The following is a 54,416-nucleotide window of genomic DNA, read 5'->3' as shown; positions in this document are numbered from 1 at the left end:
TCATGCTGGTCAACGTGGCGTACTGGATGCGCCCCGGGCGGGCGAGCCGCAACCTGCGCGGGACGGCGCGGGTGGCCGACAACCTGTACGGGGCCGGGGTGCGGCTGCTGGCGCTGACCCTGACCGTGCTCATCACGGTGGCGGCGGCCGGGATCGGGGTGGACCTGCTCGGGTGGCAGTGCGCCGCCGGGCTGGGCGAGGAGTGCGCGCGGGCCCGGCCGTGGCTGGAGTTCTGGGCCTCCCCGGACTCGGTGCTGTCCGCGCCGGGCCCGGCCCTGGCGGTGGGGGCGCTGGTGCCGCTGGCGGTGGTGGCGGTGCTGGAGCGGCTGTCGCGGCGCACCGCCGCCGACTACGAGGTGGTCTCCTCCCCCGTGCCGCCGGTGTACGACCCCGGGGCCCCGCTGAGCCACCCCGACCTGTGGCGCAACAGCGAGATCATGGCGCGGCTGCGGTCGGCGCACCTGGCGGTGTCGCTGGGGGTGCTGTCCCTGCTGGTGGCGGTCCCGGCACTGCTGTACGACCTGGGGAACGGCCCGGCGCTGCCGTGGGGCGCGGTGCTGGTCGGGGCGCTGGGCGCGGTGTCCCTGGCGGGCACGGCCAGCGTGCTCGTGCCCGGGGTGGACCCGCGGTGGAACGTGCGGGCCGACCGCCTGTGCCGCCTGCTGCGCAACGCGGCCCTGGCCCTGGTCGCCGCGACCGCGGTGTACGTGCTGTGGCCGCGGCCGGGATGGACGGCCCAGGGGAGGCTGCCCGGGCACGCGTCGGTCCTCAACGCCCTGTTCACCGTCCAGGTGGCGCTGGTGCTGCTGACGCTGGCGGCCGCGGTGGTGCTGTACGTCTCCGCCCGGGCGCACCGCGGAGCGGCGATGCGCGGGATGGCGGGTCCCGCCACGGCGGCGCTGGGCGCGCTGACCGGCGGGGCGTTCTCGGCGGCGGCGGTGTACCAGGGAGCGCTGTGGCTGAGCGGCTGCCGGGCCCTGTCCGCCCCCGGGGCGGACTGCCTGCCGCTGGAGACCCCCACCGTCTACTCCTGGCTCCAGCTGGCGATCGCCCTGGAGGCGGTGCTGGCGCTGGCCGTGGCGGCTGTGCTCGCCGTGCGGCTGCGGCGGGACACCCGCGGGCACGTGGCGGCGGTGACCGAGGACTACGAGCGCAGCGTGCGCGACCGGCGCACCTGGGACATCGCGCGGGCGAGGGCCCTGGGCCGGATGACCGAGGTGCTCCCGGGGGTGCTGGCGGCGCTGCTGGTCCCGGCGGTGGCACTGGGCGCCCTGGTCCTGTACTCGGTCCTGTCGGGGCATCTGACCCCCGGCGGGCCCGAGCCCGCGGCGGCGGCCGTGGCCGGACGGGTGCGGGTGGTCGCCCACGGGGCGGTGTCGGTGCTCATCGGCGCCGGGTCGCTGCTGGGCGGGGCGGCGCTCGTGGCCCTGGTGTGGATCGGCCGCAGCGCCTACCGGGACCGGCCGACCCGGCAGGCGGTGGGCGCCGTGTGGGACGTGGGCACGTTCTGGCCGCGGGTGGCGCACCCGCTCGCCCCGCCGTCCTACGCCGAACGCGCGGTGCCGCAGCTGGTGGCGCGGGTGGCGCGGATGACCCGCGAGGGCTCCGCGGTGGTGCTGTCGGGGCACTCGCAGGGATCGGTGCTGGCGGCGGCGACGGTGTGGCAGCTACCGGACGACTGCCTGGGCCGGGTCGCGCTGATCACCCACGGGTCGCCGCTGGACAGGCTGTACGCGCGCTACTTCCCCGCCTTCTTCGGACCGGAGCCGTTCGCGGACCTGCGCGGCCGGGTCGCGGGGTGGCAGAACCTGTGGCGGACCACCGACGCCATCGCCGGGCCGGTGCGGATGCGCTCGGGGGCGGTGGGCGGGGCGGAGACGGCCGTGGTGGAGCCGGCGGACCCGCTGCCCGACCCCCGCTCCTATGACGCGCTGCCAGGCGAGGCGCGGCGCCCGGAGATCCTGGGGCACTCGTACTACACGGACGACCCGGCCTACTCACAGGCGCTGCGCCTGATGCTCACGGAACTGGAGAAGGTCTACCAGGGGCCGTAGGGGCCCTCGTTGCGGCCGCCGCCGACGCCCTTGACGGCCGGGCGCACGTCGAGCAGGAAGATGAGGGTGGCGACCAGGCACAGCAGGATGAAGATGGCCACGTTGAAGAACACCGCGAGCGCGGAGAGACCGGTGGCGACACCGGTGAGGGTGACCCAGAGCTTCTTGGTCTGCTTGTCCATGATCGCGAAGGCCTCGGCCGGGGTCCGGATCGCCTCGATCAGGGCGTACAGGCTGGCCACGAAGGTGACCAGGTAGATGACGTACCAGATCATTCCGATCACAACACACTCCCGACGATGTTCATGGGGACGGGGGTCCGCCCGTCCACCACGGTAAACGGATCGGCGGTGCGGATCGTGCCCGGGAACGTGTCACACGGGTGAGGGGGCCGGCTCACCCGTCGGCGGCGGGGCGCCCGGAGGCGTCGCCGGGGCTGCGAGCGCGGGTACCACCGCGGGTCCGCCGTCGGCGGGGTCGTCAGGGTGTCCGGGGGGCGTCCCGGCTGCGGAGCGCGGGCCGTCGGCGCGGGCCCGCCAGCGGTCGGGTGGTGGGCCGTCCGGGGCTCGTCGCGGGCGCGGGCCCGCCATCGCGGGGGTGACAGGGAGTCCAGGGGACGCCGTCGCGGGCGCGGGCCCGCCGGCGGGCGGTCGGCGGTGCGGAGCGCACCCGGGACCCTCGCGGGTCAGGCGGGACGGCCGGGCGGTCGACCGGAGGGCCACCGGCCGGGCCGCGGGGTCAGATGGTGATGTGCCACAGGCAGGTGACCGAGGCCAGCAGGAAGGCCGAGGCCCCCATGATGACGGCACCGGCGTGGTACGGCAGCTCGTCGTCGGGCCGCAGCAGGCGGTTGACCCGGCGCATCACCCCGGGCTCGGCCTCGACGGCGGCCATCGCCCCGGCGGGCACCGGGGCGGGCCCGGCGGCACCGAACCGCAGCAGCGCCATGGCCAGCTCGCGGGAGGAGCTGGTGCGGCGGGCCTGGTCGTCGGCGCACATCTCGATGAGCAGCGCGACGGTCTCGTAGTAGGCGCGGACCAGCCGCACCCGGGGGAAGGCCCGCTTGAGGGAGGAGAACGGCAGCAGCACCAGGTCGTGGCGTTCGCGCAGATGGGCGTGCTCGTGGGCCAGGACGGCCGCCAGCTCGCGGTTGTCGAGGACGGCGAGGGCGCCCTCGCTGATCACCACCTGGGAGCGCAGCACGCCCGGAAGGCAGTACGCGGCGGCCGCCGGGTGCTCGATGACCCGCGCGCCGGGGACGTCGGGGTGGTCGTGTGCCACGAGTTCGAGCAGGTCGTGGTGGCGTCGGCGGACCCGCACCACCTGCACGAAGGAGGAGACCAGGCCGTAGAAGAGCACCAGCGTGAGCACCACGGCGAGCACCACGGCCACGAGGTGTGCCACGCCCTCGGCGCCCTGGGCGAGCTCGGTGAGCACGAGGCGGCCGCTGAAGACGTCGGCGGCCAGGGCGAGCAGGCCGCCCGCGGCGCCCTGCTGGTAGGAGGAGAGTCCGAAGGCCAGGAGCGCCCCGATGGTGGACACGCCCCAGGCGAGGCCGAGTGCCTGCCAGGTGATCACGGCCGTGTAGGGCCCGCGCGAGGGCCACTTCGCCCGGTGCAGGAGCCCCATGGCGATGAGGCAGCCGACCGCGACGAGTGTGAGGAGGGCGGCACTGACCATACGGACTAGTTCCTTGGCTGCTCGATTTCAGCGAGTGCGCGCCGGAGCGCCTCCGCCTCCTTGCCGTCCATCGACTGGACGAAGGCGGCCAGGGCCGCGTCACGATCACCGGTCTGCCCGAGAGCGTCGAACATCAGCTCGGACACGTAGGACTCCCGACTGGCTGCCGGACGGTACCGCCACGCACGGCCTTCGCGTGCCCGGGTGACGACCTTCTTCTTGGCCAGCCGGTCGAGCACGGTCATGACGGTCGTGTGCGCGAGATCCCGCTCGGCGAGCTCTCGACCGACCTCACGAACCGTCATTGGTTCATCTCGCGTCCACAGTACATCCATCACTGCGCGTTCAAGTTCGCCGAGCCGATTCATGCCCTCGAGTCTACTTGCGGTCGTACTACAGCCTGTCGTACCCCCACGTTAAATCGTGGTGTCCCGCGGTACAAGGGTTTTCCCCGCCCGATGTGGAGCGGTCGGGTCCCGAGCCGGGCCCGCCGGGCCGGTGCGACCTGAGAGAGCCGTGCCGAGGTTCGCGTATCCACCCTTCCCAACCCCCCTCCGGGTGCGATAATTCCGCCCCACGGCAGAGGGGGGACGGGCCATGGACACCTCGCGGCACAGCCGGATCGGCGTGGTCAGGGGCGACATCACCGAGCAGCGGGTGGACGCCGTCGTCAACGCCGCCAACAGCTCCCTGCTGGGCGGCGGCGGGGTGGACGGCGCCATCCACCGCAGGGGCGGCAGGGCGATCCTGGAGGAGTGCCGGGCGCTGCGCGCCTCCCGGTACGGCGGGGGCCTCCCCGCCGGGCGGGCCGTGGCGACCACCGCCGGGCTGCTGCCCGCCCGCTGGGTGATCCACACCGTCGGCCCGGTGTACAGCGCCGCCGAGGACCGCTCCGCCGTGCTGGCCTCCTGCTACACCGAGTCGCTGCGGGTGGCCGCCGATCTGGGCGCGGAGTCGGTGGCCTTCCCGGCGATCTCCACCGGCGTGTACCGGTGGCCGGTGGCGGACGCCGCCCGGATCACCGCCGAGGCGCTGCGCACCGCGCCGGTCCGGGTTCCGCTGATCCGGGTCGTGCTGTTCGACGACACCGCGTTCGCGGCCTTCCGGCAGGCCTTCGACCCCTCCTGAACGCGCCTCACGCGCCTCACGCGCCTCGCCCCGATCGTCGCACCCGCGCGGTAGGAAGGAACGCGACGACTCCGCAGCGAAGGGGACCGACCGTGGCACTCGACTGGCAGCTCACCGTGGACTGCGCAGAACCGCACCGGATGGCCGCGTTCTGGGGGGCGGCCCTGGGCTACGAGGTGGAGGACCACCAGGACCTCATCGAGCGCCTGGCCGCCGAGGGGGTCATCGACCCGGAGGAGCACACCACCCTGGTGAACGGGCGGCGCGCGTGGATCACCGCGGCCGCCGTGCGCGACCGGGCCAGTGGCCGCCGCCTGCTGTTCCAGCGGGTCCCCGAGCCCAAGACCGTGAAGAACCGCTGGCACCTCGACCTCAACGCGGGGCCCGAGCGCCGCGACGCCGAGGTCGAGCGGCTGGTGGGCCTGGGTGCGACGGCGGTGCGCACGGTCCGGGAGCCGGGGACGCACCACGTGGTCATGCTGGACGTCGAGGGCAACGAGTTCTGCGTCCAGTAGCCGGGCCCGCCCCGGCCGGGGACCGGGCGGTTCAGGAGCCGGGCGGGGCGATGGGCGGCGGGTAGTCGCCGTCGGAGGGCGGCGAGTCCCAGGGCGTGTGCGCCGACCGGCCGGGCAGCCCTGCGAGCTCGGGGACGTACCTGCGCACGTACACCCCCTCGGGGTCGAACCGGCGCGCCTGCCGCAGCGGGTTGAACGCCCGACCGGGGCGGGTGTCGTTGCCGGTCCCGGCGACCCACTGCCAGTTGCCGTGGTTGTTCGCGACGTCGCCGTCGAGCAGGTGGTCGGCGAAGTGCTCCGCCCCCGCCCGCCAGTGGATTCCCAGGGTGCGGGTGAGGAACGCGGCGGTGATCATGCGGGTCCGGTTGTGCATGAACCCCTCACAGAGCAGCTGCCGCATGCCCGCGTCCACGATGGGCACCCCGGTGCGGCCCTCCTTCCACGCCTTCAGCGCCGCGGGGTCGTCGCGCCACCGGGTGCCGCGGGGCCGGTAGTCGCGTACGGCGATGTCGGGGAAGGCCGCGGTGACCTGGTGGTGGAAGTCCCGCCAGGCGAGCTGGCGGACGAACGCGGCCCCACCGGGCTCGTCCCGGGCGAGCGACGCAGCCTCCAACGGGGACAGGCAGCCGAAGCGCAGGTCGGCGGACAGGTGCGAGGTCGCCCCGGCGGGCAGGTCGTCGTGCCGCTCCTCGTACCGGGCCAGACCGCTGTCGAGCCAGGCGTGCAGCCGGTGGCGGGCGGCCTGCTCGCCCAGGAGGAGAGGCCGTCCGGCGGGTTCGCCGCGCCCGCCGTCCAGGTCGGCGGGGATCTCCCCGGGGTCCACACCGCCGGGCGGCGCCACGTGCTCGGGAGCGGGGAGGACGGAGCGCCAGGGGTGCGCCTCCCAGGCGCGGAGGTAGGGCGTGAACACCTTGTAGTGGTCGCCCCCGGTCGGAGTGACGTCGCCGGGCGGCACCACGGTGAGACCCGGGTGGGAGACCACGCGCAGCCCGGCGTCGCGCAGCCGCCGCTCCCGCCGGGCGGCGGCGCGGGTGACCCCCTCGGTGAGGTGGACGGTGTCGGCCCCCACCCGCCGGGCCAGCGCCGCGACCTCCGCGGCCGTGTCGCCGTACCGCACGACCAGGTCGCCGCCCCGGGCGCGCAGGCCGTCGCGCAGTTCACCGAGGATGCCCGGCAGGGCGCGGACCCGGTTGCGGGCGGAGCGGCGCAGCAGGGCGGGGTCCAGCACGAAAACCGGGAGGACGGCCCCGCCACCGCGGAGCGCGGCCGTCAGGGCGGGGTGGTCGTGCAGACGCAGGTCCTGGGTGAACAGGACGACGGTGTGGGCCATGACACCCCATCCTCTCACTCTCCGTGAACGAATGACACAGTGAATGGAACATGCGCCCGCCGACTGCGGCCGGGGCGCGGGAACGGGTAGGGAAAACACATGGACACTCTCACTCCCGCAACAGGGGAACCCGAGGTCAGGCCGCGGCTGGGGGCCTCCAGCTGCCTGCTGGGTGTACCCGTCCGCTACAACGGCGGACACTCGCGGTACCGCTTCCTCACCGACGAGCTCGACCGGTACGTGGAGTGGACCGAGGTGTGCCCCGAGGCCGAGATCGGTCTGGGCACCCCGCGTCCCACGCTGCACCTGCAGCGCAGGGGCGAGGAGAACCGGGTGATCTCCAGCGGGGACGGCTCGGACCGCACCGACGAGCTGGCCGGCATCGCCGACGCCCGGCTGGAGGAGCTGCGGGGCCTGGACGGGTACGTCCTCAAGAACAAGTCGCCCAGCTGCGGACTGCTGGCCCTGCCGGTGTTCGACGAGGACAGGCAGCGGGTGGACGGCAGGGGGCGGGGGGCGTTCGCCGCGCGGCTCACCGAGCTGCTGCCCGACCTGCCGGTGGAGGAGCAGGGGCGGCTGTCGGACGCGGCACTGCGCGAGGCGTTCGTGGAGAGGGTCTTCGCCCGCGCACGGCTCCGCGCGCTGTGGGAGCCCGGGTGGCGGCCCCGCGACCTGGTCGACTTCCAGACCCGGCACAAGCTCCAGCTGATGGCGCACTCCCCCGAGGGGTACCGGGAGACGGGGCGGATCGCGGCCGGGGCCGGAGCGAACGACCCGGAGGAGACGCGGCGGGAGTACACGAGGGCGTTCACCACGGCGATGGCGGTGCGGACGAGCCGGGGCAGGCACGCCAACGCGCTCCAGCACGCCTTCGGGATGATCAGCGACGGCCTGGACGACGCGCGCCGGCACGACCTGCTCGCCGCGATCGAGGACTACCGCGAGGAGCGGGCCCCGCTCAGCCTCCCCATGGCGCTGCTGCGCCACCACGGGGAGGCGGACGGGCCGGAGTGGCTGCGGTGCCAGACCTATCTGCGCCCCTACCCGGAGGATCTGAGGCTGCGGCACGCGCTGACGGTGTGACGGCCTTGTCGGGGGTTCGGGAATCCGCATTTCCCACACGGACCAGACATGGATGATTACCATGAGTGACATCCCTGGTTCTTCAGCAGGATGCCCCTGACCCCCGACACCTCCCGAGGCCACCGGTGTTCTCCACGTTCTCCCAGCGCGCCTTCGTGCTCGTCTCCTCCGGCCTGGTGGCCGTGGCCGCCGCCGCGCTCGCCGCCCTGCCGCCGGAGGGACTCGTGGAACGGGTCGGCGCCCACCTGGGCCCCGACCCGGCCCTGGCCGGCAGCGCGCTGGTGCCGCCCCGGGCCGGGGGACCGCCCGCGCCGCCGCCCCGGCCCGGCCAGGTCTCCGCCTGCGTCCAGGCCGCCCCGGCGTCGGTCTCCGTGATCCCCGACGAGACCGTGCCCGGCGGCGGGAGGGAGCTGTGGGTGCGCAGGCCGGTGGGGCCCGACAGCGCCGACCTGCCCGTGCTGTACCTGCTGCACGGAGCGGACACCGACCACCGCGGCGCCGTGGACGCCGACGCCCGCGCCGCGCTGGACCGGGAGATGTGCCGCACCGGCGTGGAGTTCGTGGTCGCGGTGCCCGAACGCGCCGACGGGGCGCCCGCGGTCCTCAGCCGCGCCGTGGTGCGGGCGGTCGAGGGCGCGCACGCCCGCCCGCGCGCCCTGCGCGCCGTCGGGGGCGCCGACGACGCGGCGGCCGCCGCGGCCGCCTCCCCCGAGGTCTCCCAGGCGGTGCTCTGGGACCCGGCCGCCGACGAGGTCGCCGAACCCGAGGCCGCCCGGTTCCTGCTGGTCGGCGAGGACACCGGACCCCTCGCCGCCGTCCTCACCGGGCACGGTATGACGGTCGCCACCCGCTCTCCGGGCGCGGATCACACCGGGGGCGCCGCGGCCGCGCCCTGGGGGGCCGCACTGCCCGCCACCGTCGACTTCCTCGTCTCGGGCTGGACCGCTACACCCTAGGAGGGAGGCCGTCAACACCCGCCCCCTCGGACCGTCCGCTCAGGAACACTGTGTACCTTCGTCGCTGTTGATGACAAAGGTGTGAACACGAGCGGAGAGGACCGGCGGTGTCTGGAATCGTTCCCGAGGGAGGATCTGAGGCACTTCCGTCCCGGGTGGCGACGGTCAGCCTGCACACCTCGCCGCTGGACCAGCCGGGCACCGGCGACGCGGGCGGCCTCAACGTCTACGTGGTCGAGGTGGCCAGGCGGATGGCCGAGCGCGGGGTCGCCGTCGACGTCTTCACCCGGGCGACCTCCCCCGACCTGCCGCCGGTCGTCGAGCTGGCCCCGGGGGTGTCCGTGCGCCACCTGGCCGCCGGACCCTACGGCCACCTCGACAAGAACGCCCTCGCCGAGTACCTGTGCCCGTTCATCTTCGGGATGCTGCGCACCGAGGCCCGCGACGAGCCCGGCCGCTACGGCCTCGTGCACGGCCACTACTGGCTCTCCGGCAAGGCCGGGGTGGCGGCCGCCCGCCGCTGGAACGTGCCGATGGTGCAGACGATGCACACCATGGCGCGGGTCAAGAACGCCGCCCTGGCCGAGGGCGACCTGCCCGAGCCGGAGGCGCGGGTGCGCGGTGAGGACCAGCTCGTCCACCAGGCCGACCGGCTCATCGCCAACACCGACGACGAGGCCCGCCAGCTCAAGGAGCACTACGGAGCCCGCGACCACCAGATCAGTGTGATCCCCCCCGGGGTCGACCTGGACGTGTTCACGCCGGGGCCGCGGCGCGCCGCCCTGGAGCGGATCGGGCTGGCCCCCGACACCGAGCTGCTGCTGTTCGTGGGCCGGGTCCAGCGCCTCAAGGCCCCGGACGTGCTCGTGCGCGCCGCCGCCCACCTGCTCGAACGCGACCCGTCGCTGCGCTCGCGCCTGGTGGTGGGCGTGGTCGGCGGACTGTCCGGCGGCGGGATGGGCGGACCCCGGATGCTGGCCGACCTGGCGCGCTCCCTGGGGATCGCGGACGTGATCCGGATGGAGCCGCCGCAGTCGCGCGAGCGCCTGGCCGACTACTACCGGGCGGCCACCGCGACCGTCGTGCCCTCCCACTCGGAGTCGTTCGGGCTGGTCGCGGTGGAATCGCAGGCCTGCGGCACCCCGGTGGTCGCCGCCCGGGTCGGCGGGCTGGCCACGGCCGTCGGCGAGCGCTCGGGGGTCCTGGTGGACGGGCACGACCCGGCCGACTACGCGACGGTCCTGCACCGGTTGATCGCCGAGCCCGCCCGGCGTGACAGGCTGGCGGAGGCGGCCCCGGCGCACGCCGCCACCCTGGGCTGGGACCGGACGGTGGACGACCTGCTCGACGTGTACCGCGCGAGCATCACCCCGTACACGGCGCCCGTGGGGCTGCCGCTGGCCGCCGCGCGCTGACGCGCGGCTCGGGAACGGGAGGAACGGGACGACGTGGGAGAACGAACGGCGCGCACGGCCGCGATCGAGGCGATCGCCCTCGCGGTGGCGGAGTCCGGACTGGAGTCGGAGCGGCCCCGGGAGGGGGCGTTCCTGGTGACCCTGCCGGGCAAGGCCAGGCTCAAGACCCTGGTGTGGCTGGAGGTGGGACCGCACAGCCTGACCCTCACCTCGTTCTTCTGCCGCCGGCCGGACGAGAACCACGCGGAGTTCTACCTGTGGCTGATGCGCAAGAACTCCGACATGTACGGGATGGCGTTCGCCGCCGACGAGGTCGGCGACGTGTACCTCCGGGGGCGGCTGCCGCTGGAGGGGGTCACCCCCGACGAGGTGGACCGCCTGCTGGGCTGCGTGCTCACCTACGCCGACGAGAACTTCAACGGCGCGCTGGAGCGCGGGTTCGCCTCGGCGATCCGCAAGGAGTGGCGCTGGCGGGCCGAACGCGGCCACGACATGCGCAACCTGCGCGCGTTCGCGCACCTGGCCCCCGAGGACCACGCGGGCTGACCCCGGCCGGGCGCGCCGGTGCAGCGCCGGCCGGGTCCCGGGGGTCGGGGCCCGCCCGGGAGAGGCGGTGGCCGCAGGCCGTCCGCCGGCGGTGGCGCGTCGACGCGGGTGCCGGAGGCCGGCGGGCGGGAGCGGCCGACGGACCGGGGGCGCGGGGGATACCGCCTCCCCCTGGCCGGTGTCCGTTCACCGCCAGGCACTAGGCTTTGCCCCATGGGAACTCTGGTACTGCTCCGACACGGTGAGAGTGTCTGGAACGCGAAGGGCCTGTTCACCGGATGGGTGGACGTGGACCTGTCGGCCGCCGGCGAAGCCGAGGCGCGCCGCGGCGGCGAGCTGCTCAAGGAGGCCGGCCTCACGCCGGACGTCCTGCACACCTCGCTGCTCAAGCGGGCGATCCGCACCGCGAACCTCGCGCTGGAGACCGCCGACCTGCACTGGCTTCCGGTCCGGCGCAGCTGGCGGCTGAACGAGCGCCACTACGGCGCCCTCCAGGGCAAGGACAAGGCGCAGACGCGCGAGGAGTACGGCGACGAGCAGTTCATGATCTGGCGCCGCTCCTACGACACCCCGCCGCCGCCGATCGCCGACGACGACCCGTACTCGCAGGCCGGGGACGCCCGCTACGCGGACCTGCCGCCGGAGCTGCTGCCGCGCACCGAGTGCCTCAAGGACGTGCTCGACCGGGCTCTGCCGTACTGGTACGACGAGATCGTCCCGGACCTGGCCGCCGGGAGGACCGTGCTGGTGACGGCGCACGGCAACTCCCTGCGCGCGCTGGTCAAGCACCTGGACGGGATCGACGACGCCACGATCGCCGGGCTGAACATCCCGACGGGCATCCCGCTGGTGTACGACCTGGACGGCGAGTTCAGGCCGAAGGTCCCCGGCGGCACCTACCTCGACCCGGAGGCCGCCAAGGCCGCCATCGAGGCGGTCGCCAACCAGGGCAAGAAGTAGCCCCCGCCGGCCCCCGTGCCCGCGTCCCTCTCCGGGACGCGGGCACCGTCGTGTCCGGGCTCCGGGCGGCGGGGCCTCAGTAGACCAGGGGCCTGGCCCCCTCCGCGGTGATCTCCTCGACGAAGGTGGCGGCCCCGGCGATACGGACCCCGTCGAGGAGGCCGTCCTCCGTGAGGCCGCGCCGGGCCGCGCACTGGGTGCAGACGGTGACGCTCCCGGCCGCCAGGACGGCGGCCAGCAGGTCGGCCGCCGGGGCGGCGTGCGGCAGGGAGAACTCCTCGGCGCGGCCGGGAACGGCGAACCAGGAGGCCTCGCCGGTCAGCCACAGGGAGACCGGCACCCCGGAGGCCGCGGCGGTGGCGGCGACGGTGAAGCCCTGGTTGCAGCGTTCGGGGTCGTCGGCACCGGCCGTGACCTTGATCACAAGGGAAGGGGGCATGCCGGCCAGCCTATCGGGCGCTCACAGCCCCAGCAGGACCAGGAGGATCCCGGCCAGGGCCGTCACCGCGAAGGCGACCGTGACCAGCAGAGCCTCGCGGCGGCGGGGGGAGGTGTGCAGGGTCCGCTCGGCCACGCCGTGCTCGACGGTGAGGGCGCCGTCGCGCGGGGCGGCCACGACGATGCGGCCGTCGCGGACGTGCAGCTCACCGGTGACACGCAGCCGGGCACCGGGCCGGATGACCCATTCGCGGTACTCGAACTCGATGGTCTCGCCGCGGAACACCCCGGAGATGCGCCCGCGCACGCGGGGCAGCAGGTCGTCGGCGGGCGAGGCGACCCCGGGCTGGGGCCGGGCCACGACGCGCTGGAGGCACAGTTCGGCGTCACGCGGGCGGGGGGCGTCGCGGGGGTCGACGAAGATCCGCTCGCCGTCCAGCGGACGGCCGTCGGCGACCAGGCCGAACAGCTCCTCGGAGCCGTAGTCGGCGATGGAGTCGCAGGTGCGCTCCTGCACCGCTCCCTCCTGCTGGAGGGGGAGGTAGTGGCGCAGCACCTCGTGGCCGTGCCAGACGCACTCCACACCGGCCAGCCCGGAGGAGGAGGCCGTCCCGGCGGGGCCGGGCGCGGCGATCCCGGTGAGCGTGACGCGCTGCCCGCCCCGTGCCGCCAGGGCCGACGGCTCGAGCCGGGCCAGTCCCAGCTGGCGCCGCCAGCGGCGCAGGGCCAGGGCCGCGAGCGGGAGGAGGACCAGCGCGGCCACGAGCAGCACAGAACCGATCACCAGTAACACAGGCCGCCCCTTTGACGCGCTTCGGAGGTAGGGACGCAGGCGGGTCGGACACTCCCCGTGGACACGCCGCGTCGTCCATCATCTTTACCAGTTCTCCGCGAAAGCGGGGCCAATTGGGCATGTCCAGTCGGCCACCCCGGAATGGCGGTGGCCGAGCCGCCTCCGCGGAGCGCTACGCTCTGGTGTCATGCACGCTGATGTACACGCCGATCTGGCGAAACTGTCCTTCCTGCTCGGCCGCTGGGAGGGTGTCGGCGTCGCCGGCTACGCCGACGAGGAGGAGTTCCAGTTCGGCCAGGAGATCGTCTTCGAGCACCGGCCGGACCTGCCCTACCTGCACTACCGCAGCTCGGCCTGGCGGATGAACCCGGACGGGACCCTGGGCGACCTGGTCACCGAGGAGTCGGGTTACTGGCGGGCGCTGTCGGAGGAGGACACGGCCGACCGTGAGGAGGGCGTCCCGGTGATCCACCTGGAGGTGCTCATCACGCACAACGAGGGCTTCATCGAGTCGTACGCGGGCAACGTGTTCGCGAACCGGGTCGAGATGGCCACCGACGCGGTCCTGCACACCTCCACCGGCCTGGACGTGACGGCCTCGCACCGGCTCTACGGCCTGTTCGGCGACAACCGGGAGACCCTGGGCTACGCCTGGGACCTGGCTGCGCGCGGCCACTCGCTGCGCTCGTACATGTCGGCCCAGCTCAAGCAGGTCGGCAAGGGCGCGGAGACCCGGTAGGCGCGAGGCCCGGGAGAGGACGCGGCGACGCGGGGCCGACGGGGCGCGGGCCCGGGTCGGCCGCCCGGCCGCGGAGTCCGGGGGAAGGACGGATCCCGGGCCACTTCCCGCCGCTGTGGGCGGGGCCGGTCGGACTACTTCCGGCGGCCCGGGATCCGGGTGTCCGTTGGGATTCGCTGCGAACGAACGTCGCGCGAACGCGAGCTCGTCCTAGCGGACGGCCACCTCGCCAGTCCTAAAAGACTTCATCTTCTGGACCACCTCCTTTCCTGCGTGACACCGAAGGTACGTCCTCCGGGACACTCGGGGCAAATGTTTTTTTCGTGAGCGAAACCGCAGGTGGGACAGGGGTTTCCGCTTCCCCTCCCCGGGTGGATACCCTCGGGGTATGACTTCGCCGCTGCTGAGCACACCGGGCGCCGTGGGCGCCGACTCCCCCGACTCCGGGGTCGCCGCGCACTACGGGGACCCGGCCCACGAGGGCCGCGCCGCGGAGCGGTCCAGCGCGTGGGTGGACCGGAGCAACCGGGACGTGGTGACGGTGACCGGGCCGGACCGCCTCACCTGGCTGAACGACCTCACCAGCCAGCTCGTCAGGGAGCTCTCCCCCGGCATCGGCACCCAGGCCCTGATCATGGACACCCAGGGGCACCTGCGCCACCACCTGTCCCTGCTGGACGACGGCACCACGACGTGGATCCACACCGAGCCCGGTGAGGGCGCAGCCCTGGCGAAGTTCCTGGACTCGATGCGGTTCATGCTGCGGGTCGAGGTGGCGGACGTGAGCGCCGAGCGCGCCGTCCTGACCGTGGTGGGCCCCGAAATGCTCCAGGTGCTAGGGGGCGTCGCCTCCACGGAGACTCCGATGCGGCTCGTCGAGGAGGGGATCGACTTCTTCCTCCCCTCCGAGGACCTGGTGTCCGTCGCCGAGACGCTGACGGCCAACGGGGCCAGGCCTGCCGGGATGTGGGCCTTCGAGGCGAAGCGGATCTCCGAGCACCGGGTGCGCCCGTGGCTGGACACCGACGACCGCACCATCCCGCACGAGGTCGACTGGGTGGGCACCGGGCGGCCGGTGGCCCTGGACAAGGGCTGCTACCCCGGCCAGGAGACCGTGGCCCGGGTGCACAACCTGGGGCGCCCGCCGCGGCGGCTGGTCATGCTGCACCTGGACGGCACCGCCGAGCGGCTGCCCTCGGTGGGCTCCCCCATCGAGCTGGACGGCCGCACCGTCGGAAGGGTGGGCACCTCGGCCCGCCACCACGAGCTGGGCCCGATCGCCCTGGGCCTGGTCAAGCGGTCCGCGCCGACCGACGCCGACCTGCTGGTGGAGGGGATCGCCGCGGGCCAGGAGGTCGTGGTGGACCCGGACACCGGGGCCAACGCCAAGATCGACCTGCGCCGCCGCCCCCGCTAGTCCCGGTCCTGTCGGCCCGGCCCCGCCGTCTCCGTTCCCTTCCCCCCGAGAGGACGCGCGGTGTCCCTGAGACCGTGGATGCTGGTGGTACGGCTGCTGCTGGAGCTGACCGCCCTGGTGGCCCTGGGATGCGCCGTGTGGCTGCTGCTGCCGGGACTGCGCTGGTCCGCCCCCTTCGCGCTGCCGCTGCTGGCGGCGACGGCGTGGGGGGTCCTCGCTGTCCCCGGCGACCCGTCCCGGTCGGGTGGCGCCCCGGTGCCGGTGCCCCGGCCGGTGCGGCTGCTGGTGGAGTGGGCGGTCCTGTTCGGCTCCGCGGCCGCGCTGGCCGCCGCCGGGGAGGTCCCGGCGGCACTGGCGTTCACCGGGGTGCTGGTGGTCTACCACCTGTGCGCCTACGACCGGGTGCTGTGGCTGCTGGGCCTACGGGAGTCGGCCGGGCGGAGCGGGCTCAGTTCGGAGTGATCGGGGCGGTCCCGCCGAGCATCACCTCGGCGAACTCCGTGCCGACCGGTGCCTCGAAGATGATGTAGGTGGTGACGGTGGCCCCCGGATCGATGTCGTCCCACAGGTAGTCCCAGGCCACCGCGAACTCCGCCTCGTCGTCGTTGACGAACTGCTCGCCCCCGGTGGTGAGGGCGGTGGTGCCCGCGGTCTCGAAGACCGCCGGGGCGTTCCCCTCGTTCGTGACGTGGAGCCGGTAGATGTGGTACTCCATCCCGGGCGGCGCGGTGGCGTGGGTGCCCATGCCGTCGGTGACGCCGGTGTCCGTGTAGCAGGTGGCCACCAGGACGTGGAACGGGCCGAAGGCCGTGGTGGCCCCGGTGTACGACTCCGGCGGGACGCTCTGGGTGTGCGACCCGGCGCTGTCCTGACCGCTCCCGGACTCCTCCGACGGACCCCGCCCGGGCCCCCCTGGCTCCTCGGACCCCTCCGCCCCGGCGGTGGGCGGGTCCGGTTCCGGTTCCCGGGGGGCCTGCTCCTCTCCCACGGTCACCTGTACGGCCGGGAGCGGAACGGCGGTGAGGGCGGCCACGGACGCGATGCACCCGGTACCGGCGATGAACACCGCCACGGGGATCGCGACGGCGCGGAGCACGCCGTTCGCCCCCCGTCGACGACCGTTGGCATCCATATGGGTGTGACACAGAACACGCTTTTTTCATTCCGTCCGCTTTCGGACAGAAGCACATCAAACGGTCAGAACGATCTTTCCGCGGGTCCGCCCCTCCTTGCTCAGCCGCCACGCCCGGGCGGCCTCGGCGAGCGGCAGCTCGTGCTCGACGTGCACGGTCAGCACCCCGGCGTCGGCCATCCCGCCCAGTTCGAGCAGGTCCTCGGAGGAGGGCCGCACCCACACGTAGTGGCCGCCGAAGCGCTCCACCTCCGCGTCGGCGACGGAGGCCACCCGCTCCGCGACGCCCGTCAGGGGCAGGCTCTGCTCGGCGGCGCCCCCGCCGACGAAGTCCACCACCGCGTCCACACCGGCCGGGGCCAGCGCGCGCACCCGCCGCACCAGGCCCTCGCCGTAGGCCACCGGCTCGGCCCCCAGCGAGCTCAGGAAGTCGTGGTTGCGCTCGCTCGCGGTGCCGATGACACGGGCGCCCAGCGTCCGGGCGATCTGCACGGCGAAGGACCCCACCCCGCCCGCCGCCGCGTGGACCAGCACCGTGTCGCCCTCGCGGACCCCCACCCGGCGCAGCGCCTGGAGGGCGGTCAACCCCGCCAGCGGGGTCCCGGCGGCCTGCGTCCAGTCCATCGACGCGGGCTTGGGCGCCAGCAGGCGCACGCTCGCCGACACCCGCTCGGCGTAGGCGCCGTTCTGAGCCCAGTCCTTGCGGATGTATCCGTAGACCTCGTCGCCCACCCGGTACTCGGGGACGTCGAACCCGACCGCCTCGACCACCCCGGCCACGTCCCACCCGGGGACCATGGGGAACCCGGCCTCCATGACCGGGTCGAGCCCGCCCGCGGCGAGCTTCCAGTCGACGGGGTTGACCCCCGCCGCCCGCACACCGATCAGGACCTCTCCCGGGGCCACCTTGGGCTCGGGCAGCTCCACCTCCCGCAGGGAGTCCTCCGTGCCGTACCGCTGCAACGCCATCGCCTTCATGGGGGCGACCCTAACCGGCGGTGCCCTCCGCACCGGTCCGGGCACGCCGTGGCCCTCCGGGTGTGCCCGGCCGCACACCGCGTCCGCGGCCGGGGCCCGTGCGGGCCCGGGGAACGGCGGCGGCCCGACGGGGTCACCCGCCGGGCCGCCGGAGCCGTGGAGGCGCCCGTCAGGACAGCGCCGCGGCCAGGCGCTCCTCGTGCAGGCGCTCGCCCCAGGCCGGGGGCAGCGGCGCCAGCTGCCCCACGCGCCAGCGCAGCAGCAGGTCGGCCAGCTGCGGGTTGCGCGGCAGCGCCGGACCGTGCAGGTAGGTGCCCAGCACCTGCCCCTGGTAGGCGCCCTCGGTGCGGTCGTCGTTGCCGATACCGCGCACCGTGGTGGACAGCGGGCGGGCCGACGGGCCGATCTCGGTGCGGCCCTGGTGGTTCTCGAAGCCGGTGATGCGGCCCACCCCCAGGGACGGGTCCACGTCCGCGACGATCTCGCCGACGGCGCGGGTCCGGCCGCGGCCGCTGCGGATGTCCAGGATGCCGATGCCGGGCAGCGGGTTGGCCTCGTCGTCGCCGTAGCTCTCGCCGATGATCTGGTACCCGGCGCACACAGCGAAGACGCAGGCGCCGCGGGCGGCGGCGCGGGCCAGGCCGCCGTCGGCGCGCAGGCGCTCGGCCGCCAGGATCTGCGGCCGGTCCTCGCCGCCGCCGAGCAGGTAGATGTCGCCCTGCTCGGGCACCGGGTCGCTGGAGTGGACGTGCAGGATCTCGGTGGGGATGCCGCGGAGCTCGGCCCGGCGCTGGAGGATGAGGACGTTGCCGCGGTCGCCGTAGGTGCTCAGCAGGTCGGGGTAGATCCACACGATCCGCAGGGCGCTGGTGTTCGTCATGGGAGTCTCCTACTGGACGCGGCCGTAGGCCGTGCGGATCTGCTGGAAGGCCGTGTAGTTGGCGATGAGGTCGACCTTGGTCAGGCCGGGCTGCTCGGCCTTCAGCCTGCCCAGCACCTCGTCCACCCGGTCTGCGGTCTCGAACCGCACCCCGTCGGTCTCCAGGCGCAGGGCCAGGTCGGTGCGGCGCTCGCCCATGACGAAGACGCGGCGGTCGCGCAGGACCCGGTAGTCGACGTCCCACAGCCAGGAGGTGTCCTTGCCGTCGGGGATCTGCGCGTTGACGGACAGGATCACCGGGGTGGCGGGCGGGTCCAGGACGGCGAAGGACTCCAGCCAGCCCGCCGGGTTCTTGGCCAGCAGCAGGCGGACCTCCACGCCCATGGTGACGACGGAGGTGTAGCGGCCCGCGACCGAGGTGATCTCGCGCAGGCGCTCCACGGTGCGCTCGGGGTGCAGGCCGTACCCGGCCGCGGTGGCGGCGGCGATCGCGGCGTTGGAGCGGTTGGCGTCGCCGGGCAGGTTGAGGCGGAGCTTGATGCGCTGCCCCTCGGGGGTGACGAGGACGTCGGAGTCGTTGTCCACCCCCCAGGTGGTCTGCGGGCGGGCGAGTCCGCACTCGGGGCAGGCCCAGTACGGGTCCTGCTCGCGCCGCAGGTGGCCGCCGCACTCGGGGCAGCACCAGGAGTCCTCCTTCCAGCGCTGCCCGGCGGAGACCCACGTGGCGTTGGGAGCGCCCATGCCGGCCCAGGCGACGAGCGGGTCGTCGGCGTTGGCGATGACGTGGGTGTTGCTCTTGCCCAGGGCGGTGCGCCAGCGCTTGGCGAGGAGGTTGATCTCCGAGGCGCGGTCCATCTGGTCGCGGCTGAGGTTCATGAGGACCACGAACGCGGGCTGGGTGGCGACCAGGACCTGCGGCAGGTACTTCTCGTCCACCTCCAGGACGCCGTTGACGGCGGACCGGTTGTTGGACAGCGCGGTGATGTGCCCGGTCGGCATGTTGGCGCCGTGCTCGTTGGTGGCGACGTCGCCGAACTCGCGCAGCGCCTGGGAGATGAGCCGGGTGGTGGTGGTCTTGCCGTTCGTGGCGCTGACGAGGGCGAGCCTGCGGCCCCTGGCGAGCTTGGCGAGCAGGTCGGGTTCGACCTTGAGCGCGATTTTGCCGCCGATCACGGAGCCGTCGCCGCGCCCCGTGGCACGGGACAGGCCGGCGGCACTCCTCCCCAGTACCGATGCCAGTTGGGCGCGCAAGGGAAGCTCGCTCATGTACTCTCCACGATCGCTTGATCACCTGCGCCGATGCGTTGCGGCGGCGGGCGATGTGTCGGGCCAAGCCTATTGTCCACCGGCTATCGGACCCGCCAGTCCAGCCGCTCCGGCGGTGGTCCCAGGTTGGGCGGCACACGGCCCGGAGCGCCCTCGGTCCCCGTGGACACCGGGGCGGTCGCGTCGGGCGTGTCGGTGGTGGCGGCGGCCGGGACGACGCGGGGCCGGACCGCCTCCGGTCGGACCTCTTCCCCCGCGCTTCGTTCGGGTGCGCCGTCGCTTTCGTCACCACTGGTCCGGGAGTCGTCCACTGTGGCCAGTGTTGCCGTGGACAGGGTGAGAATACCCGGATTGGTGTCGGCCAGGACAGGCCCGCCGGGGCCCAGGATCAGGGCCGCGGTGGCGGGGAGGGCCAGCAGCGCCCCGGCTTCGGGGGCGAGCGTGCGGGTGTGGCGGAAGGGGTCGCCCTCCGCGTCCGGCGGGGCGGCGGACCGTTCCCGGGAGTAGGTCGCCTCTCCCCACACCGTGGCCGATCTCACATGGCGGACCAGGTCGAGCGGGGCGACGGCGGCGGCCGCGCTGCGGATGACCGCCCCCGACTCGGTGTGCGGGGAGGCGAAGTACCGGTCGTCGGAGACCACCTCGGCGTCGGGGTCCTCCTCCGGGGTGATGGCGGTCTCCCCCACCTCCGCGGCGACCTCCTCGGTGAGCCGGTGCAGGACAGGGGCGCGGCCCCCGGCTGCGGCGACCGCGGTGGCCGCGGCGGCGGCCGCGCCCGGATCCCCCTGGCGCATCACCACGGGCAGGCGGCCGGGGGCGCCGAACCTCTCCAGGACGGCGGGCACGGCGTCGCGGAACATCAGGACGACCTCCACCCCGCCCGCCCCGGCCGCGGACAGCACCTGGTCGATCTCGCCCTCCGGCAGGGTCTCCGCCCCGCACACCACCACGGTGCGGCCGCGCGGCCCCCGCGTCCGCCGGGAGGCCCCCGCGGGCGCCTCCAGCAGCTCGCTGAGCGCCGCCACCGCGTAGGTGCCGTACACCCGGGCGGCGACCCCGCCCGAGGCCCGGTCCGTGGAGATGATCTTGACCTGGGCGTACCCGCCCTCCTCGGCGCGGGTGCCGACCGCCTCGAACGGGGAGAGGCGGCGCTCCAGCTCCCAGGCCCGCTCCCAGGGGCCGCCCGCGCACCGCTCGCGGACCCGGGCGCGCTGGTCGGGGGTGAGCAGGGCGAGCGCGGCGTCGTCCTCGGCGGCGTCGCCCTCGGGGGTGATGAGGGCGCGCAGCCCGCCGATCAGCTCGGCGATGCCGGCGCGGGGGCCCAGCACCTCCATCAGCCGCAGCAGCAGGGTCTCGTCGGCGTCGGGGTCGTCGGCGCCCCCGGAGGCGGCGGCGACCGCGGAGAGGATCCGGGCCCGCTGGCCGGCGTCCAGGTCGGTGCCCAGGGTCATGCCGGGCAGGTCGGCGGGGAGCACCCAGCGGCGCGGGGCCACCGCGCAGCGCCGGGCCAGCCGGACCAGGTCGCGGGTGACGGAGCGGCCGGTGAGGTCGACGACGGTGAGGTCACCGCCCTCGCGCAGCCGGGACACCCCGAGGGTGGTGAGCAGCGCCGACCACCCGGCGTCGGCGCCGCCCGCGACGAGGATCGCGTCCGTGTCGGGCGGGGCGGTGACGGCGTGCCAGAGCGGCTGGGCCTCGAAGGCGCGGCAGGCCGCCTGCCAGGCGGTGTGCGCGCGGGCGTGCTCCTCCAGGCGGTCGTGGAGCTCGCGTTCGCGGGCCTCGCGCTCGGCGGCCAGCCGCTCCCGGAGCACCTCCCGCCGCCGGGCGGCGACCCGGCGGCCCTGGACCAGGGCGATGACGAGCGGGGCGGCGATGGCGGCGCAGGCCAGCACCCCGCCCATGGCCAGGGTGGCGGGCAGCACCCGCAGCGGCCACAGCACCAGGCACAGCAGGGCGAAGGCGCCGAGCCCGGCCAGGGCGATGTGGAGGGGGCGGTCGGTGCGGTCCTCGGCCGCCTGCCGCGTCTCCTCCGACCGCTGCGCTGGGTCCCGTGCCCCGTCCGGCACGGGACGGCGCGGCGGCGGCCCGGGCGGGGGCAGGAGCACCGCGTACCGCCAGCCGATATAGGTGCGCGCGGCCGCGCCTTCCGGGCGCGGGGTGGGGGGCACCGTCCGAACACCTCCTGGGCGGCCGTCCGCGGGGCGGCCGGGTCGGGATCCACTCGGGAATCGCGCGTGGCCTGGGCCTTGCGCTTTGTGGACGATGGTGTCACCGCCGGGCCGCCTTGTCACCGCCCGTCGGCCGCCTGTGGACGACCTCCCGGACCGGGGGGCGCTCCGGGCCGTGCGCCGGGAACGCGGCGGCCGGGCGGCGTGCCGGGCGGGACGGCACCCGGGGAGGCGCCGCGCCCGCCCCGCCGCGGGGCGGCGGGACGGGCGCGGCGGGCGTCCGGGGCCTGTTCTCCGGATGTCGGTCGGCTCCGCAGGGGGTCGGCGGGGCGCCGGCGGGGTTCCGAAGGCCCGGAGGAGGCCTCCGGGGAACGGGGGCCTCTCCGCGGGACCGGAGGCTCCCGCCCCCTGAGGGCGCCGGACACGGACCGAAGCGGAGCGGGGGTCCGAAGAACGCAGCCTAGAACGCGGGGCAGCTGAGGCCGGCCCCGGGGACCTCGCCGGTCAGCAGGTAGGCGTCGATCGGGTCGTCCACGCAGGGCAGGCCGTAGCCGTACACCGTGTGCCCGGACCCCTCGTAGGTGACCAGGGTCGCGGTCGCCAGCTGTCCGGCCAGCTCCTCGGCCCAGCCGTAGGGGGTGGCCGGGTCGCCGACGGTGCCCACCACCACGAGCGGCGGCGCGTCGGCCGCGTCGAACCCGGTCGGCGCGGTCTCGGTGTCGGTCCAGTAGGCGCAGGGCAGCTGGCCCCACACCAGGTCGGGACCGAAGAACGGCGTCTCGGCGGCGATCGCCTCGGCCGCCTCCCGGTACACCTCGGGGTCGGTCGGGTCCACCCGGTCGGCGCAGTTGATCACGGTGAGAGCCGCCTCGGCGTCCGCGAACGCGCCGCCCTCCGGCTCCTCCCCGGCCGCCTCCGCCTCCCCGGTGTCCTCCTCTTCCTCGCCGACCCCGTAGGTGGTGTCGTAGAGCGCCTCCAGCAGCCCGCCCGACTCGTCGGAGTCCTCGGCCACCGCGGCCAGGGTGCGGGCCAGCTCGGACCAGGAGGTCTCGTCGTACAGCGCCAGCCCCACCATCCCCAGCAGCGCTGCGCCGTCCACGGGCATGCCGCGGACGGTGGGCGGGTCGGCGTCGAGCCGGTCCAGGATCCGCGTCATCTCGGCGTCGGCCGCCTCCGGCCCGCTGAACGGGCAGGTCCCGGCACCGGAGCAGTCGGCGACGAACAGCTCCCAGGTCTCCTGGAACGCCGCCGCCTGGTCCCGGGCGACCTCCACGTTGGGCCGCTCGGTCTCGACGGCGCCGTCCAGGACCAGGGCTCGGGTGCTCCCGGGGAACATCTCCGCGTACAGGGCCCCGATGTAGGTGCCGTAGGAGTAGCCGACGTAGGTCAGCGCGTCGTCGCCCAGGGCCGCGCGGACCATGTCGAGGTCGCGGACCACGTTGACGGTGCCGATCTCGGCGAGGAACTCGGCGCCGACGGTCTCGGTGCAGGCCTCCGCGTAGGACCGGGCGGCCTTCTCCAGGCGCTCGAGCTCGGTGTCCGTGACGGCCGAGGGGTCCTGCACCCGCAGCTGGGCGGCGGCGAACCGGTCCCAGTTCCCGCAGGCGAAGCCGCCGCTGTCGCCGACCCCGCGGGGGTCGAAGGCCACCAGGTCGAAGGCCTCCCGGATCCCGTCGGAGAACTGGGGGTAGGCCAGCATCTCCACCCCGGACTCGCCGGGGCCGCCCGGGTTGAGGACCAGGGAGCCGATCCGCTCGCCGGGGTCGCCGGAGGCGGGCACCCGGGCCAGCGCGATGTCGATGGCCTCCCCGTCGGGGTCGTCGTGGTCGAGCGGCACCGCCAGGGTCCCGCACTCCAGGGCCGCGGTCCACTCGGGGTCGCCGTCCTCGGGGAGCGCGCCCTCCCCGTCCTCGCCGTGGCAGGGCTCCCACTCGATCGCGGCCGCGCCCGCGGAGCCCGGCGGCGCCTGCGCCGGGAAGAACGCCGTACATCCCGTGACCAGCAGGACCATCGCTCCTGCGAGCCCCGACACCCCCGTGTACCGCACCTGTCGGCTCCCCTTTCCGCGCGGCACCGTCGCCGCGTCCCCTGTTCTGCTACAGGGGTTGGGACGAATCGCCCACAGATGCGGTTTCAAGGTCGTGCGCCGACGGAACGTGCCGTATGCCACAAGGAGAACACGGCGGGGCGCCGGGAGGGAGCGGATCGCTCCCTTCCGGCGCCCCGTGTCGCCTCAGGCCTGGACCTGGATGTCCATGACCTTCCCGACCTCGGCCGTCACCGGGTACTCGCCGGTGAAGCCCCGGGAGGCCAGGACCCGCACCTTCCACTCGCCGTCGGCGGCGAAGAACCGGAAGGTCCCCTCGTCGCCGGTCGCGACCTCGCCGACGAAGTCGTCGGAGGAGTTGAGCAGGCGCGCGTACGCCCCGCGCAGCGGCTGTCCGTCCCGGGTCACGGTGCCCTGGATGACCGCCTGGTCACCTGCATCGACGTCGGCGAGGGCGACCCCGCCGACCGGTGCTCCGCAGCTCTCGCTCACTTGGCCTCGGCCTCCCCCAGCTCGATCGGCACGCCCACCAGGGAGCCGTACTCGGTCCACGAGCCGTCGTAGTTCTTGACGTTCTCCAGGCCCACGATCTCGTGCAGGGCGAACCACGTGTGCGAGGAGCGCTCGCCGATACGGCAGTAGGCGATGATGTCCTTCTCCAGGTCGACACCGGCCTCCGTGTAGAGCTCGCGGAGCTCCTCGGCGGTCTTGAAGGTGCCGTCCTCGTTGGCCGTCTTGGCCCACGGGATGTTGCGCGCGGTCGGGATGTGCCCCGGGCGCTGCGACGTCTCCTGCGGCAGGTGCGCCGGGGCGAGCAGCTTGCCGACGAACTCGTCGGGCGAGCGCACGTCCACCAGGTCCTTGGTGCCGATGGCCTCGACGACCTCGTCGCGGAACGCGCGGATGGCGAGGTTCTGCTCCTTGGCCTCGTACCGGGTGGCGGCCCGCTGGGGGACCTCCTCGACGAGCTCGCGGGAGTCCAGCTCCCACTTCTTGCGGCCGCCGTCGAGCAGGCGGACGTTCTCGTGGCCGTAGAGCTTGAAGTACCAGTACGCGTAGGCCGCGAACCAGTTGTTGTTGCCGCCGTAGAGGACGACCAGGTCGTCGTTGCCGATGCCCTTGGCGGACAGCAGCTTCTCGAAACCGGTCTTGTCCACGAAGTCGCGGCGGACCGGGTCCTGGAGCTCGGTCCTCCAGTCGATCTTGACGGCGCCGGGGATGTGCCCCTTGTCGTAGGCGGACGTGTCCTCGTCGACCTCCACGAGAACGACATTCTCGTCGTCCAGGTGAGCCTCCACCCAGTCGGCGTCCACAAGGACGTCGGAGCGGCTCATGGGGAACCTCCTGATTGTTTCTGCTGCGTGCGGTGTCGCGTGTGCTGGGCTGTGCCCGGCGGATGCGGGGTCCGGCGGGCGGGGGGTCAGGCCGTCTTCCCCGCCGCCGCGAGCCGGCGGCCGAGGAGGTACGCCTCGCATCCGGCGCAGAAGCCGAAGGCGGCGTTGAGGAAGGCGGCGGTGAGGGCGAGGGCGGTCGCGGCCGCGCCGAGCCAGTCGGGGCCCACCAGGTATCCGATGAGTCCGACGGCGGCGAAGGCGAGTCCCACACCTTGCGCGAACCTGGGCGGCCGGGCGTCCTCCGTTTCGGAGGGCGGCCCGATCCGGGGCCGTACGACGGCGGAGAACAACAGGGCGTAGGGCGAGTTGCGCACACCCGCCAGGACTCCGATCGCGAACACCGCGGCCTGGAATCCCAGGATCCAGGGTTGGGCGAAGGCGAGGGCGGCGGCCAAGACGAGTGTGGTCAGGGCAGCGGCGAAGCGCTGTCCCCGGGGATCGACCTGCATTGTGTGTCCCTGGCGTGCACGAGAGAGAAGACCGGTCGCGCAAGGGGCGAGGGGCTCGGGCCCGAACGCCCTAAGGACACAGACAGAGCGCGGCGGCGACGCGGCAGAAGTCCACCGCCCGTCGCTTCGTGAGATACGCGCTCGTCAAGGAAGTCACGTCCTTGACGCTACAGGCCCCCCGGCGTGTTTGTCACGGGTGGCCTGGATCACAGGAGAGTGCGTTCGGGCCGGTGGGAACGGGTGCGGCGGCCGCCTCGCGTACCGGGGCCGACGTATTCCCTGGTCATCCGGTCGGGAATGGGAGCCGGACCCCGGGGCGCGGGTCAGGCGACCGCGGCGCCGATGGCGGCGATCACATCGGCTTTGCGGGGCAGGCCGCTCGCGCGGCGCACCACGGCGCCCCGGGCGTCCAGCACCAGGACCGTGGGGGTGCGCAGGATGTCCAGGCGACGCACCAGCTCCAGGTGCGCCTCGGCGTCGATCTCGACGTGCGCGACGCCTCCGACCATCCCGGAGACCTCCTCCAGGATGCGGCGGGTGGCCCGGCAGGGCTGGCAGAAGGCGCTGGAGAACTGCACGAGGGTGGCCCGCTCCCCCAGCCCGGCGCCGATGTCTCCGGCGTCCAGGACGGTGGCGCCGTCCCCGGTGTCGGCCATGGTCCCGCTCCCCTCTGCCGTCCCGTCCCCCGCCGTTCGGTCGCCCGCGGCCCCCGCGGTCCCCGCCGCCCGGGCGGCGGGGCGGCCCTGGGCGCGGAAGCGCCCCTGCCCCCGCCGCCACAGCAGCCCCAGCACGGTGGCCCCGAGCAGGGTGGCGGCGAGGACCGCGGAGCCGACGGGGTCCATCAGGCGGCCTCGGCGCCCATCAGCGGCACGTTCTCGGCGGTCCCGCTGACCCGCAGGCCGCCCGAGACGGCCTCGGCCTCGGTGACGGTCATCCCGAAGGGCATCTGCGGCACCGGGAAGGACACGGTGACCATGCTGGAGACCAGCCCGCTGATGTCGGTGGGAGCGCCCTCGACCTGGATGTCGGTGGGGGTCGCCGAGACGACCCCGTCCTCGACGGAGATGTCCAGGGCCGCGGAGATCGGAACGCTGATGCCCAGGTCGGTCACGGCCAGCTCACCGCTGGCGTGGGGCTGTCCCCCCTCGGTGGACACCGTGATGCCCTCGGGCAGGAAGGGGTTGAGGATCGAGTAGGGCAGGACCGCCGAGCCGTCGATCCGGCCGGCCGTCACCCGCGGGTCGGACAGCAGCTCCGACAGCGGGGCGTCGACGTCCAGGGCGTGGACCTCGATCTGCTCCACCGGGTACTCGCCGAAGGTCGCGGAGGGGGCAGAGATGACGATCTCCTCGTAGGTGCCGCCCAGCGCCTGCGGCAGGAAGGCCCACCCCTCGATCGAGACCGTGGGCTCCTGCTCCATCTGGAACTGCTGCTGCACCTGGCCGGCGATCATGTTCTGCGCCAGAGCACGCCCCCCGATGTCGGCGGCCACGACGAGGCCCACCAGGAGGATCAGGAGGACGACAAGAAACTTACGCATCTGGAATCCCAGCACACTTTCTTTCGCTCCGGCGCGGCTCTCGGCCCGTGGACTCGGCCGGTCATCGTCACACGCCATCGGTGCCCGGAGGGCACTGGTCATGGGGAACCTGTAGGGAAGGGTACTTCACCGCGGTTGGACGCCCCGGAGCCGTCAACGGTTCGCGTCCGGGGCGGGTTCCTCGAGTTCAGCGGAGGTTCGGCGGAGGTTCAGCGGGGCATCAGCAGGGCGGCGAGGCCGTCGCTGGCGGCCGCGCCGGCCAGGGAGAGCTCGATCACGTTGGTGGCGACCACGTGGGCGCCCGCGCGGCGGCCGAACTCGAGCACGTGCGGCTGCTGCTCGTGCTCCTCCTTGGCGAGGTCGTCGCGGTAGATCGCGTAGACGATGCGCTGGAGCGGCGCGCTGGGCACCGTGTGGCAGGCGAACAGCAGGGTGTCGGGTTCGCGGTCGGCGACCTCGGCGACGACGGCGTCGGCGATCCGGTCGAAGCCGGGGCCCTGGCCGTCGGCGAGGGTGTAGATGGTGATGACGCCGCGCAGCTTGGCGGGCGGCGCCTGGCGCACCGGCGGGCCGTCGTAGTACTCGTCGTACGGGTCGGCGTTGCGACGCTTACGGCGCACGGGCTCCTCCAGGAGTTCGTCTTCGGGGTCCCCGTCCGCGTCGTCCTCGTAGTCGTCGTAGAAGTCGTCGTCCTCGTCGTAGGCGTCGCGCCGCGGGCGGACCATCAGTGCGGCGGCGCCCCAGAGCGCGGCGACCGCGCCGAGCATGAGCAGCGGACCCGCGGCGCCCAGGCCCAGGCGGCCCACCGTGATCGACAGGACCGTGGCCAGGGCGACCAGGCCGAGGACCCCCAGGCGGAGGTTGCGGTCGGCGGTGGAGCGGCGGGCGACCGCGACGAGGGCGGTGACGAGGAAGACCGCGATGACGACCTGCGAGAGGTTGACGAGCGAACGCGGGATGAGGTCGTAGTGGTCGCCCAGGGGAGGGAAGGTCGTGGAGAACCGGCCGCTGATGCGGTCCATGCTCAGGACCACCAGGGGGACGATGGTGAAGGCGCTCAGGAACAGGCGCGAGGCGAAGCGCCCCTGGGCGGAGCGGACGCCGTACTCCAGGGCGCCCCAGGCCATGTAGAGGGGGCCCAGCAGGCTGATACCGATGTGGAGCAGGCGGAACGTCACGCCGTTGAAGTCGAACAGCGCGCCGATCACCGCCGCACTCAGTCCCAGGGTCAGTCCGAGGGACGCGACGAGCCATCCGATGACGGTCACGCCGGGGCGCCGCTGGGCGTAGGCGGCGAGCGCGGCGGTGGCACTCCAGCCCACCAGCGCGCTCATGAATGCGAGTCCTACGATCACCATCCCGACAATGATGATGCACGTGAACGGGTGGGTGTGCACTCCGTACCGGTACGGGAGGACCGTTTCAGGGAAGATCCCGCAGAATGACGGGCAAAACAGCTTTCCCTACTGTGACCTTCATCACGCGAATTACCGCCGTGTCCCAGAGGCTCCGACCTGCCCACCGGGGGTCGTAGGCTCGCATTGACGGGGGGCACAGACCGTCGCAGGCGGCACCACCGACTCCCCCACCCGAGCCAGGAGAGAACCGTGTCACACCACGTCGTGTCCCCGACTCCGGCGGGGGCCGCCTTCTTCGATGTGGACAACACCCTGATGCGGGGGGCGTCGATCTACCACTTCGCCCGGGGCCTGGCCGCGCGCGACCTGTTCACCACCCGCGACCTCCTGCGCTTCGCCTGGGGCCAGACGGTCTTCCGGGTGACGGGGAGCGAGCAGCCGGACCACATCAACGCCGCACGCGAGGCGGCCCTGGCCTTCGTCGCCGGGCACGACGTCCAGGACCTGGTCGGCCTGTGCGAGGAGATCTACGACGAGACCATGGCCGACCGCATCTGGGAGGGCACCCGCGCCCTGGTGCAGCGGCACCTGAACGCCGGACAGCCGGTCTGGCTGGTCACGGCGACGCCGGTGGAGCTGGCCCAGATCATCCGCCGCAGGCTCGGGCTGACCGGCGCGCTGGGCACGGAGGCGGAGAGCGTGGACGGGGTCTACACCGGCCGGCTCAACGGCGACCTGCTGCACGGCCCGGCCAAGGCGGTGGCGGTACGGGAGCTGGCCGAGCGGCACGGCTGGGACCTGGCGGACTGCGCCGCCTACAGCGACTCCTCAAACGACCTGCCGCTGCTGTCCCTGGTGGGCGACCCGCACGCGGTCAACCCGGACGGGGACCTGCGCCGGTACGCGCGCACCCGCGGCTGGCCGGTGCACGACTTCCGCACGCACCGCCGGGCGCTGAAGGTGGCGGTGCCCGCCGCGGCGGTGGGCGCCGCGGTGGGGGCCGTCGCGATACGCGCGGCCAGACAGCGCAGAACCGTCTGAGGGGCGGAACCGCCCGGGAGAGCGTGGTGACCGGCCCGCCCCCGCGCCGGAGGGCGCCCGCGGGGCGCAGGGGCGCCGCGGGGACAGCGTGGTGCGGGGGCCGGTGCCGGCCCGGCGGGGCCGGAGAAGATCCGGGGAAGACTCGTGGACGGCCCGGGGGCGGCTCGGGAAAACCTGGGAGAACACCGCGGACCGAAACCCCGCCGCGCGACCGGAACTCCGCCGCGTGACCGGGACCCCGGGGCGGCCGTCCGGCGGCGGTACCGGGTCAGCGGCCCAGGGTGGCCTTGGCCAGGGCGAGCACGTGGACGGGGCGCAGGCCCGAACGCTGCGGGCGGCCGCCCCTCTCCCTGCGGCCGGGCGCACGCCGGGGGCCGCGGGCGTCGGCGTAGGACTCGAAGGCCCCGGCCGAGCTGTGCACCGGGACCCACTCCAGGGTCCGCTCCAGCTCGCCGGTGTCCAGGGAGGCGGCCAGGCCCGTGCTCACGGCGCGGGCGGCACTGGCGGTGGCGTAGTCGATGCGGCCGCGCCGGGCCACCCCGCGCAGGACGCGCAGCCCCGACGCCGGGACCGGCAGCCGGTGGCCGCCGATACGGCGCAGGCACTGCGAGAGCGGGATGCTGTCCTTGCCCGCCACGTCGAAGAACCCGGTGCCGTCGCTGAGCGCCATCCGCACCAGGGCCTCGACGCCGTCGTCCTCGTGCAGGAAGCGCACCCGGGGGTCGGTGCCCAGCACCGTGGGCACCACCCGGGAGTCGAGGTAGCGGGTGAGCGGGGTGTCCACGCCCGGCCCGATGAGGTTGGCGAACCGCAGGACCGCCACCTCCATGTCGGGGCGGCGGCGCTGCAGGCCGCGGGTGTGCCGCTCCACCTCGGCCGCGTCGTCCGCGTCCAGGGTGGCGCTGGAGCGCACCACCAGGCGGCGGACGGTCGTGGAGCGCTGCGCGGCGGTCAGCACCCGCATCGTCCCCAGGACGTTGTCCTCGCGGTTGGCGCTGTGCGCGGTGTCCAGCCCCAGGTGCAGGACCAGATCGGCGCCGGACTCGGCGACGATCCGTCCCAGGCTCCCGTCGTGCAGGTCCACATGGGCGTGGTCGAAGCCCGTCGGGGCGGCGGGCGGCGCCGAGTCGACGCCGATCACCCGGCGCACGCCGGGTTCCGCTCCCAGGGTCTGCGCGACCCTGGCGGCCATGGGGTTGGACACCCCGGTGACGAGTACGACACGAGCCATGGCGACACGTTCCTTGGAAGGAGACGGTGAGTGACGGTACGCGGACCGTTCCACCCCGAGGGTGAAGCGGTGACCGCGACCCGTGAGACACAACGATGTCTCGACCGGAAAATTCCGTCACGTTGGTCGAGGCATCGCCGAAAGGGGGTATTTTCTCCGCGTCCGGGGAGTGCCGGAGCACACCCGCGCCCGCGGAGAGACGACGATCGCCGCGACAGTGCTACTTCTTGTTGCGACGCGCGATACGCGTGCGCTTGAGCAGCTTGCGGTGCTTCTTCTTCGCCATGCGCTTGCGACGCTTCTTGATGACGGAACCCATCAGGGATCACCCTCTCGCTGACGATGGATACAGAGCATGCCGCACCGCCGTGGCGGAACCGGCAAGGGGCTCGGGTGCGCAGGCCCCGGGGTCGCACGCCGTGCGCCGACCGCGGGGTCGGGGCCGGTCCTGGGACGGCCGTCGATGGACGTTCGCCCACCGCACCCGAAGCCCCAGCTTACCGCTCCGGGTGCGCGCTCCGGGTCAGGCCCCGGGGACGGAGGGCTCGTCGAGGTACAGCGCGGCCGCGGGCTCCGCGTAGCTGACACTGGCCAGGCGCTGGTCCACGAACGTCAGCGAGGTGACACTGGCGAGGTTGCATTCTCGCAGGTCGGGGCGGTGCCACAGGCGCCTGCTCTCGGCGGCGCGGCGGGCCATCCAGATGGGCAGCTGGTGGCTGACGCACACCGCCTCCCGGCCCCAGGCGGCCCGGCGGACGTCCTTGATGACCGAGACCATGCGCTCGACGATCTGCCGGTAAGGCTCCCCCCAGGACGGCAGGAACGGGTTGTACATGCGGCTGACCACCCGCGGGTCGCGGACCGAACTCCTGGACAGGGACAGGCCCTCCAGCTTGTTCGACGCCTCGATGAGGCGGTCGTCCAGGGTGACCGGCAGGTCCAGCATCTTCTGGAGCGGGACCGCGGTCTCCTGGGTGCGGTCCAGCGGCGAGGAGTACAGGGCCGCGATGTCGTGGCCCTCGAACCAGTCGGCGGCCATCTCGGCCATCTGCCGGCCGCGTTCGCTGAGGTGGAAGTCCGGGAGCCTGCCGTACAGCACCTTGTCCGGGTTGTACACCTCGCCGTGCCTGAGCAGGTGCACGACGGTGGTCGTCGTCATGGTCGTAGGTCTTTCCGTCGGGGATTCTGGTGGGGCCCGGCGGGCCGGTGTGCGGGGCTGCGCCGGACGTCTCTGGGCGGCCCGGCGTCAGTCCCGGGTCCGGGCGGCGGCCCGGGCGGCGGCGGGCAGCGCCTCCACGACCCGCTCGATCGCGGCCTCGTCGTGGGCGGCCGAGAAGAACCACGCCTCGAAGGCCGCGGGCGGCAGGTAGACGCCCTGGTCGAGCATGGCGTGGAAGAAGGCCGCGTAAGCCTTGGTGTCCGTGGTGCGGGCGGTGTCGAAGTCCACGATGTCGCCGTCGGTGAAGAACACCGTGAACAGGTTGCCGCCGCCCTGGACGCGGTGCGCCACCCCGGCGGCGCTCAGCGCCTTGGAGACCTCTGTCCCGACCTGCTCGGACACCCGGTCGATGTGCGCGTAGACCTCCGGTGTGGCGCCGCGCAGGGTCGCCAGTCCGGCGGCGGTCGCCAGCGGGTTCCCCGACAGGGTACCCGCCTGGTAGACGGGGCCGTTGGGAGCGAGGCGGTCCATGATCTCGGCGCGGCCGCCGAACGCGGCGGCGGGCAGGCCGCCGCCCATGACCTTGCCGAAGGTCATGAGGTCGGGGGCGACGCCCTCCAGGCCGTACCAGCCGGAGGCGCTGACCCGGAAGCCGGTGAGGACCTCGTCGAGGATGAGCAGCGCACCGTGGGAGTGCGCGATGTCCTTGAGCCGCTCGTTGAACCCGGCCCGCGGCGGGACGACGCCCATGTTGGCGGGACAGGCCTCGGCGATGACGCAGGCGATGTCGTCGCCGTGCTCGGCGAAGGCCCGCTCGACGGCCTCGACGTCGTTGTAGGGCAGGACGAGGGTGTCGGCGGCGCTGGCGCCGGTGACGCCCGGGGAGTCGGGCAGCGCGAAGGTGGCCAGGCCCGACCCGGCGGCGGCCAGCAGGGCGTCGACGTGGCCGTGGTAGTTGCCCGCGAACTTGATGATCTTGCTGCGCCCGGTGAACCCGCGGGCCAGGCGTATCGCGGACATGGTCGCCTCGGTGCCGGAGTTGACCAGGCGGACCTTCTCCACGGGGGTGCGCTCGACGATCAGCTCGGCGAGTTCGACCTCGCCGGGGGTGGGGGCGCCGTAGGAGGTGCCGGAGTCCACCGCGCCGTGTAGCGCGGCGACGACGTCGGGGTGCGCGTGGCCGAGGATGAGCGGTCCCCACGAGCAGACGAGGTCGACGTAGCGGCGGCCCTCGGCGTCGGTGAGGTAGGGGCCCTCGCCCCTGACGAAGAACGGCGGGGTGCCGCCGACCGCGCCGAAGGCGCGCACAGGGGAGTTGACCCCGCCGGGGACGACGGCGGTGGCCCGGTCGAAGAGCTCTGCTGAAGTCTGTTGAGTACCCACCTCACCAGTGTGTCAGCTGTGTCCTGTTCCGGGACCGTGACCCGCCCCGCACCGGCACGGTAGGCGGGCGCGCCCTGCGAGCGGCCGTTCCCGGCCGGGTCGGCGGGCGGTGCCGTGGTGGCCGCGCGGTCGGCGGAGGGCCCGGCGGGCGCGTCGCCGCCCCGGCCGGAGGGCGGCCGGGGCGGCGCGTTCGGAGGCGGCGTGTTCGCAGGCGGGGGCGGGGCCCTCGGAGGCGGGGTCGGGCCCGGGCCGAAGGAGGAGCGGGCTCCGCGGCGGTGTCCGGGTCCGGCCGGGGCGGGACGGATCAGGCCGGGTCAGACCCCGGCGTAGGAGCGGGGGCCGGTGGAGGTGTTCTCGTCCGGGCCGCCGGGGACCGCGGGGGTGCCGGGAGCGTCGGCGGACGCGGAGCGGACCAGGGGCCGCAGGCGGCGGTTCTGCGCGATCCACTCGACCAGGGCGGTCATCGGGCGGGCCGCGACCAGGCAGACCGCGGTGGCGGTGGCGGCGCCCAGCAGCAGGCCGACGGTGACGTCGTGCGGGTAGTGGGCGCCGACGAAGACGCGGGAGAACGCCTCCAGGACCGCGAAGACCGCCGCGATCGGGGCGAAGCGCCGCCAGGCGAGGACGACCGCCGCCGCTGCCGCGCCCGCGATGGCGGAGTGGTTGCTGGGGAAGGACCAGTCCCCGATCGGATCGCAGGTGGCGATGGTGGTCAGGTCGGTCATGGCCTGGCAGGGGCGCAGCTGCTCGACGAGGGATTTGACCGTGCGGCTGACGCCGTAGGCGATGACGGTGGCGACCGGGGCGAAGAGGGCCAGGCCCACCAGGCGCGGGTCGACGGAGCGGGCGCGCCACCAGGCGGCCAGGAACAGGACGGCGAACACGACGAGGATCAGGTCGGTACCGATGTGGGCGGCCTGCTGCACCCAGGGGTCGAGCCCTGCGGCGAACCCGATCACGGCCCGGGACCAGGCGGCGCTGATGTCGAAGATCTCGGAGACCATTTCTCTCCAGGAAGGTCGTCGGGGAGGGTCGCGCGAGCGCGGGGGGCGCAGGGGGGATTCGCGACGCGGAGTCGACCGGACGGTGACGTGACTCCCACGGTTTGATGACGTCTGCGGCCCCCATCCTGGCACCGGACCGGGGCCGAAAAGGCCGGTGTGGGGCCGGAATCGACGAAAGAGACGGGGTTCCCCCACCAAAGAGCGAGCCGGACCTGGGACGAACCGCCACGAAAAGGTGAACGGATGGAGACGGACGCCACCGAAAGGCACCCCGAGGCGGAGGAAGAGGGGGAGAGGGAGGGGGGAGGCCCCGGTCCGGGGTGCCGGACGGGAGCGGGCGACTACTCCTGGGTAACTTGAGCGGTGTCCACCCGCTTCACGTCAGACCGGAGCCGACATGACCGAGAACCGCGCCGCGGACTTCACCACGGCGGACCTCATCGACGACCACGGCGACACCCTGCGCAGCTGCTCCACCCAGTTCCGGCAGTACGGCGGCAGGGCCGTGTTCTGCGGTCCGATCCGCACCGTCAAGTGCCAGGAGGACAACGGCCTGGTCAAGCAGGTCCTCAACACCCCCGGCGGGGGCGCCGTGCTGGTGGTGGACGGCGGCGGCTCGCTGCGGTCCGCCCTGATGGGCGACATGATCGCCGAGGCCGCGGTGGCCAACGGCTGGGCCGGGGTGGTCATCCACGGGGCCGTCCGCGACACGGTCGCGCTCGGCCGGCTGGAGCTGGGGGTCAAGGCGCTGGGATCCAATCCGCGCAAGTCCGCCAAGGACGCCGCCGGGCGCCTGGACGCGCCGGTGGCCTTCGGGGACGTGACCTTCCTTCCCGGCGAGTGGCTGTACAGCGACGAGGACGGCATCGTCGTGAACGCGGAGCGGATCTGACCCGCTCCGCGGGAGGGTGCGCGAAGGCCGGGGGCCGGAACGCGCGGACGGGGTGCCGTGAACGCGGAAGCGGACACGGACGCGGAAGCGGACACGGACGCGGAAGCGGACACGGACGCGGAAGCGGACACGGACGCGGAAGCGGACACGGACGCGGAAGCGGACACGGACGCGGAAGCGGACACGGACGCGGAAGCGGACGCGGACGCGGAAGCGGACGGCGGAGGTCCGGTGAGGCCCCCGCCGTCCGTATCCGTGTCCTCCCGGTTCCGCAGCCCTCAGCCGCGCCGTCCGCCCCTCAGCAGGGGGAACACCAGACCCAGCACCATCGCCGGGAGCAGCAGCAGGGACGTCATCGCGACCAGGAGGCCGTTCTCGACCAGGAGCGCGGCGGCGACCTGGACCGCCCCGGTCGCGATCACCCCGGCCGCCACCGGCCACCGGGCCTCCTCCCACCAGCGGGCGAGGGCGGTGGCGCGGACCTCCACGGACCGCACCGTGGGCACGACCAGTGCCACGCCGATGAGGAACAGCCCCACCGAGACACCCGCGGCCTTCGTGGTCGGGATGTCCCACCCGGCCGCGTTGAACACCGCGCTCGCGTGGACGACCAGCAGGAGGAGGGAGAGCAGGACCAGGATGGCGTCCATCGCCCGGGTGGTGCTGCGGGCGGTCCGGCGGACCGGCAGGTCCAGCGCGTCCTGGATCCTGGCGCCCAGTGCCGGGGCCGCGCTCAGGAGCACGGCGACCAGGGCCGTGGTGAAGGGCAGAGCCCCCGCCAGGAGCCACCGGGGCACCATGTTCGGGCTGCCGTCCAGGTTGTACCGGCCTCCGTGCACCAGTTCCGCGAGGTCGGGCCAGGCGGTCCAGGAGACGGCCGCCATGCCGGCGATCGCGAGGACCGCGACCGCCATGCCGACGAACGGGGGGCGGGGCGCCTCGGCCGGAGCCGTCGCGCCGATCGTTCTCTCCACGGGTTTCTCCCTTTTCTCGACGTCCTCTGGGAAAAACCCTAGGAAAAAGCGGGAGGCGGGCACATCCACCTGCGGTCATGCCGATGTCACGGCATTTATCGGCACCCTCATATGACCGGAGTCATGGGTGCGCGCCCATGAATACATGACGGTTCCGAGCCCCCTTTCCGGGGCGGCGCGGGATAGTATCCGGGCGATGAGACGACCTTCCCCCCTGCCCGACCTGTCGCGCTGGGTCAGCCTGTCCGGGAACCGGCCGCCGCGTGTGGTGAGCCTGCTGTTCTGGGGTTCGGTGCTGACCACGCTGGCCATCTACGCGGTCATGATGACCGGTCTCGTACCGACGGGCGGCGCGGAGACCGACGACCCGGTGACCCTGTCCCTGGTCGCCACCGGGCTCGGGTCCCTGGTCGCCTGTGCCGTTCTGTGGCCGTTCCTGGCCTGGTCCCCGCATTCCCCGCGGTCGCGGACAACGGCCAGCGGAATATTCATGGTCGTCACGCTGACCTCCTTCGTCACCAGCAATCACACGCTTTTCCTGCTGCTGTGCGTGGGAACGGTGAACGCGGTCATCGTGTTCGGGGTGCCCGGCGGAATCGTCTACGGCGCGCTCGTCGTCGGTTTCAGCCTCCTGCTGCCGCTGCTCGTGCCCGGCGCGCCCTTCATGGCCGGGGTGCTGATGGCGGTGAGTCTGCTGTTCATCGTGGTGGCGTCGGGGCTGGCGTCGGTGGGGCTGCTGGTGTCCGCGCGGCGGGCCGGGCACACCCGGGAGCTGCTGGAGGAGCTGGAGCGCACCCACGGGGAGCTGGGGGCCGCGCACGGGGAGCTGGAGGCCGCGCACGCGGAGCTGCGGCGCAGCACGGACCGGATCCGGGAGCTGACCGTGTCCGAGGAGCGTGCACGCATGTCCCGGGAGATGCACGACAGCACCGGGCACCACCTGACCGCGCTGTCGCTGTGCCTGGCGAACGCGCTGCGCTTCCGGGAGGCGGGAAGGACGGAGGAGGCGTGGGAGGAGGTCGGGCAGGCACGGGCGCTGGCGGGGGACGCGCTGACCGACACCCGCCGGTGGGTGCGGGCGCTGCGGCCGCTGGCCCTGGAGGGACGGGCGGGGGCTCGCGCGATGCGGTCGCTCGCGGAGTCGTTCCAGGGCGGGGGCGTGCGGATCGGGTTCGAGCAGAGGGGCGGGGAGTGGCCGGAGCTGCCGGAGGAGGCGGAGCTGGTGTGCTACCGGGCGGTGCAGGAGGGGTTGACGAACGCCATGCGGCACTCGGGCGGTGATGCGGTGCTGGTGGAGGTCGAGGTGGGCGCGGAGGCGGTGGCGGTGACGGTGGCCGACAACGGGGGCGGAGCGCCGGAGGGCGCCGTGCGCGGCGGGTTCGGGCTGCGGGGGCTGGCGGAGCGGGTGGAGGGAGTGGGCGGGGAACTGGTGGCGGAGAACGCCGCGGAGGGGTTCCGGTTGCGGGTGGAGGTGCCGGTGGGAATGCGGGTGGAGGGACCGGTGGAGCGACCGGGAGGGGGCGGAGGCGAGGAGAGCCGCGGGGCGGGCCGTGGGGACCGCGGTGCGGGTGGTGCGGTTGGTACGGATGGTTCGGGAGGCGCGGCTGACACAGGGGACGCGGAAGGTGCAGGCGGTGCCGACCGGCCGGAAGACGCGCACGACACCGGCAGGGCGGCGGACACCCACAGGGCACGCGAAACCGGCAGGGCCGCGGACACGGATGCTGCACGCGGTACCGGTGGGACGGTGGACACGGATGCTGCACGTGGTACCGGTGGGACGGTGGACACCGGTGAGCACCGCAGCGACCGGCCGGAAGACGCGCACGACACCGGCAGGGCGGCGGACACGGATGGTGCACGCGGTACCGGCGCGGCGGGCAGTGCGAGCGGCGCCGGGAACCGGGTGAGCACGGGCCCGAAGGACGAAGTGAAGCACCCGGCGGGTGCGGGAGGGCCGGAGGGCGCGAGTGCGGGCGCGAGTGCGAGCGCGGGCGCTCCGGGCGGCACGGGCCGCTCCGGGAACCGGGCGGGCACGGGCGGGAGGGGCGTCTCCTGATGCGGGTGCTCATCGTCGACGACCAGGCTCTGCTGCGGCACGGGTTGCGCAAGCTGCTGGAGTTCGAGGACGGGATCGAGGTCGCCGGGGACGTCGGGGACGGGCTGGAGGCCCTGGAGTTCCTGGCGGCCGCCTCCGGGCGCGGCGGGCTGCCGGACGTGGCGCTGGTGGACGCGCGCATGCCGCGCATGGACGGCCTGACCCTCATCGCGCGGATGCGGGAGGAGTACCCGGGCGTCCCCGCGATCGTGCTGACGACGTTCGACGATGACGACGTCATCTTCGGGTGCCTGCGGGCGGGGGCGCGCGGCCACCTGCTCAAGGACGTTCCCCCGGAGGAGCTGGTGTCGGCGCTCCAGCGGGTGGCGCGCGGGGAGACCGTGCTGGGGGCTGCGGCCGCCGAACGGCTGGTGGCGTCCCTGGACGGGATTCCCGGACCGGTGCCCGCCGGGTCCGCCCCGGCGGCGGTCCCGGCGGGCCCGGCGGAGCCGACCGGGTCGGCGCGGTCGCCGCTGTCGCAACGGGAGTGGGAGGTGGCGCGGATGATCGGCGAGGGGGCCACGAACCGGGAGATCGCCCGGGGGCTGTTCATCACGGACGGCACCACGCGCAACCATGTCACGAACATCCTGCGCAAGCTGGGCCTGCGGGATCGGACGCGACTGGCACTGTGGGTGCGGGAGCAGGACGCCGGGAGGGGCGGGCCGGGGGCCGACTGAGCGACACACCGTTCGAGGCCTGGGCCGCATGGACAAGGGGAGAAGCGCCGAAAGTCTCAACAGGACTTTCAAGGATACGCTTGAATCCCATGACTCATGGTTTTCAGGGATCGACGACGGCCGCCCTGGCCGTTCTGGGACCGGTCCGGGGATGGTGGGCGATGGCGGGCGGCTCCGGCGGAGTGGGACCGGACGGCGACGGGCACCGTCTTCTCACACGGTGGGCGGCCGACTGCGCGGAGCGGGCGCTGCCGCTGTTCGAGGCGGCGGCACCGGGTGACGGCCGCCCGCGCGAGGCGGTCGCGGCGGCGCGGGCTTACGCGCTCGGGGAGCGGCGGACGCAGCGGTTGCGCACGGCCGCCCGGGCGTCCGCCGCAGCGGCGAACGAGGTCGGCGACCCGGCGGCCGAGTCCGCCGCCCGGGCCGCGGTGGCCGCGGCGGACGTGCCGTACATCCACGCGCCGGCGACACCGAGTCCCGTGGGGCGCGTCCACGGGCCCGCGCTGTACCTGGCGCTGGCCCGGGAGATCGCCGCGGGCGGGGACCCGGCCGTGGGCGAGGGGGAGGTCCGCTGGGCGGTCGGGCGCGCGCCGTCCGGACTGCGCGGGGTCGTGCGGCGCTTTCCGGCGGGTGACCTAGGGACCGGCCGGACCCGCCGGAGTGTGCTGCTCCGCCTCCTCGACGAGGGTCTGAGGAGCTGAAGGGCTGAGGGGCTGAAGGGCTGAGCGCGGACGCACCCACAGGGCCGCCCGCTCCCCCGGTCAGGGCAGCACGGCGACGGCTTCGACCTCGACCAGCAGATCGGGCTCGCCCAGGGCCGCGACGCCCAGCAGGGTGATGGGGCGGACCGGGTCGAAGCCCAGGCGCTGCGCCGCACGCATCGCACCCTCGCCGAGCCGGGCCATCTTCTCCGGCTCCCAGTCCACGACGTAGACCGTCAGTTTGGCGATGTCGGCGAAGGTCCCTCCCGCGGCCGTGACGGCCGCGTGCACATTGGCGTAGGCCTGTTCGGTCTGCGCCGCCAGATCACCCGCCCCCACCGGGGTGCCGTCGGCGTCGCGAGCGACCTGTCCCGAGACGAACACCAGCCTGGAGCCTTCGGCGATCGAGGCCTGGGCGTAGGCCTCGGGCAGGGGCAGGGTGGACGGGTTGAGCAGCTGGACCGGCACGGTGTCCTCCTCATTCGATAACAGTGCTATTCAATAGCACCGATATAGAATGATCAAGTGGTCCGTCCCGCCCGCCCCGAAGTCCGCCGCCTGCTGATCGAGCGTGCCGCGGGCATGCTCGCCCGCCGTGAGACCGTCAGCCTGCGCGGCCTCGTCGCCGGGACGGGGGTCTCCACCATGGCCGTCTACACGTACTTCGACGGGATGCCCGGCCTGCTCGGGGCGGTGCGCCAGGAGGGGTTCGGCCGTCTCGCCGCCCGCCTGGAGGAGCTTCCCGCCACGGACGACCCCGTCGGCGACCTGGCCGCGGCCGGGGCCGCCTACGCGGCCTCGGCCCGGAACAGCCCCGACCTGTACACCCTGATGTTCGACGGCTCGCTGCCGCTGCCCGACGGCCGGGCGGCGGACGCCACGCTCCGGCACCTCGTCGATGCGGTGGGGCGGGCCGTGGAAGCGGGGCGCTTCGACGCTGGTGTCGAAGCACGCGCGTTCGCCCATGAGCTGTGGATGCTCGGGCACGGCGCGTGCATGCTCTTCGCGACCGGGGTCCTGTCCTTCGAACAGGTCGAGCCCGTCGTGACCTCGGGGCTGACACGCCTCTACCGGGCCGCCGGGGACGATCCCGAAGCGGCCGGGCGGTCTTCGAGGGAGGGCTGGGCTCGCGGCCTCGGCTCCGGCGGCTGAGGCCGCCGGCGCTCCTCGGGCACCGGCCGGGCGGGTGGGCGCGGTGAGCGGGCGGGGGCGGCGTGTGGGCGGGCGGGGGCTGCGGGCGCGGCGGGTGGGCGCGGTAAGTGGCCGCGGTGGGTGGACGGGTGCGGCAGGCGGACGCAGCGGGCGCTGCCGTCCGCGCTCCGTGCCGTTACCTGCGCGGGCCGTACCCGCCCCGGCCGGGGGGAGGCCCGTAGCCGCCGTGCCCGGGGGGAGGGCCCGGGTGACCGTGGCCGGGGGGAGGGCCGTAGCCGCCGTGGGCGGGCGGAGGCGCCTGGTGGCCGCGACCCTGTGGAGGTCCCTGGTGCCCGGGCGGAGGAGCCTGCGGGCCGGGCGGAGGAGCCTGGTGCCCGTGGGCGCCCTGGGCGTGGCCCGGGGCCCCCGCGCCCGGAGCCCCCGCACCCGGAGCCTGGCCGCCCTGGTGCCGGAGCATGTTGAGGAGGTGGTCGTACAGGCTGGCGGCGATCTCGCGCCCCTCGCCCCAGTCGACGAGACCGAACTTCAGGTTGGGAGAGACGCGCATGTGCGTGCCCTGGGGGTGGGGGGAAAGGTCGATGTACACGTTCTGCCCGTAGGTGAGCATGTTGAAGCCGGTGGAGAAGGTGTAGCGGTAACCGCCGCCGGGCATCGGGTTCCCCTGGTTCGAGGCTCCCCTGGTGCGCCGCACGGCATGGGGGAGCATGTTCCACACCTGGTTCATGTGGAACGGGAGCTGGTAGTCGTAACTGCTGGCCATGTTTCTCCGTCCTCGCTTTGGAAGCCGTACGCGTCGCGAGATCCGGGGAGCGGGGTTCACGGCACCCTCTCGATGCGCCGCATCCTATCCGGCCCGTCCCCGCCCGCATGGCCCGCTCCGCCCGCCGGGGGCCGCCCCGGCTCTACCGCGCCGGCGGCCGGGCGCTCCCCGCCCCCAGGAGAACCTTCTCCGGCAAGGGTCGAAAACTTGTAGCGGCGACAGTAGACATGAATACTTCGCGCTGCTACATTTCCTGTTGTGGCCACCGGGATCCGCTGGTGGTCGGCAGGAAGGCCCGACCGGCGCACTCGGCAGTACGGCGAGTACGGCGTCGGGGGCCGGTAGTACCGCAGGACCGGTGTCCCGCCCGCACGGGGGGCGCCGCGCAGGACGGTTCGACGGCGTGCAGTGCTCCAGGGCACCGCCGGACCGGCAGGACAGCAGTACGGAAGTACAGAAGTAAAAGAAGTACGAGAAGCAAAGAAGTACAGAGGTCAGGCAGTACCGCAGTACCGGCCTTCCGCTCCCACAGGGAGGGCCGCGGCAGGAAGAGACATGCAGTGGGGCCCGACCGGCGCACGGTTGTACGGCGTCGGGGGCCGGTAGTACCGCAGTCGAAAGCAGTGCACGAAGTGAGAAACGAGAGGAGTAGATGCCATCAGGATCGCCCGGGCGAGGGGAAGTTCCGCTCGGGTACCGCAGGGCCCTCGTTTCAAGGAAGGTGGTCCACGGTCACACAACCGCGATCCCCGCGATCCCGTACCGGCTTGACCTCGGGAAGCGGAAGACCGGCAGCGGCCGGTAGATGGTATTGAACTCTCGGGCCCCAGCGCCGTACGGCGCTGGGGCCCTCGACGTGCGTTCAGGAGAAGGAAGACACACACTTGCCCCGTCCCGACACCGGTGACCGGTTCGATGATGACGACTATCCCGCCTACACCGTGGGCAACGCCGCGGAGATGATCGGCACCACGCCGGCGTTCCTGCGCGCCCTGGGCCAGGCCAAGCTGATCGAGCCCCTGCGCTCGGAGGGCGGACACCGCCGTTACTCCCGCTACCAGCTCAGGCTCGCCGCCCGGGCACGAGAACTCGTGGATCAGGGCACGCCGATCGAGGCCGCGTGCCGGATCATCATTCTGGAGGACCAGCTGGAGGAGGCGCAGCGCATCAACGAGGAGCTGCGCGCCGCCGACCCCTCCCAGAAGTGAGGAGCGGCCCGGGGGAAGGCCCCGGGCCGATGCCCGATTCCGCGATCGGCCCCGCCTGTACACCCGGCGGGGCCTTTCCGTTCCGGCGGTTCCGCGTGCGCTCCCGCCGGGGCCTCAGAACCCCGGGCGGCATCGGGGAGCGTGCCCCGGTGCCGCCCGGGGGACGAACCGGCTTCCGTCGGCCCGCCCGGACCCGAAGGCCACGGTCACTTGTTCTCTTCGAGGCGCAGGGCCACACCCAGCGCGAAGAAGGTCGGTGCCCACTCACCGACGAAGAGCCCCCAGCGATCTGCCCGGTCGGTGCCGGCGTTCTCCTTCTTCTTGGACACGACCCAGCTCAGGACCGAGGCCCCGATGCTGGCGAAGCCGGCGGTGTAGGCCATCTCGGAGGTGACGCCCATTTCGGACAGTTTCGCGATCATGATGCCTCCCGTATCGGTTACAGGTCAGGGACCACTGCCCGGAACGTCGTCAAGGTAGGAGAAGGGCGGGGCAAAGGGTGTCATGACCAGCGACGGGGTCGGGGTGTCTCCATGGACGGGGCATCGAACGCGCGCAGCTCGACAGGCGGCGCCGCTGCGAGGCGCCGCCGGGAGGTACAGCCGGAAGGTACGGCTGCCGAGGATGCAGCCGGGAGGCGGGATCGAGCGGGATGCGGGGAAGGCCGTGACCGACGTCTGAGGGCCGACGCCGGTCGGGGCGGGAAAGGGACGCTCGGGCCGAACCGGGTTGCAACAGGTCAGCGCGCTCCGATAGGAAGTCCTCCATGCTCACAGGCGAAAAGGTCGGGCTCCGCGCCCGGCACGAGGACGACAACCCGATCCTTCAGGCCGAACTCTACGACGACGTGGTCGTCCACTCCCGTGTCCAGAGCAGCCCCTGGCGCCCGGTCATGCCCGGCTCCAAGCACTCCCTGGTCAACGTCGACGACACCGCCGAGGGCCACGCCACCTTCTCCGTCGTGGACCTCGCCGACAACGAACTGCTCGGTACCGCGACGCTCTGGGGCATCGACAACCACAGCCGCTCCGCACACCTCGGCATGGGCCTCCGCCCGTCCGCCCGGGGCAGGGGCTACGGCACCGACGTGGTCTCGGTGCTCTGCCACTACGGTTTCACCGTCCGCGGCCTGCACCGCCTGCAGATCGAGACGCTGACGGACAACTTCGCGATGATGCGCGCCGCCGAGAAGAACGGCTTCGTCCGTGAGGGCGTGCTGCGCTCCTCGTCCTGGGTGCTGGGCGAGTTCCTCGACGTGGCGCTGTTCGGCCTCCTCGCCGGGGAATGGAAGAACGACTAGCACCACCCCCGCGGACCGGCGGCGTTCCACCGTCACCTTCGGTTTCCCGCCCTCACCGGCCCGGGAAACCGAACGCGTCGGGGCACCCGCCCGGCCGAGGCCGACGGGCATCGCGGAGCAGGCGGGCGGGCGGAGTAGGCGGGCAGAGTGGGCCCGCGGATCATGCACGCGTCCGGCGCGTCAGAGCACGGCGAGCCGGTCCACCGGTAGCTCCACCCTCCGCTCGGCGCCCCCGGCGGCAGCCGCCCCGCCCGGTTCAGGGTGGCCGGTCCGTGCAGCCCCGCCCAGAACACCTCGGTGAACAGTCCCGGGTGGACTCCGTCCCCGGCGACCTCGCCCAGGCTTTCCAGCAGGGCGGCGAAGGCGTCCTTCAGCGGCTCCGGAGTGTCCTCGCTTGCGAACGCCAGGCCGCCGTCGAGCTCGAACATGGCGTCGTAGACAGCCGGGTTGCGTGCGGCGAATCCGAGGTACGCGCGGGCCAGGGCGGTGACCCGGTCACGGGCTCCGTCCGCGTCGCCGTCATCATCGCGGCCTTCGCCCTGCTGGTCGCCGCCCTCGTCTGAATCCCGGCCTCCGGTCCGGGACCCGGGGCTCCTGATCCATGACCCCGGTCCGGCCCCTGCCCTGCTCTCGGTTCTGGTCCCGCCCTCGGTTCCGGTCCGGTCCGGTTCCGGTCGGACGGCACCACGCACGCGGAGCATGATCCCGGCCTCCGGCGGGCGCCGGTAGGTTCTCCCCATGGATCGCGAACGCCTTCTGCTCGGGGCCGTCGCCGCCACCGGCGCCGTCCTTCTCTGGAGCGAGTGGACGCTCTGGCGCGCCTCCCGGCAGGAATATCCGCTCATGGCCTCCACTGGCCCCGTGGTCCTCGGCGCCAGCGGCACCGGCGGCAGCATCCCCGGCGGCACCGAGGAGGCCATCGTCGTCCTGGGCTACCCCAGTCGCCGCGGCGACCGCCCCGGCCTGGTCCAGCGCTACCGGACCCGCATCGCCCTGCGTTCGCGCGACCCCCGGGCCGCGCGCAGCGTTCTGATCTTCACCGGCACGAGCCCGCGCCGCCCCCGAGCCGCCCGTTCCGAGGCCGCGGTCATGGCCGACTACGCCACCGAGCACCTGGGCGTGGACCCCGCGGACGTCCTGCTCGAAGAAAAGGCCACCAACACCTGGGAGAACATCGCCCTCACCCTCCCCATGCTCGAGCCCTTCCCCGTCGTCAAGATCGCCTCCAACACCTTCCACGCCCGCAAAGGCCGCCGTTACCTCCGCAAGCAGGCCCCCGAGGTCGCCGCCCGGCTCCGGCCCGCACAGGACCACCGGTTCGGGGAGCTGCTGTGGTTGAAACCGCTTTTCGCTATTTACCGGCGTTGACAACCCAAAAGCATCAAAACGGACTCATGGTTCTTTTCTCCGGAAAAGCCACTCGCCTTTACGCTTGACGGCCCCCTGAACTGGGGCAACGCGCAAGCGTAGAACTTCTTCGGTGATCCATCCGAAAAATGTGCGCACCGCCCGCAGGTTGCCTTATTCTGGCCCCACAACCGAAAAAAGCGTGACCCCGCGACGCCTAGTAAGCGCCCGGGGTCGTGGCCAGCAATTCACCCCTTTGAACACAAGGATTGCCAGCGTGAGCCAGTTTAGTGCCGCGCTCTTCCGGGCTGCCCTCGGGCTCCTGCGAGCGCTGTTCTCCTCTCCCTGCGGCCGACACCACCGCCGCCGTCGTTCGGCACGGGTGCGCCGCTACGCCCAAACTCCCGGCCCCGCCACCCGGCCCAGCCCGCCCGCCGCGCCCCGGCTGTCCGCCCCGCGCGAGACCTTTGCAGCCGACGACCTTCCGCTCGTGCGCCCCTACTACACCGCCCACGAGCAGGCCCGCATCCAGGACCAGACCGCACCCCGCGCCCCCGAGCGCCCGCGCCTTGCCGAGCCGCACAAGACCCTCCCCGACCCGTGCGCCGCCCGCGAGCAGGCACGCCTCCAGGCCCACGCCACCGCCCGCCTCCAACAGTGGGCCGCACCGCGCATCCCTGAGCCCCGCCCCGGCGAGGGCGACCTGCTCGCCCCCACCCCGCCGCCGGTCACCTTCGAGGACCTGGCCGACGCGGTGCGCCGCTGGCAGGACCAACAACACCGCAAGACCCGCGCGGGGGTGGGAGCATGAACCCGACCCGCCTGTGGCACCACCGCCTCTACCCCGGCGACCTGTCGCACCTGTCCACCGTGCGCCGCGACCTGGCCGCAGACCTGGCCGGGTTCGACCCCGACCTCGCCGACACGTTGGTCCTGTGCGGCAGCGAACTGTTCGCCAACTGCGTCAAGTACACCGCCTCGGGACAGGTCGGCGGTGGGGTGGTGCGGACGCTGTGGCTGACCGGCGACCACACGCTGACCCTGGGATTCACCGACGACGGCCTGTCCGGCGGCATCCCCGCCATCCCCCGAACCCGCTCCTGTGCCGAGTGGGAGAGCGCTGAGGGCCAGCGCGGCCTGCTCATGGTCCAGGAGTTGTCCACAGCCTGGGGATACTCGCCCGTGTGCCCCTTCGGGGACCTGGGCACCCACACCTGGGCCACCTTCACCCGGTGACCACCCGACGGGCTCCCCGGCACACCGGGGAGCCCGCCCTGGTTCGATTGCGCGAACTTTGCCGCCGACGTGCCCCACCTTGTCGCGGGTCCGGGCGACACTCGCAGATGGCAAGCCTCACCGCACCCGCCAGGTCGACCGATGGAGGACACCGCCATGATCACCACCGACTACCGCCCCGGCTCCCCCTGCTGGATCGAGCTCAGTGCCTCCCACCTGGACACCTCGCTCGCGTTCTACCGCCGCCTGTTCGGCTGGGAGGCCGAATCCGCCGGTCCGGACACCAGCGGCTACATGCTCCTCAGGTTCGGCGGTCGGGTGGTGGGCGGCGCCGGACCGCTCATGGAGGAGGAGCAGCCACCCGCCTGGACGCTCTACTTCCACACTCCGGACGTCGAGGCCGCCACCCGGAAGGTCGCGGAACTGGGCGGCACGGTCGAGGTCTCTCCCATGGACGTCATGGGCATGGGCGTGATGGCGCACTGCACCGACTCGCAGGGCGTTCCGTTCGCCCTCTGGCAGCCGCTCTCCTTCACCGGAATGGAGGCCGTGGACGACCCCGGGACCCTCATGTGGGCGGAACTGTGGACGCCCGACCCCGAGGGCGCCCGGAAGTTCTACGGTGCGCTCTTCCCCTGGGAGTTCACCTCCTTCGACCTGCCGGGCGGAGGCACCTACCTGACCGTCCGGCCCGAGGGCCTGGCGGACGAGCGCGCGCACGGCGGTATCGCGCAGGTTCCGGGCAACGGGAACTGGCACCCGGTGTTCCGTGTTGAGGATGTCGACGTCACCACCGCACTGGTCCCCGAGACCGGCGGCAGAGTGGACATGGAGCCCGACGACGCGGCCGGGGTGGGGCGCCTGTCCGCCTGCACCGATCCCGACGGGAACGAGTTCGTCCTGCTCCGCCCCTCCCCTGCCTGAGCGGGGTGGGGCGGGGCGGAGCACACGCGGGACGACGTGCGTGGCCGCGAAGGTCTGCGGAGTACGGGCCCACGGTCCGAGTGGTACCGGAGGGCACTCACGGCTGGGGTTACGGCGTCTGTGGTCGGTGTTACAAGCGAGGTCGGGTGCGACCGGCGGGTTCGCAGGCGGACCCTTCCTCCGTGGACCTGTGTGGCCGGACGGGGCAGGCCTCGCGCGCACCCGCCCCGTAAACCCCCACCACCCGGCACGCCCGTCGAACGCACCGGCCCGGCGCTCTGCCGCACGCCGACTGCGGCGGGACGGGCCCACGCTCCGCAGTCTGTACCTTCCCAAGCGGCTGAGCTTTTGGAGACCAACGCTTGCTGCCGGGAGCGACCACAGACCGCCCGCCCCAAGGGGTGACCCTCCTGGAAACCTCCAAGTCCGTCCACCCCCCTGGAGCGGAGGACCTGGTCCCCCCTCCCTCTCACCCCCTGGGGCGAAGGCCCCGGTCCCTCCTCCCCCGACCCCCTGGGGCACAGCTCCCGGTTCTCCTTCCCCCGACCCCTGTGGGGCTGGGGTGGTGAACTCTCCTGCGGCCTTCGCCCCGGGGCTGGGGGGACGGGAGAGGGCCTCCGGTTGGGGACGGGGTTTCGGGGGAGGGGACGACCCCTGTGGCGGAGGGCCTCGTTCTCCCTCTCGGCCTCCTGGGGTTGCTTTTCGGGGCGGACCGGTCTCGGTTCGCCGGTCAGGGGCTGGTGAGGATGACCAGCTCCCGGGTCGCGCGGGTCATCGCCACGTAGCGGTCCACCGCGCCCTCGATACCCTCTCCGAACCCGTCCGGGTCCACCAGCACCACCAGGTCGAACTCCAGGCCCTTGGCCAGCTCCGGCGACAGCGACCGAACCCGCGGGCGCTCCGGGAACTCCGCGTCGCCGATCACGCAGGCGACCCCCTCCGGGTTCTCCCGCTCCCACCTCTCCAGCAGGGCGTCCAGCTCCTCCGGTGCCCCGTGGGCCACCGGCACACCCGAGCTCCGGATGGACGTCGGCACGTTCGCGTCCGGCAGCGCCGCCCGGATGACCGGCTCCGCCTCCGCCATGACCTCCTCCGGCGTCCGGTAGTTGATGCTCAGCGACGCCATGTTCACCCGGTCCAGGCCGACCCGCTCCAGCCGCTCCCGCCACGTCTCCGCGAACCCGTGCCGGGCTTGGGCCCGGTCGCCCACGATCGTGAAGCTGCGCGACGGGCAGCGCAGCAGCAGCATCCGCCACTGGGCGTCCGTCAGCTCCTGGGCCTCGTCCACCACGATGTGCGCGAACGGGCCCGCGAGCTCGTCCCGGTGGGCGCCCGGCAGCACGGAGTCGTCCACCAGGCTGTTCTGCATGTCCTCCACGAGCAGCATCGTCACCACGCCCTCCCCGTCGGGGTCGGCGGCGACCAGGTCGTCGATGACGGTCGACATGCGCTCGCGCTGGGCGGCCTCCGCCGCCCGGTGGCCGCGGCGGCGCCGCGAGGACTCGGGGTCGCCCAGCCGCAGCCGGGCGGCGTCCAGGAACGGCAGGTCGGGCTCCGTCCAGGCCTGGGCGTCCGCGCGCTGGAGCGCCCGCACCTCCTCCGCGTCCAGCCAGGGGGCGCACATGCGCAGGTAGGCGGGCACGGACCACAGGTCCCCGACGATGTCGGTGTACTCCAGCAGCGGCCACGCCCGGTGGAGCGCCGTCATCAGCTCCCGGTCCCGCTGGAGCACCCGGCGCAGCATCTCCGGGGAGACGCCCTCCTCGTCCCGGTCGTGCTTGTCCAGCAGGATCTCCACCAGGGCGTCGAAGATCGGCTCGCGTCCCTCGTTGTGCGGGGTACCGGGCTCCACGGCGTCGAACGCCTCCTCCCAGTCCTGCGCGGTCAGGCGGACCTGCGCCCAGGGCGTCCTGACGTCCAGCCCCTGCTTCGGGGGCCGCTCGTAGAACCGGACGGCCGGCTCGATCGCGTCGACCAGCCGCGCCGACTCCTTGAGCCGCGCCACCTCCGGGTCCTTCTCCGGGGGCACCGCGGCACCCTCGGGGACGAGGTCGCGGACGGTGCAGGTCCGCACCCCCTCCTCGCCCAGGCTGGGCAGGACGTCGCCGACGTAGTTCAGGTAGGGCTGGTGCGGGCCGACGAACAGCACCCCGCCGCGCCGGTGCCCCAGGCGCGGGTCGGAGTACAGCAGGTGGGCGGTGCGGTGCAGGGCGACGACGGTCTTGCCGGTGCCCGGGCCGCCGTCGACGACGAGGGCCCCGGCGGACCCCGCGCGGATGATGGCGTCCTGGTCGGCCTGGATGGTGCCAAGGACGTCGCGCATCCGGGGCGACCGGGTGGCGCCGAGGCTGGCGATGAACGCGGACTGGTCGTCGAGCGCGGCGTGGTGGCCGTCCAGTCCCTCCTCGGTGAACACCTCGTCCCAGTAGTCGGTGATGCGGCCCAGGGTCCAGCGGTAGCGGCGGCGGCTCTCCAGGCCCATCGGGTCCGCGTGGGTGGCGGCGAAGAACGGCGCGGCGGCCGGGGAGCGCCAGTCCAGCAGCAGGCGCCGGCCGTCCCGGTCGGTGAGGCCGAGCCTGCCGATGTAGACGGGCTCGGCGCCGTCGGCGGGGACGACCCTGCCCAGGCACAGGTCCAGGCCGAAGCGGCGCAGGGTGCGCAGCCGGGAGGAGAGGCGATGGACCTCCATGTCGCGGTCCATCACCATGCGGCCCCCTCCGCCGGGTGCGAGCCGCGCGGTGCCGAGGCGGTCGGTCAGGTCGGCGATGGTCTCGGCGAGACTGCGGGTGATGTCCGCGAAGTGGCGCTCGTCGTCGGCGATGAGCGCCGGGTCCGCCTTGGCGGCGAGGTTTTCGGGCAGCTCGAAAAGGCTGGTGGCCTGCGGATTCACGTGGTCCCCCGGAACATGGCGTGTTGTCACGAAGGTCGATTGTGAGGCACGAGGGGGGTCTTGCCGCAAGCCCCCGGGTACGCTATAGATTAATAGTGGAGAGGAGCGGCCGAAGGCGCTCCTCTTTTTCTCTGCCCTCCGCCGGGCGAGGTCACGGATCGGCGGAACCGGCCGGTAACCCCGCGCTCCCGCGCGATCGTGTGCTCGGGAAAAGGTACGGGGGTGCAGGGGTTGTGATGGTGGGTCGTGCCGACTCTGTCGAGTCGATGGAACAGCTGGCCGCGGGCTGGCGCACGCTGGTGCTCGACCGCGATCCGCAGGCGGACGTGCGCGACCTGCCGGGCGTCTGCGTCCGCTGGGCCGACAGCCGGTTCGCGTTCTGGAACTGTGTGACGCTGACCGAGGTCGACGCGGATCCGGAGCTGGTCGCGGATCGGCTGGAGCGGGCGGCGGACGTCATGCGGTCGAAACGCCACCCGGGGTTCCTGTGGGTCTTCGAGGACCTGCTGTCCGGGGAGGCGCGCGCGGGGCTGCGGGCCGCGGCCGGGCGGGCGGGGCTGGAGTCCGCGTTCTCGGGTGTCGGAATGGCGGCGGACCTGCCCGCCCTCCCCGAGCCCGCGCACCCCGACCTGGAGTTCGTCCGCGTCACCACCGAGGAGCACCTGCTGGCGTACGCGGACCTGAACTCGCGGGCCTACGGGTTCCCGCCGGAGGACGGCAGGGACGGGCTGGCGGGGTCGGCGCTGTGGAAGGGCGGGGTGCACGCCTACCTGGGGCTGCGGGACGGCGTCCCGGTGACCTGCGCGGGAGCGGTGGAGGCGGAGGGCCGGCTGTTCGTCGTCCTGGTCGCCACGGCCCCGGAGTGGGAGCGCCGGGGGTACGGGGAGGCGGTGACGCGCAAGGCCCTGTACGAGGGCGCGCGGTCCACCGGCCTGGTCCGGGCGACCCTGCACGCGACCGCGGCGGGGGCGCCGATGTACCCGAGGATCGGGTTCGAGCCGAACTCCCCGGTGCACTTCTACGGCCTCAAGGGCTGAGCCCGGACCGCCGTGGCGGTCCGGGCCCCGGGTCGGCGCCGTCAGGCGGGACCGCAGTCCGGGAGCGGAACGATGTTCACGCCGCCCGGGTGGTTCGCCGTGAACCCGAAGCTCGTGCTCTCACCCGGGTCCAGCAGGCTGTTGTGCGGCAGGTTGCGCACCTCGTGGTGCGACCCGTGGTTGACGACCGAGCCGTTCCACAGGCTGGAGATCGTCTGGCCGTTGGCGAACACCCAGTCCACCATCCAGCCGTCGACGCCCTCCTCGCCCGCGGTCAGCTCCACCGTGGCCTGGAAGCCGCCGGACCACTCGTTCACGATCCGGTACTCGGCCGTGCAGTACTCGCCCTCCGGCGGGTCCGTGGGGCCCGGGGTGGGCTCGGGCGGGTCCGTCGGCTCCGGGGTCGGCTCCGGCGGGTCCGTGGGGCCGGGGTCCCCGCCCCCGCTGAACACCACGTCCGAGCAGTTGTAGAACGCCTCCGGGCTGTCCGAGCGCTCCCAGACCGAGTACACGACGTGGCGGCCCGACCGGTCGGGCAGGTCGACGTCCCAGTAGTACTCGGCCCCGGCCGCGCCGCCGCTGCGCAGCGGCGGGTTGACGGCCGTGTCGATGAGCTCCAGGTCGTCCCAGTTCAGCGGCTGGTTCGGGTCCCAGCCCGGCTTGGTGACGTAGGTGTAGAACGTGCCCGGGTGCGGGGCCCAGGCGTTGTGGAGGAACTCCACGGTGGTGTTGGCCTGGAGCGGCGTGGACGGCCAGTCGTCGCGGGCCGCGTTGAACGCGCCGAACCGCTCCGTGGGTCCGCACAGCTCGCCGTCCGCGACGAACTCGCGGTGCCGGCCGGCCGAGTTGGAGATGAGGTTGCCGAACCAGTTCCAGTACGCGTAGTCGCCGCCCTCGGCGAGCGCGTCCACGCAGGCCGGGTTGGTGGGCGCCAGCGCACCGCCGGAGCTGCCGCCGGTGGCGTCCTGGAAGCAGGCGTAGGTGCGGGAGGCGGGGTAGGTGAACGCGCCGTGCGCCTGGGCGGGCTCGGGCGCGACCACCACCGAGTAGCCGACGGCGAGCGCACCGAGCGCCACCGCGGCGGTGAGGAGGTTGCGGGTGCGGGTCCTCTCCATGAGGGGTGTTCCTTTCGGGTGGGGGAGTCCCGGCCGGGCGGCCGCCCGGCCGGGGTCGCCGTGGCGGGTCAGGCCGCGGCGCACGTCGGTTCGGGGGCGGCGGCGGGGCCGTTCCCGATGAGTCCGAAGGTGGTGGAGGCGCCCGTGGCGAGGACGCCGTTGTAGGAGACGCTGCGGGCGGTCACGGTGCCGCCGGCGGTGTCCAGGTCGGTGTTCCACGCGTGGGCCACGGTCTGCCCGGAGGGCGCGGTCCAGGTCACGGTCCAGCCGTCGAGCGCGGTGTGCGCGGTGACCTCGACCTCGGCCTGGAAGCCGCCGGACCACTCGTTCGTGACCCGGAACTCGGCGGTGCACTCGCCCTCGGGATCGGTGGGCGGGTCGGTGGGCGGGTCGGTGGGCTCCTCGGTGGGCCCGCCGCCGTACACCGGTGCCTCGACCGAGGTCTCCGCGATGCCGTCGGGACCGTGGAAGATCCGCTCGCCCCACGGCGTGAGGCGGTCCGGGTCGAAGCCCTCGACCATGTCGAGGTACTCCACTCCCCCGCCGTTGCCGCTCCACGACCAGCCGATGTAGCCGAGTCCCAGGCGCCGGGTGTGCTCCATGATGGCGTCCTCGTCGGGGTTCCCGTCGCTGTGGTCGTGGCCGAACTCGCCGACGATCAGCGGCAGCCCGGCGTCCGCGAAGTGCTCCAGGTAGGAGACCACCGTCGACTCCTGGGCGTAGACGCCGTACATGTGGATCGAGAAGACGGTGTTGTCGTCGGCGGCGGCCACCTGCGGCGCGTCCCGTCGCATGATGCCCTGCCAGTCCTGGCCCCAGTTGGGGGCGTCCACGACCAGGGTGTGGTCGAACCCGGCGGCGCGCAGCCGCCCGATGGCGTCGATGGTGTCGTCGGCCCAGGCCTGGTTGACGGCCTGGTCGTTGCCGTAGGGCTCGTTGCCGATGTTGACCAGGACGTGGTCCTCCTCGCCCTCCAGGACGTCCTGGATCCGCAGCCAGTAGTCGACGGCCTGGTCGAGGGTGGCGGCGCCGGACTGCTCGCCGTAGCCGGTGGTGTCGTGGACCTCCAGCATGCAGATCAGGCGGTTGGCCTTGCACAGGGAGACCACGTTGGCGACGTCGGCGGGACCGTTCTCGTCCCAGCGGTCGCCGCTGCTGAGGACGACGCGGACGGTGTTGGCGCCCAGTTCCTTGATGTCGGCGAAGGACCCGGTCTGGTGCAGGTACCAGGTGTGGGCGTGGCTGACGCCGCGGATGAGGAAGTCGTTGCCGGCGGCGTCGACGAGGCGCCCGTCCTCCACGCGGAAGCCGGTGTCGGCGCGGGCTGCGGGCGGGGAGACGGAGAGCAGGGCGACGACCATGGAGAGGATCAGCACCAGGGCCGTGCCCAGGGCCGGGGCGAGGGCCGCCCGGGGGTTCGCGGTGGGTGTTCGCGGATGCATGGGGGTTCTCCGGAGGTTCGGTGGACGGCGTGCGGAGGGGATGGGCCCCGGAGGCCGGATGGAGGAGGTCCGGCCCCCGGGACGGGGCGGACCCGGGGCACCCGTGGTGGGGGGCGGGAGCCCCGGGGGTCGGGGGCGCGCGGTGCGGGTCAGTCGCAGGCGGCGCCGTTCAGCTCGAACCCGGTGGGTGGGGCCACCTGGCCCTGGTGCGTGATCTGGAACCCGAACGAGGCGCTGCCGCCGGGGGCCAGCGTCCCGTTCCACGACGCGTTCCGGGCGGTGACGCCGCTCCCGGTCTGGGTGACGGTGGCGTTCCAGGAGTGGGTGATCTGCTGGCCGGACGGCTGGGTCCAGCCCAGGGTCCAGCCGTTGACGGCGGCCGATCCGGTGTTGCGGACGGTCACGTCGATGACGGCGCCCTGGTTCCACTGGTTGCTCACGGTGTAGGTCACCGCGCAGGCCCCGCCGGGGCCCGGCCCGGGCCCGGGGTCGCCGTCACCGCCCAGGGCCTCGTGCATCGCCCAGTAGGCGGGCTTGGGTTCGTACCGGTGGTCGTAGGGCAGTGCGTCGCCCTGG

General features: G+C 73.5%; 57 protein-coding genes (2 of these 57 cut by a window edge). 24 read left to right on the top strand and 33 right to left on the bottom strand.

Annotated features, from left to right (window positions below):
• Positions 1–2,054: the 3' portion of a hypothetical protein gene (locus ACSUPR_RS18835; protein ID WP_436886009.1), read on the top strand. It extends 385 nt beyond the left edge of the window; 2,054 of the gene's 2,439 nt are visible here — the last part of the coding sequence; the start codon falls outside the window, past its left edge; the stop codon is at positions 2,052–2,054.
• Here the strand turns inward: ACSUPR_RS18835 and ACSUPR_RS18830 are convergent.
• The 3 genes from ACSUPR_RS18830 to ACSUPR_RS18820 all read right to left on the bottom strand — a co-directional run bounded on the left by ACSUPR_RS18830 (position 2,039) and on the right by ACSUPR_RS18820 (position 4,102).
• Positions 2,039–2,329 carry a DUF2516 family protein gene (locus tag ACSUPR_RS18830; RefSeq protein ID WP_436892056.1) on the bottom strand — a complete coding sequence of 97 codons (291 nt, stop codon included), beginning with the start codon at positions 2,327–2,329 and terminating at the stop codon, positions 2,039–2,041. The two genes, ACSUPR_RS18835 and ACSUPR_RS18830, sit on opposite strands and share 16 nt — an antisense overlap.
• 463 nt (positions 2,330–2,792) lie before the next feature.
• Positions 2,793–3,734 carry a M56 family metallopeptidase gene (locus ACSUPR_RS18825; protein WP_436886007.1) on the bottom strand — a complete coding sequence of 314 codons (942 nt, stop codon included), beginning with the start codon at positions 3,732–3,734 and terminating at the stop codon, positions 2,793–2,795.
• A gap of 5 nt (positions 3,735–3,739) precedes the next feature.
• On the bottom strand, positions 3,740–4,102 hold the full coding sequence (locus tag ACSUPR_RS18820; protein WP_436886005.1) for a BlaI/MecI/CopY family transcriptional regulator: 363 nt from the start codon (positions 4,100–4,102) through the stop codon (positions 3,740–3,742).
• Positions 4,103–4,331: 229 nt separating this feature from the next.
• Here ACSUPR_RS18820 and ACSUPR_RS18815 point away from each other — a divergent pair, with 229 nt between their 5' ends.
• A complete protein-coding gene (locus ACSUPR_RS18815) occupies positions 4,332–4,862 on the top strand; it encodes an O-acetyl-ADP-ribose deacetylase (protein ID WP_436886003.1) in 531 nt (176 codons plus the stop codon).
• A 92-nt stretch (positions 4,863–4,954) separates the two neighbouring features.
• Positions 4,955–5,377, top strand: a complete 423-nt coding sequence (locus ACSUPR_RS18810; RefSeq protein ID WP_436886001.1) for a VOC family protein — start codon at positions 4,955–4,957, stop codon at positions 5,375–5,377.
• A 31-nt stretch (positions 5,378–5,408) separates the two neighbouring features.
• Here the strand turns inward: ACSUPR_RS18810 and ACSUPR_RS18805 are convergent, their stop codons facing one another.
• Complete coding sequence (locus ACSUPR_RS18805; protein ID WP_436885999.1) at positions 5,409–6,707, bottom strand: cryptochrome/photolyase family protein; 1,299 nt, start codon at positions 6,705–6,707, stop codon at positions 5,409–5,411.
• Positions 6,708–6,806: 99 nt separating this feature from the next.
• Here ACSUPR_RS18805 and ACSUPR_RS18800 point away from each other — a divergent pair, with 99 nt between their 5' ends.
• From ACSUPR_RS18800 to ACSUPR_RS18780, 5 genes are all read left to right on the top strand, one after another.
• Positions 6,807–7,790: a YbgA family protein gene (locus tag ACSUPR_RS18800; protein WP_436885997.1), complete on the top strand. Its 984-nt coding sequence runs from the start codon at positions 6,807–6,809 to the stop codon at positions 7,788–7,790.
• A gap of 125 nt (positions 7,791–7,915) precedes the next feature.
• On the top strand, positions 7,916–8,746 hold the full coding sequence (locus ACSUPR_RS18795) for an esterase (RefSeq protein WP_436885995.1): 831 nt from the start codon (positions 7,916–7,918) through the stop codon (positions 8,744–8,746).
• 107 nt (positions 8,747–8,853) lie between these two features.
• A complete protein-coding gene (gene mshA, locus ACSUPR_RS18790) occupies positions 8,854–10,161 on the top strand; it encodes a D-inositol-3-phosphate glycosyltransferase (protein ID WP_436885994.1) in 1,308 nt (435 codons plus the stop codon).
• A gap of 33 nt (positions 10,162–10,194) precedes the next feature.
• A complete protein-coding gene (locus ACSUPR_RS18785) occupies positions 10,195–10,707 on the top strand; it encodes a YbjN domain-containing protein (protein ID WP_436885992.1) in 513 nt (170 codons plus the stop codon).
• Between the two features lie 213 nt (positions 10,708–10,920).
• On the top strand, positions 10,921–11,667 hold the full coding sequence (locus ACSUPR_RS18780) for a phosphoglyceromutase (protein WP_436885990.1): 747 nt from the start codon (positions 10,921–10,923) through the stop codon (positions 11,665–11,667).
• Positions 11,668–11,743: 76 nt separating this feature from the next.
• Here the strand turns inward: ACSUPR_RS18780 and ACSUPR_RS18775 are convergent, their stop codons facing one another.
• Together ACSUPR_RS18775 and ACSUPR_RS18770 are read right to left on the bottom strand one after the other, a co-directional pair.
• Positions 11,744–12,106 carry a DsrE family protein gene (locus tag ACSUPR_RS18775; protein ID WP_436885988.1) on the bottom strand — a complete coding sequence of 121 codons (363 nt, stop codon included), beginning with the start codon at positions 12,104–12,106 and terminating at the stop codon, positions 11,744–11,746.
• 21 nt (positions 12,107–12,127) lie between these two features.
• Positions 12,128–12,898: a GIDE domain-containing protein gene (locus ACSUPR_RS18770; protein ID WP_436885986.1), complete on the bottom strand. Its 771-nt coding sequence runs from the start codon at positions 12,896–12,898 to the stop codon at positions 12,128–12,130.
• Positions 12,899–13,085: 187 nt separating this feature from the next.
• Between ACSUPR_RS18770 and ACSUPR_RS18765 the strand changes: the two genes are divergently transcribed.
• From ACSUPR_RS18765 to ACSUPR_RS18755, 3 genes are all read left to right on the top strand, one after another.
• Entirely contained in the window at positions 13,086–13,637 is a 552-nt protein-coding gene (locus ACSUPR_RS18765; RefSeq protein ID WP_436885984.1) for an FABP family protein, read from the top strand.
• Between the two features lie 388 nt (positions 13,638–14,025).
• Entirely contained in the window at positions 14,026–15,054 is a 1,029-nt protein-coding gene (ygfZ, locus tag ACSUPR_RS18760; protein WP_436885982.1) for a CAF17-like 4Fe-4S cluster assembly/insertion protein YgfZ, read from the top strand.
• A 60-nt stretch (positions 15,055–15,114) separates the two neighbouring features.
• Complete coding sequence (locus ACSUPR_RS18755) at positions 15,115–15,516, top strand: DUF2568 domain-containing protein (RefSeq protein ID WP_436885980.1); 402 nt, start codon at positions 15,115–15,117, stop codon at positions 15,514–15,516.
• Here ACSUPR_RS18755 and ACSUPR_RS18750 read toward each other — a convergent pair.
• From ACSUPR_RS18750 to ACSUPR_RS18690, 13 genes are all read right to left on the bottom strand, one after another.
• Complete coding sequence (locus tag ACSUPR_RS18750; protein WP_436885978.1) at positions 15,503–16,150, bottom strand: DUF4352 domain-containing protein; 648 nt, start codon at positions 16,148–16,150, stop codon at positions 15,503–15,505. The genes ACSUPR_RS18755 and ACSUPR_RS18750 overlap by 14 nt on opposite strands.
• 93 nt (positions 16,151–16,243) lie before the next feature.
• Positions 16,244–17,164 carry an NADP-dependent oxidoreductase gene (locus tag ACSUPR_RS18745; protein WP_436885977.1) on the bottom strand — a complete coding sequence of 307 codons (921 nt, stop codon included), beginning with the start codon at positions 17,162–17,164 and terminating at the stop codon, positions 16,244–16,246.
• A gap of 169 nt (positions 17,165–17,333) precedes the next feature.
• Positions 17,334–18,044: a type 1 glutamine amidotransferase gene (locus ACSUPR_RS18740; RefSeq protein WP_436885975.1), complete on the bottom strand. Its 711-nt coding sequence runs from the start codon at positions 18,042–18,044 to the stop codon at positions 17,334–17,336.
• A 9-nt stretch (positions 18,045–18,053) separates the two neighbouring features.
• Complete coding sequence (locus ACSUPR_RS18735) at positions 18,054–19,310, bottom strand: MurT ligase domain-containing protein (protein WP_436885973.1); 1,257 nt, start codon at positions 19,308–19,310, stop codon at positions 18,054–18,056.
• A gap of 83 nt (positions 19,311–19,393) precedes the next feature.
• The gene (locus ACSUPR_RS18730) at positions 19,394–21,478 is read right to left on the bottom strand and encodes a hypothetical protein (protein WP_436885972.1); all 2,085 of its coding nucleotides are present in this window, start codon (positions 21,476–21,478) and stop codon (positions 19,394–19,396) included.
• A 460-nt stretch (positions 21,479–21,938) separates the two neighbouring features.
• Positions 21,939–23,489, bottom strand: coding sequence for an alpha/beta hydrolase (locus ACSUPR_RS18725; protein ID WP_436885970.1), 1,551 nt, complete (start codon positions 23,487–23,489; stop codon positions 21,939–21,941).
• 222 nt (positions 23,490–23,711) lie between these two features.
• A complete protein-coding gene (locus ACSUPR_RS18720) occupies positions 23,712–24,017 on the bottom strand; it encodes a DUF1416 domain-containing protein (protein ID WP_436885969.1) in 306 nt (101 codons plus the stop codon).
• Positions 24,014–24,859 carry a sulfurtransferase gene (locus ACSUPR_RS18715; RefSeq protein WP_436885967.1) on the bottom strand — a complete coding sequence of 282 codons (846 nt, stop codon included), beginning with the start codon at positions 24,857–24,859 and terminating at the stop codon, positions 24,014–24,016. Before ACSUPR_RS18715 ends, ACSUPR_RS18720 begins: the two co-directional genes overlap by 4 nt.
• Positions 24,860–24,945: 86 nt before the next feature.
• Complete coding sequence (locus ACSUPR_RS18710) at positions 24,946–25,368, bottom strand: DUF4395 domain-containing protein (RefSeq protein ID WP_436885966.1); 423 nt, start codon at positions 25,366–25,368, stop codon at positions 24,946–24,948.
• A gap of 70 nt (positions 25,369–25,438) precedes the next feature.
• Positions 25,439–25,483, bottom strand: a complete 45-nt coding sequence (locus ACSUPR_RS18705) for a hypothetical protein (protein WP_433701923.1) — start codon at positions 25,481–25,483, stop codon at positions 25,439–25,441.
• A 208-nt stretch (positions 25,484–25,691) separates the two neighbouring features.
• The gene (locus ACSUPR_RS18700) at positions 25,692–26,024 is read right to left on the bottom strand and encodes a thioredoxin family protein (protein WP_436892055.1); all 333 of its coding nucleotides are present in this window, start codon (positions 26,022–26,024) and stop codon (positions 25,692–25,694) included.
• A 185-nt stretch (positions 26,025–26,209) separates the two neighbouring features.
• Positions 26,210–26,908: an LmeA family phospholipid-binding protein gene (locus ACSUPR_RS18695; RefSeq protein ID WP_436885965.1), complete on the bottom strand. Its 699-nt coding sequence runs from the start codon at positions 26,906–26,908 to the stop codon at positions 26,210–26,212.
• Between the two features lie 209 nt (positions 26,909–27,117).
• Positions 27,118–28,242: a putative quinol monooxygenase gene (locus ACSUPR_RS18690; RefSeq protein ID WP_436885964.1), complete on the bottom strand. Its 1,125-nt coding sequence runs from the start codon at positions 28,240–28,242 to the stop codon at positions 27,118–27,120.
• 273 nt (positions 28,243–28,515) lie between these two features.
• Between ACSUPR_RS18690 and ACSUPR_RS18685 the strand changes: the two genes are divergently transcribed.
• On the top strand, positions 28,516–29,307 hold the full coding sequence (locus ACSUPR_RS18685; protein WP_436885962.1) for an HAD family hydrolase: 792 nt from the start codon (positions 28,516–28,518) through the stop codon (positions 29,305–29,307).
• Between the two features lie 268 nt (positions 29,308–29,575).
• Here ACSUPR_RS18685 and ACSUPR_RS18680 read toward each other — a convergent pair whose 3' ends face one another.
• The 5 genes from ACSUPR_RS18680 to ACSUPR_RS18660 all read right to left on the bottom strand — a co-directional run bounded on the left by ACSUPR_RS18680 (position 29,576) and on the right by ACSUPR_RS18660 (position 34,084).
• A complete protein-coding gene (locus tag ACSUPR_RS18680) occupies positions 29,576–30,538 on the bottom strand; it encodes an NAD-dependent epimerase/dehydratase family protein (RefSeq protein WP_436885961.1) in 963 nt (320 codons plus the stop codon).
• Positions 30,539–30,758: 220 nt separating this feature from the next.
• The gene (locus ACSUPR_RS18675; protein WP_017621272.1) at positions 30,759–30,857 is read right to left on the bottom strand and encodes a 30S ribosomal protein bS22; all 99 of its coding nucleotides are present in this window, start codon (positions 30,855–30,857) and stop codon (positions 30,759–30,761) included.
• A 204-nt stretch (positions 30,858–31,061) separates the two neighbouring features.
• Positions 31,062–31,697, bottom strand: coding sequence for a histidine phosphatase family protein (locus tag ACSUPR_RS18670; RefSeq protein ID WP_436885959.1), 636 nt, complete (start codon positions 31,695–31,697; stop codon positions 31,062–31,064).
• Positions 31,698–31,784: 87 nt separating this feature from the next.
• Entirely contained in the window at positions 31,785–33,080 is a 1,296-nt protein-coding gene (hemL, locus tag ACSUPR_RS18665; RefSeq protein WP_436885957.1) for a glutamate-1-semialdehyde 2,1-aminomutase, read from the bottom strand.
• Positions 33,081–33,394: 314 nt separating this feature from the next.
• On the bottom strand, positions 33,395–34,084 hold the full coding sequence (locus ACSUPR_RS18660) for a phosphatase PAP2 family protein (protein ID WP_436885955.1): 690 nt from the start codon (positions 34,082–34,084) through the stop codon (positions 33,395–33,397).
• Positions 34,085–34,481: 397 nt separating this feature from the next.
• Here ACSUPR_RS18660 and rraA point away from each other — a divergent pair, with 397 nt between their 5' ends.
• The gene (gene rraA, locus ACSUPR_RS18655; RefSeq protein ID WP_436885953.1) at positions 34,482–34,976 is read left to right on the top strand and encodes a ribonuclease E activity regulator RraA; all 495 of its coding nucleotides are present in this window, start codon (positions 34,482–34,484) and stop codon (positions 34,974–34,976) included.
• A 278-nt stretch (positions 34,977–35,254) separates the two neighbouring features.
• Here rraA and ACSUPR_RS18650 read toward each other — a convergent pair whose 3' ends face one another.
• Positions 35,255–35,950, bottom strand: coding sequence for a hypothetical protein (locus tag ACSUPR_RS18650; protein WP_436885952.1), 696 nt, complete (start codon positions 35,948–35,950; stop codon positions 35,255–35,257).
• 196 nt (positions 35,951–36,146) lie between these two features.
• Here ACSUPR_RS18650 and ACSUPR_RS18645 point away from each other — a divergent pair, with 196 nt between their 5' ends.
• From ACSUPR_RS18645 to ACSUPR_RS18635, 3 genes are all read left to right on the top strand, one after another.
• Positions 36,147–38,009: a histidine kinase gene (locus ACSUPR_RS18645; RefSeq protein ID WP_436885950.1), complete on the top strand. Its 1,863-nt coding sequence runs from the start codon at positions 36,147–36,149 to the stop codon at positions 38,007–38,009.
• Positions 38,009–38,728 (top strand): response regulator, encoded by a 720-nt coding sequence (locus ACSUPR_RS18640; RefSeq protein ID WP_436885949.1) that lies wholly within the window; start codon positions 38,009–38,011, stop codon positions 38,726–38,728. Before ACSUPR_RS18645 ends, ACSUPR_RS18640 begins: the two co-directional genes overlap by 1 nt.
• 89 nt (positions 38,729–38,817) lie before the next feature.
• Complete coding sequence (locus ACSUPR_RS18635; RefSeq protein ID WP_436885948.1) at positions 38,818–39,429, top strand: putative immunity protein; 612 nt, start codon at positions 38,818–38,820, stop codon at positions 39,427–39,429.
• Between the two features lie 60 nt (positions 39,430–39,489).
• Here the strand turns inward: ACSUPR_RS18635 and ACSUPR_RS18630 are convergent, their stop codons facing one another.
• Complete coding sequence (locus ACSUPR_RS18630; protein WP_436885946.1) at positions 39,490–39,897, bottom strand: RidA family protein; 408 nt, start codon at positions 39,895–39,897, stop codon at positions 39,490–39,492.
• Positions 39,898–39,954: 57 nt separating this feature from the next.
• Here ACSUPR_RS18630 and ACSUPR_RS18625 point away from each other — a divergent pair, with 57 nt between their 5' ends.
• The gene (locus tag ACSUPR_RS18625) at positions 39,955–40,581 is read left to right on the top strand and encodes a TetR/AcrR family transcriptional regulator (protein ID WP_436885945.1); all 627 of its coding nucleotides are present in this window, start codon (positions 39,955–39,957) and stop codon (positions 40,579–40,581) included.
• A 175-nt stretch (positions 40,582–40,756) separates the two neighbouring features.
• Here the strand turns inward: ACSUPR_RS18625 and ACSUPR_RS18620 are convergent, their stop codons facing one another.
• On the bottom strand, positions 40,757–41,341 hold the full coding sequence (locus ACSUPR_RS18620; protein WP_436885944.1) for a hypothetical protein: 585 nt from the start codon (positions 41,339–41,341) through the stop codon (positions 40,757–40,759).
• Positions 41,342–42,225: 884 nt separating this feature from the next.
• Between ACSUPR_RS18620 and ACSUPR_RS18615 the strand changes: the two genes are divergently transcribed.
• The gene (locus tag ACSUPR_RS18615) at positions 42,226–42,549 is read left to right on the top strand and encodes a MerR family transcriptional regulator (protein ID WP_436885943.1); all 324 of its coding nucleotides are present in this window, start codon (positions 42,226–42,228) and stop codon (positions 42,547–42,549) included.
• 206 nt (positions 42,550–42,755) lie between these two features.
• On the opposite strand, the gene ACSUPR_RS18610 is transcribed toward ACSUPR_RS18615, so the two are convergent.
• Complete coding sequence (locus tag ACSUPR_RS18610; protein ID WP_436885941.1) at positions 42,756–42,971, bottom strand: hypothetical protein; 216 nt, start codon at positions 42,969–42,971, stop codon at positions 42,756–42,758.
• Positions 42,972–43,315: 344 nt separating this feature from the next.
• On the opposite strand from ACSUPR_RS18610, the gene ACSUPR_RS18605 reads away from it, so the two are divergent.
• Positions 43,316–43,849, top strand: a complete 534-nt coding sequence (locus tag ACSUPR_RS18605) for a GNAT family N-acetyltransferase (RefSeq protein ID WP_436885940.1) — start codon at positions 43,316–43,318, stop codon at positions 43,847–43,849.
• Between the two features lie 32 nt (positions 43,850–43,881).
• On the opposite strand, the gene ACSUPR_RS18600 is transcribed toward ACSUPR_RS18605, so the two are convergent.
• Positions 43,882–44,550, bottom strand: coding sequence for a TetR-like C-terminal domain-containing protein (locus tag ACSUPR_RS18600; protein WP_436892054.1), 669 nt, complete (start codon positions 44,548–44,550; stop codon positions 43,882–43,884).
• 37 nt (positions 44,551–44,587) lie between these two features.
• On the opposite strand from ACSUPR_RS18600, the gene ACSUPR_RS18595 reads away from it, so the two are divergent.
• The 4 genes from ACSUPR_RS18595 (at position 44,588) to ACSUPR_RS18580 (ending at position 47,356) form a co-directional block, all read left to right on the top strand.
• The gene (locus tag ACSUPR_RS18595) at positions 44,588–45,217 is read left to right on the top strand and encodes a YdcF family protein (protein ID WP_436885938.1); all 630 of its coding nucleotides are present in this window, start codon (positions 44,588–44,590) and stop codon (positions 45,215–45,217) included.
• A 256-nt stretch (positions 45,218–45,473) separates the two neighbouring features.
• The gene (locus ACSUPR_RS18590; RefSeq protein ID WP_436885936.1) at positions 45,474–46,007 is read left to right on the top strand and encodes a hypothetical protein; all 534 of its coding nucleotides are present in this window, start codon (positions 45,474–45,476) and stop codon (positions 46,005–46,007) included.
• Entirely contained in the window at positions 46,004–46,432 is a 429-nt protein-coding gene (locus ACSUPR_RS18585) for an ATP-binding protein (RefSeq protein ID WP_436885935.1), read from the top strand. The genes ACSUPR_RS18590 and ACSUPR_RS18585 overlap by 4 nt, the downstream gene beginning before the upstream one ends.
• Before the next feature lie 156 nt (positions 46,433–46,588).
• On the top strand, positions 46,589–47,356 hold the full coding sequence (locus ACSUPR_RS18580; RefSeq protein WP_436885934.1) for a VOC family protein: 768 nt from the start codon (positions 46,589–46,591) through the stop codon (positions 47,354–47,356).
• A 730-nt stretch (positions 47,357–48,086) separates the two neighbouring features.
• Here ACSUPR_RS18580 and helR read toward each other — a convergent pair.
• Positions 48,087–50,246, bottom strand: coding sequence for an RNA polymerase recycling motor ATPase HelR (helR, locus tag ACSUPR_RS18575; RefSeq protein WP_436892053.1), 2,160 nt, complete (start codon positions 50,244–50,246; stop codon positions 48,087–48,089).
• Positions 50,247–50,482: 236 nt separating this feature from the next.
• On the opposite strand from helR, the gene ACSUPR_RS18570 reads away from it, so the two are divergent.
• Positions 50,483–51,283 carry a GNAT family N-acetyltransferase gene (locus ACSUPR_RS18570; RefSeq protein ID WP_436885932.1) on the top strand — a complete coding sequence of 267 codons (801 nt, stop codon included), beginning with the start codon at positions 50,483–50,485 and terminating at the stop codon, positions 51,281–51,283.
• Positions 51,284–51,324: 41 nt separating this feature from the next.
• On the opposite strand, the gene ACSUPR_RS18565 is transcribed toward ACSUPR_RS18570, so the two are convergent.
• The 3 genes from ACSUPR_RS18565 to ACSUPR_RS18555 form a co-directional block, all read right to left on the bottom strand.
• Positions 51,325–52,398: a lytic polysaccharide monooxygenase gene (locus ACSUPR_RS18565; protein WP_436885931.1), complete on the bottom strand. Its 1,074-nt coding sequence runs from the start codon at positions 52,396–52,398 to the stop codon at positions 51,325–51,327.
• 68 nt (positions 52,399–52,466) lie between these two features.
• A complete protein-coding gene (locus ACSUPR_RS18560; RefSeq protein WP_436885930.1) occupies positions 52,467–53,840 on the bottom strand; it encodes a cellulase family glycosylhydrolase in 1,374 nt (457 codons plus the stop codon).
• Between the two features lie 149 nt (positions 53,841–53,989).
• Positions 53,990–54,416: the 3' end of an endo-1,4-beta-xylanase gene (locus ACSUPR_RS18555; protein WP_436885929.1), read on the bottom strand. The gene runs 962 nt beyond the window's last position; the window shows 427 of its 1,389 coding nt (coding positions 963–1,389); the start codon falls outside the window, past its right edge; the stop codon is at positions 53,990–53,992.

It is taken from the genome of Nocardiopsis dassonvillei, from assembly GCF_964273065.1.
Taxonomy (GTDB): domain Bacteria; phylum Actinomycetota; class Actinomycetes; order Streptosporangiales; family Streptosporangiaceae; genus Nocardiopsis; species Nocardiopsis dassonvillei_B.
The sequence above is the reverse complement of the archived record's forward strand: the minus strand, read 5'-3'. Positions and strand labels throughout refer to the sequence as shown.

What these genes read in the sequence shown, in the direction of transcription:
- ygfZ (WP_436885982.1), top strand. Translation starts at nt 14,026, where the DNA reads ATGACTTCGCCGCTGCTGAGCACACCGGGCGCCGTGGGCGCCGACTCC.
- ACSUPR_RS18640 (WP_436885949.1), top strand. Translation starts at nt 38,009, where the DNA reads ATGCGGGTGCTCATCGTCGACGACCAGGCTCTGCTGCGGCACGGGTTG.
- ACSUPR_RS18565 (WP_436885931.1), bottom strand. Translation starts at nt 52,398, where the DNA reads ATGGAGAGGACCCGCACCCGCAACCTCCTCACCGCCGCGGTGGCGCTC.
- ACSUPR_RS18580 (WP_436885934.1), top strand. Translation starts at nt 46,589, where the DNA reads ATGATCACCACCGACTACCGCCCCGGCTCCCCCTGCTGGATCGAGCTC.
- ACSUPR_RS18830 (WP_436892056.1), bottom strand. Translation starts at nt 2,329, where the DNA reads ATGATCTGGTACGTCATCTACCTGGTCACCTTCGTGGCCAGCCTGTAC.
- ACSUPR_RS18670 (WP_436885959.1), bottom strand. Translation starts at nt 31,697, where the DNA reads ATGACGACGACCACCGTCGTGCACCTGCTCAGGCACGGCGAGGTGTAC.
- ACSUPR_RS18725 (WP_436885970.1), bottom strand. Translation starts at nt 23,489, where the DNA reads ATGGTCCTGCTGGTCACGGGATGTACGGCGTTCTTCCCGGCGCAGGCG.
- ACSUPR_RS18745 (WP_436885977.1), bottom strand. Translation starts at nt 17,164, where the DNA reads ATGAAGGCGATGGCGTTGCAGCGGTACGGCACGGAGGACTCCCTGCGG.
- ACSUPR_RS18560 (WP_436885930.1), bottom strand. Translation starts at nt 53,840, where the DNA reads ATGCATCCGCGAACACCCACCGCGAACCCCCGGGCGGCCCTCGCCCCG.
- ACSUPR_RS18635 (WP_436885948.1), top strand. Translation starts at nt 38,818, where the DNA reads ATGACTCATGGTTTTCAGGGATCGACGACGGCCGCCCTGGCCGTTCTG.
- ACSUPR_RS18605 (WP_436885940.1), top strand. Translation starts at nt 43,316, where the DNA reads ATGCTCACAGGCGAAAAGGTCGGGCTCCGCGCCCGGCACGAGGACGAC.
- ACSUPR_RS18680 (WP_436885961.1), bottom strand. Translation starts at nt 30,538, where the DNA reads ATGGCTCGTGTCGTACTCGTCACCGGGGTGTCCAACCCCATGGCCGCC.
- ACSUPR_RS18595 (WP_436885938.1), top strand. Translation starts at nt 44,588, where the DNA reads ATGGATCGCGAACGCCTTCTGCTCGGGGCCGTCGCCGCCACCGGCGCC.
- ACSUPR_RS18825 (WP_436886007.1), bottom strand. Translation starts at nt 3,734, where the DNA reads ATGGTCAGTGCCGCCCTCCTCACACTCGTCGCGGTCGGCTGCCTCATC.
- ACSUPR_RS18585 (WP_436885935.1), top strand. Translation starts at nt 46,004, where the DNA reads ATGAACCCGACCCGCCTGTGGCACCACCGCCTCTACCCCGGCGACCTG.
- ACSUPR_RS18610 (WP_436885941.1), bottom strand. Translation starts at nt 42,971, where the DNA reads ATGATCGCGAAACTGTCCGAAATGGGCGTCACCTCCGAGATGGCCTAC.
- ACSUPR_RS18820 (WP_436886005.1), bottom strand. Translation starts at nt 4,102, where the DNA reads ATGAATCGGCTCGGCGAACTTGAACGCGCAGTGATGGATGTACTGTGG.
- ACSUPR_RS18690 (WP_436885964.1), bottom strand. Translation starts at nt 28,242, where the DNA reads ATGAGCGCGCTGGTGGGCTGGAGTGCCACCGCCGCGCTCGCCGCCTAC.
- ACSUPR_RS18695 (WP_436885965.1), bottom strand. Translation starts at nt 26,908, where the DNA reads ATGCGTAAGTTTCTTGTCGTCCTCCTGATCCTCCTGGTGGGCCTCGTC.
- ACSUPR_RS18765 (WP_436885984.1), top strand. Translation starts at nt 13,086, where the DNA reads ATGCACGCTGATGTACACGCCGATCTGGCGAAACTGTCCTTCCTGCTC.
- ACSUPR_RS18715 (WP_436885967.1), bottom strand. Translation starts at nt 24,859, where the DNA reads ATGAGCCGCTCCGACGTCCTTGTGGACGCCGACTGGGTGGAGGCTCAC.
- ACSUPR_RS18800 (WP_436885997.1), top strand. Translation starts at nt 6,807, where the DNA reads ATGGACACTCTCACTCCCGCAACAGGGGAACCCGAGGTCAGGCCGCGG.
- ACSUPR_RS18740 (WP_436885975.1), bottom strand. Translation starts at nt 18,044, where the DNA reads ATGACGAACACCAGCGCCCTGCGGATCGTGTGGATCTACCCCGACCTG.
- ACSUPR_RS18805 (WP_436885999.1), bottom strand. Translation starts at nt 6,707, where the DNA reads ATGGCCCACACCGTCGTCCTGTTCACCCAGGACCTGCGTCTGCACGAC.
- ACSUPR_RS18710 (WP_436885966.1), bottom strand. Translation starts at nt 25,368, where the DNA reads ATGCAGGTCGATCCCCGGGGACAGCGCTTCGCCGCTGCCCTGACCACA.
- ACSUPR_RS18775 (WP_436885988.1), bottom strand. Translation starts at nt 12,106, where the DNA reads ATGCCCCCTTCCCTTGTGATCAAGGTCACGGCCGGTGCCGACGACCCC.
- ACSUPR_RS18570 (WP_436885932.1), top strand. Translation starts at nt 50,483, where the DNA reads ATGGTGGGTCGTGCCGACTCTGTCGAGTCGATGGAACAGCTGGCCGCG.
- ACSUPR_RS18780 (WP_436885990.1), top strand. Translation starts at nt 10,921, where the DNA reads ATGGGAACTCTGGTACTGCTCCGACACGGTGAGAGTGTCTGGAACGCG.
- ACSUPR_RS18815 (WP_436886003.1), top strand. Translation starts at nt 4,332, where the DNA reads ATGGACACCTCGCGGCACAGCCGGATCGGCGTGGTCAGGGGCGACATC.
- ACSUPR_RS18735 (WP_436885973.1), bottom strand. Translation starts at nt 19,310, where the DNA reads ATGAGCGAGCTTCCCTTGCGCGCCCAACTGGCATCGGTACTGGGGAGG.
- ACSUPR_RS18620 (WP_436885944.1), bottom strand. Translation starts at nt 41,341, where the DNA reads ATGGCCAGCAGTTACGACTACCAGCTCCCGTTCCACATGAACCAGGTG.
- ACSUPR_RS18700 (WP_436892055.1), bottom strand. Translation starts at nt 26,024, where the DNA reads ATGGCCGACACCGGGGACGGCGCCACCGTCCTGGACGCCGGAGACATC.
- rraA (WP_436885953.1), top strand. Translation starts at nt 34,482, where the DNA reads ATGACCGAGAACCGCGCCGCGGACTTCACCACGGCGGACCTCATCGAC.
- ACSUPR_RS18600 (WP_436892054.1), bottom strand. Translation starts at nt 44,550, where the DNA reads ATGCTCCGCGTGCGTGGTGCCGTCCGACCGGAACCGGACCGGACCGGA.
- ACSUPR_RS18660 (WP_436885955.1), bottom strand. Translation starts at nt 34,084, where the DNA reads ATGGTCTCCGAGATCTTCGACATCAGCGCCGCCTGGTCCCGGGCCGTG.
- ACSUPR_RS18645 (WP_436885950.1), top strand. Translation starts at nt 36,147, where the DNA reads ATGAGACGACCTTCCCCCCTGCCCGACCTGTCGCGCTGGGTCAGCCTG.
- ACSUPR_RS18675 (WP_017621272.1), bottom strand. Translation starts at nt 30,857, where the DNA reads ATGGGTTCCGTCATCAAGAAGCGTCGCAAGCGCATGGCGAAGAAGAAG.